The following is a 55,403-nucleotide window of genomic DNA, read 5'->3' as shown; positions in this document are numbered from 1 at the left end:
TAATGCGCGATCAGCGCCCGGCCTGAAGCAGGGACAGCGCGACCGATGCGCCCGATTGCGCGCGAAAGGTGGCGACCTGTTCGCGCACCAGGAAGAGGCGGATGGCCTTGTCCTGCAGCTCTGCATCGCCCGCGATCTCGGCCAGGTCCGACGTGCCGAAGACAGTCCGCGCCCGATCCCGAAAGGCCTCGACCTGCTGGTCGAGGTCGAGGCTGCCGATGCTGCCCGGAAGGCCGAGCGCCGTTTCCATCAGGGCCCGTGCCGGCCTGTTGCCCATGAGAGAGAACCATTGCCCCCGGTCGGTCGAACTGCGCCGGACGATGTCGCCCAGCGTATCGCCGAGGGCGAGAGCCTGCCGCATCGACGGATCGACGTCCCCTACCGCCCGCTCGAACTGCCGGTCCTCGTACCGCGACAGGATCTGGTCGGCAAAGGTGGACAGGTTCGTCCGGGATCCGAGATCCCCGTAGCCGAAGGCGATCGCGAGTTCGGAATACCGCTTGTCGGCCAGCCGATTGGCGAAGGCGCCTTCCTTGATGGTGCCCTCCTCCAGCACCTTGCGGATGAAGGCCCGGGCATTGATGTCGTCGTCCAGCCCGAAGGCGCCCAGCGCGACCGACAGCAGCCGGCGGTCGGCGACGAGCTTCTCCGCCGTGTCGGCCATCGCGATCTTCTCGCGGAAATAGGACATCTCCCGCCGGACCTGCGCGGAGTCGACGAAGGCTTCCTTCTGCACCTCCATCGTCCGCTGCAGGAAGACCCAGCCGGTATAGCCCGAAGCGGGGAGGATCGGCTGGTAGGTCACCGCGCGGACGAGAGGGCGAGCAGCCTCTCCTCCATCGGAAGCAGCCCCCTCAGCCGCTTCAGGGCCCGGTAGATATCGGCGCTCCGCACCGCCTCGGCCGCGTCGGAGAGCTGCGCGTGGCTGTCGGGGTCGGTCATCGCCTGGGCGAGCTGGTCGATCCCTCGCAGCAGCTGATGCTCCGCCTCGGCGCGGTCCACATCCCCCGACAGGACGAGCTGGGCGATGTAGCACACGCGCCGGACGGGGGTGGTCACCTCGTCGGGGGCGATGGCGTCGCGCAGGCGCAGGATGTTCGCCCGGGGCGTCAGGATCGAGATGCGGGAGCGCCTCTCCCCGTTCTCGATCACGGCGCCGTTGACCAGCACCCGCTCGTGCGGGCCGAGCTTGAGGACGAGACCCGACATCAGACCGGCTCGCCCTGCCGGGCCGGCATCGTGCCGGCGAGACCGCGGATCACGGCGGTATTGATCTCGACCAGCGGCTCGAGGTCGGCCTGGTTCGACAGGATACGGCGGCTGTGATGCTCGGTGAATTCGGCGAGGTAGAAGAGCCGGGCGCGCAATGGCTGTGGCAGGCCGTTGGCCGCGCCGGCGACGTCCGCCGCAAGCCGGGTCCAGAGCATCCGGTTGTCGTGGACGGCGCGGACGATGGTGGGAAAATCGGCACCGCTGGCGGCGCGCAGCGCGGCGGTCACCCGGATCAGCACCTGGCGCTCCGCATCGCGGGCGGTGCGGGTCGGGGCCGAGATTGCCCCGTAGAGCGACTGGGCGAGGCCGGAATTGGCATAGGTCATGGCAGGAATCCTCTTCGGGCCCCGGTGACGACGACCGGCTTTGCCGGGTCAGGTCCATCTGGTGGAAGGGGCGGCCCCGACGGGGGCCGCCCCGGATCGTCATCCGATCAACGGAAGAGCGACAGGATCGACTGCGGCGCCTGGTTGGCGATCGACAGGGACTGCACGCCGAGCTGCTGCTGCACCTGCAGCGCCTGCAGACGGGCCGACGCCTCTTCCATGTTGGCGTCCACGAGGGTGCCGATGCCGGATTTCAGCGAATCCATGAGGCCGCCGATGAATTTCGACTGCGTCTCGATCCGGCCTTCGACCGAACCGAAGGCGGCGGCGGAGTCGACCGAGGTCTGGATCAGGCTCTCGATCTCGGCGAGTGCCGTATCCGCGGCCGTGTCGGTCGTGACGTCGAGCTGCGACAGGCGGGACAGCCCGCCGCCGACCGTCGCCCCGGCCGAGGTGAAGGCCGCGATGGCGAAGGTGACGCCGTCGGTCGTCGCGTCGAAGTTGAGCGTGAGCCCGGTATCGCCGTTCGCGTCGGTGGCCCCCACCGAGGAGGAGACGGCATTGGCGTCGCCGCCGTTGATCAGGGTCGAGAGCGCCCGGGCGACGTCGGCCGAGGTATCCCCGTCACGCGCGACGTATTCGTAGACGCCGGCCGTCGGGGTGAAGTCGCCGCCGCCGGTGCCCAGGGTGGCCGTGCCCACCGCTGTCGACAGGGTCACGCGGTAGCCCGTGCCGGCCGTCACGCCGGTCTCGAAGGTGATGGTGCGGGCCGCGGCGGTCGAGGCGCCGGTCACCGCGCCGGGCGTGCCGGTGATGAAGTTCGCCAGCGTGCCGACGGCCGTGGTCCCGATCACCTGCTCCTGCTGGCCGAGATCCTGCTTGTTGACCGTGATGTTCGACACGGCCACGCCGCTGCCGGACCGATCGAGCGAGGAGAGGATCTCGACATTGCCGCTGCCCGCGGTGGTCGAGGTGTTCGAGAGCAGGTTCAGTCCGTTGAACTGCGCGGCGCCCACGACGGCGCTGATCTGGTCGCGCAGGGCGGTGACGTCGGTCTGGATCTTGGCGCGGTCGACGTTCTCTTCCTGCGCGGCGACGATCTTGCCCTTGATCTGGGTCAGCAGGTCGGTGACCGTCTCGGAGGCCTGGCGGGCGACCGCGACGGTCGACTCGCCGAGCGCGAGGCTGTCTGCGATGCCCTTGAAGCCCTTCACGTCGGCTTCCATCACCTTGGAGATGGCCCAGACGGCCGCGTTGTCCTTGGCCGAGGAGACCGACTTGCCGGTGGAGATGAGGTTCTGGGTGTCGGCCAGGTTCTTGTTGATCGACTGAAGGGATTGCAGCGCGACCATCGCGCCGTTGTTGGTCAGAATGCTGGACATTCCAAACTCCTGGATCGGGGCACCTTTGGTGCCGGGTTCAAAGTCCGCCCTTGGCGGTCCGTCAGTCGTTCTGACCCATGCGGAGCGTGCCGGTCCGCGCCATCCCGGGGGATGCCTTGCGACTTATCGGGCCGAGTCCTTACCGGAACCTTGAGCCTTCTGTCCGTCGCCCGGCTTTTCCCCTCGGAAGGTTAACGTCACTCAGGCGCGGCGTTCCAAACGGTTCACCCCGAGCGAGACGCTGCGTCCCGATCCATCGGCGCCGTAGGTGTCGAGGCGGGCGCCCGCGCGGTGCCGCGCATCGTTGCGCGCCGCCCCGTCGCGCAACCCGTCCATAGCGGCGCGAAGCAGCGCGCGCGTGCGGTCGAGGTCGTCGCGCAGCTCGTCCAGCATGGCGGGCGACATCCCGGTTCCGGACCGCAGCAGCGCCGCGCGGGCCGCTGCGATGCGGGACAGGCCCGCATACTCGCCGTCGCGGAGCAGCGCCCGCTCCTCCTCCGCGAGGCGGCGCAGGATCCCGGGATCGGGGGGACGGACGCTCATCGCCGATCGCCGCCGGACCCGGCGCGCGCCAGCAGGGCCGCGTGGATCGATTCGGCCAGTCCCAGGCCGCCGGCCCGAACGATGGCGCGCGACTGTTCCATCCGCAGGAGGGAGGAGACCTGGTCCTCGGCCGGGCCGCCCCCGAAGGCCCCCCCGCGCGGGCCGAGGCCGGCCGCACCCAGCATCTCGGCGAGGAAGGTGGCTTCCAGCTCCTCCGCCGCCGCGCGGAGCGGGTCCGGCGGGGGGGCGGGACGGACCGCGGAGCCTTGGGCGGATCGGGCCGTGTCGATCGGTTCTGTCATCCTGTCCTCCGGGCTCATCGTGGACGCATCATTGCCCGGATCGGTTAAAGTATCGGTAATCCGGAAGGGCTAGACGGACGGGACCGACATCGGCGGAGGTTCCATGCTCCAGCTCTTTCCGGATGGCGCGCAGGACGGATCGCTCCGCCCCTCGCCACCCCGTGCGACCGGCCCCGCGCCGGTCCGCGTCGCGCCCGGCGCCTTTGCCCGCCTGCTGTCCAGCGGATCCGCGGCGGGGGAATCCGGATCCCGCCCGGCCGGGGGCGGGGGCCGGTCGGGGGGCGGCGATGCCGACGCGTTCGGCGAGTCCACGGCGGACGAATCGGGCGCCGCCCAGGATCCGTCTCCCGCTTCTGCGCCGCTCGTCGGCGACCTGTTCGCGGAGGGGGCGGGGGCCCTGCCGGCACCCCCCGTGTCGGCCGATGTCCCTGTTGAATCGCAGTCGGGTAAAGCGGAGTCTTTTACGGTCATCGCTTCCGCGGGCGAGGGCCTGCCGCGGGGGGCCGGCGGCTTCGCCCCGATGACCGACCCCGGCAACGGCGCTCGGTTCGGCGGCACGACCGCCGCCGATCCCGGCCGGGGCCTCCGCGGCGAACCGGGGCCGACGCGGCTCTCGCCGGTCACGACCCCGAATCATGGCCATCTCTCGGCCAGCCCCCCTGGCGACATGGCGCATTACCGGACCGCCCCGGTCGGGGGCCCGGCCCGGAACTCGAACGACCCGACCGGCCCGTCGCCTTTTCCCGACGGACGGATCGGCAGGGATGGAGCGTCAATCGGACGACCGGGCGGCGCCGATCTGCCCGCAGGCTCGCCCTCACGCGTCGAGGAACCGCCGGCCCGATCCGTCGGGCCGGGCATGCAGAGCCGGCCGGATCACGGGGTCCCTGATGCGGGGACCGCGACACCCGGGCCCGATCCCCGGACAGCGGGCGGCGGCAGTGTCGGTCCGGCCAGTTCCCCGCTCCCGGGGGGAGGGCCGCCCCCATTCGGCGAATCCGGCCGCACGCCGGCCGGAAACGTGCCTGTCTCGGGGGGCGTTGCGCGGCCGACGGAGCATCTGCGGTGCGACACGGTCCCGGCAGGCGCGGGGGGGCAGGCAGCGACCACCGGCCGCACGCCATCCGCTGGTGGTTCGTCCATCGGGCCTTCACTGCGAGGATACCGCGACGCTTCGCCCCTCGCCGGGCCCCCGCGAATGGCGGACGGGACCGCATTTCCGGGCGAATCAGCCGACACCGTCGACCCTGCGAGCCGGGCGGCCGGATCCGGCACCCCCGGACCTGCCGCGCCCACGGCTTCGACGAGGCGGGCGAGTGCGGGCCCGATCGCGCCCCGGGCCGATGGCGCAATGGGCTTCCCCACGGCCAGGACGGCACCCCCGCACACTGGAGCGAGGGGGGCGTCCGCATCTTCCACGGGCGATACCCCGGCTGCCTCGGCCGGGCCTGAGGGGGGCGTGCGTCCTCTTCCCCATTCCGCCCCGGATCCGGGATGCGTGCCGTCGGCGGACGGCCGGATAAGGGCGGCGATTGCCGGACCGGTCCCCCCCCTGCAGTTCGACCGGGCGAGCGCGCCGCTGCCCCGGACCGACTTCCCCGCCTGTCCGGCGGCCGGGGGGAAAGGGACAGCCGGCGAAGCGCTCGCGACGGGTCATCCGGCAGGCAACCTGACCGATCCTGCGGCGACGGGCATGTCGGACGGATCGCCATCGATCAGGCGGGCCACGCGGCAAGACAATGCGGCCTTTGCGATCCCCACATTCGATCCCGTGGCGGCAGAGGCCGCCACCGAGGCCCGCGGCTTCAGGGCGGCCCTCGAGGCCGGTGCAGCCCGCGGCGCCGGCGATCCCCCGCCGGTCACCCGGCCGATCCTGCCGCACGCCGCGGCCGCGCAGGTGGCGCTGGCGATCCGCGACATCGCGCCGGGCCGGACCGAACTCCAGCTCCGCCCGGAGGAGCTGGGCCGGATCGGCCTTCACGTGATCACGGAGGAGGGCAGGCTCACCGTCCACGTCACCGCGGAGCGCCCCGAGACGCTCGACATGATCCGTCGCTCCATCGATCGGCTCGACCAGGATCTGCGGCAGAGCGGCTTCGGCCCCGTCTCCTACCGGTTCGGCGAGGGCGGCGGGCAGGACCGCCCGGACCATCCGGCGCGCGCCGCCCCGCCCCCCCCTCCCGCGACGGGCGAGTCGCCTGCCCCAGTGCCGGTCCCGGCCCGCCCGCAGGCGCCGGGCCTGTCCCATCTTGATCTCAGAATGTGAAAGGGCCCGCAGATGCAGACCTCTCCCATCGGCACGGCCGTCGCCTCCTCCGCCATGGCTTCCCCCGGCGCGGGGCGGGCCCCGACGAGCTCGGACTTCGAGATGTTCCTGAAGATGCTGACGGCGCAGATGACGAACCAGGACCCGCTCGAACCGATCGATTCGGCCGATTACGCCGTGCAGCTGGCGACCTTCTCCTCGGTCGAGCAGCAGGTGCTGACGAACGATCTTCTCCGCATGCTGTCCTCGCAGATGTCGACCGGCGGGATGGCGCAATATGCCGGCTGGGTCGGACAGGAGGTGCGGGCCGCGATGCCGGGCATCTTCGACGGCACGCCGATCACGATCTCCCCCAACCCCGCCGCCCTGGCAGACCGGGTCGACCTCGTGGTGCGCGACGCGGCGGGCGAGGTGGTGCAGACGGTCCCGCTCCCCGTCTCGGCCGACCCCTTCGACTGGACCGGCGACCTGCCGGACGGGACAGTTCTGCCCCCGGGCACCTACGATTTCACCGTGGAGAGCCGCGCGCAGGGGGAGCTGGTCCTGTCCGAACCGGCCGAGATCTACCAGGAGGTGCGCGAGGTGCAGTTCCTCGACGGCGACATCGCCCTGATCTTCGGCGAGGGGGTGGCCGCCCTCGCCTCGACCATCAGCGCGATCCGCCAGCCGCGGGGCGGCTAGAGCAGCCCACCCAGCAGGACGCCGCCCAGCGCGCAGCCCGCCCCGACCAGCATCCACAGGATGGGGCGCGGCCGGGGGGCCGCCCGGACGCGCAGTGGCTCGGCCGCCTGGCGGGCGAGGCTGTGCTGCACGAGCTCGGGCAGGCGCGGCCCGAACCGGGCCAGCACGCCGGCGGTGCGCGACAGGTCGCGCAGAACCGCCTTCGGTCCGAAATAGTCGCGGATGTAATCCTCGACGACGGGCCGCGAGGCGCGCCAGATGTTGATATGCGGATCGAAGGTGCGGGCCACGCCCTCGACCACGACCATCGTGCGCTGCAACAGGATCAGTTCGGTCCGGGTCTCCATCCCGAAGCGCTCGGTCACCTCGAAGAGGTAGTTGAGCAGCCGCCCCATCGAGATGCGCGAGGCATCCATCCCGAAGATCGGCTCGCCCACCGCGCGCAGGGCGCGGGCGAATTCCTCGACATCGCGATCGGCAGGGACGTAGCCCGCCTCGAAATGGACCTGCGCGACCCGCCGGTAGTCGCGGCGGATGAACCCGATCAGGATCTCGGCATAGACCCGGCGGGTATATTCGTCGATCCGCCCCATGATCCCGAAATCGTAGGCGATGAGGTTGCCGTCGGCGTCGATCTTGAGATTGCCGTGATGCATGTCGCCGTGGAACACGCCGTCGCGCAGGGCGTGCCGCAGGAAGAGCTGGAGCACCCGCTCGCCCAGCGCCACGCGGTCGTGGCCCGCGGCGTCGAGGGCGGCGATGTCGGCCGCGCCGATCCCCTGCACCCAGTCCATCGTCATGACCCGGCGCCCGGAATAGTCCCACTGGATGCGCGGCACGCGAAAGCCCTCGTCCCCGGCGGTGTTCATGCCGAACTCCGCCGCGCTCGCCGCCTCCAGCCGCAGGTCGAGCTCGCCCATGACCACGCCCTCGAAATGGGCGACGACCTCGCGGGGGCGCAACCGCCGCGTCGTGCGCGAGAGCCGGTCGATCAGCGCGGCGGCGAAGTGGAAGGCGTCGATGTCGCGGCGGAACGCCCGCTCGATGTCGGGACGCAGCACCTTGACCGCGACTTCCTGCCCCGTCTCGCGCAGCCGGGCCCGGTGGACCTGCGCGATCGAGGCCGCGGCCACGGGGGCGGAGAATTCCGAGAAGGCCTCGTCCACCGGGATGCCGGTCTCGGCCTCGAACTGGGCGCGCGCGGCCTCCATCGGGAAGGGGGGCAGCTTGTCCTGGAGGACCATGAGCTGCAGGGCCAGATCCTCGCCCACCACGTCGGGGCGGGTGGAGAGGATCTGCCCGAACTTGATGTAGGCCGGGCCGAGCGCGGTGATCGCCCGCGTGACGGGCGGCATCGAGGGATCGCCCGGATAGCCCAGCCAGCGGAACGGCCAGGCGACGGCGCGCAGCGCGCCCCGCAGCAGGGGCGAGGCGTCGAGCGCGTCGAGCGCGACGCCCATCGCGCCCGTCCGCTCGAAGGTCGCGCCGGTGCGGATCAGCCGCAGCAGGTTGTGCGGGCCGCGCATGGATTCAGAGCTTCCAGCCGGAATGGAGGGCGGCGACACCCATCGTCAGGTTGCGGTACTTCGCCTGTTCGAACCCTGCCGCGCGGATCATGCCGAGGAAGGTCTCCTGGTCGGGGAAGCGGCGGATCGATTCCACGAGGTACTGGTAGGACGCCCGGTCCCCCGCGATGACCTGCCCCATCGCCGGGATCGCGTTGAAGGAATAGAGGTCGTAGGCCCGGGCAAGGGCCGGGTTCGGCACCTGGCTGAATTCCAGGACCATGAGCCGGCCGCCCGGCTTCAGGACGCGGAACGCCTCGGCCAGCGCGTCCTGCGGGCGGGTCACGTTCCGGATCCCGAACGAGATCGTGTAAACGTCGAAGCTGGCATCCTCGAAGGGCAGCGCCATCGCGTCGCCCACCAGCCAGTCGAGACTGGCCGACAGCTTCTCGGCCTCGGCGCGCTTGCGGCCGGCGACCAGCATGTCCTCCGTCAGGTCGAGCACGGTGGCGTGCCCCGCGCCCGCGCGGCGCAGAAACCGGAAGGCGATGTCCCCGGTGCCGCCCGCCACGTCGAGCAGGCGCTGGCCGGCCCGCGGGGCGAGCCAGTCCATCATCGCGTCCTTCCACAGGCGGTGGACGCCGCCCGACATCACGTCGTTCATCAGGTCGTAGCGCGAGGCGACCGAGGTGAAGACGCCGCGCACGCGGCCGGCCTTCTCGCCCTCGGCGATGTCCTCGTAGCCGAAATGGGTGCGCCGGTCGGCGCCGGTCCCGTTTCTGTCGTCCATCACGCGCCCCTTGGTCTTGCGGCGAAGACACACCATCTTCGGCCCGCGTGGCCCTTGCCCGGGCCGGCTACCACATCGCTCCCCGCACAAGAAAGCGCCCGATGCCCGAATTGCCAGAGGTCGAGACGGTTCGCCGCGGTCTCGCGCCGGTGATGGAAGGGGCGGTGATCGAGACCGCCCATGTCCGCCGCCCCGATCTGCGCTGGCCCCTGCCCGAGGCGATGGCCGAGCGGCTGACCGGCCGCCGGATCGCAAGGCTCGGGCGGCGGTCGAAATACCTGCTCGTCCATCTCGACGGGGACGAGACGCTGATCGTGCATCTGGGCATGTCGGGGCGGATGCTCGTCTCGGGCGCGCAGGTCGGCACCTTCCACCACGCCCATCCCGCGCCGGAGAAGCACGACCACGTGGTGCTGGATCTGGCGGGCGGGGCGCGGGTGACCTTCAACGATCCCCGCCGGTTCGGGGCGATGGACCTGAGCCCGACCGACGCATTGGAGGATCACTGGCTGCTCCGCGGCATCGGCCCCGAGCCGCTGGGAAACGCCTTCGACGAAAGCTACCTTTACGAGAGGCTTCGCGCCCGCCGCACGCCGATCAAGTCTGCCCTGCTCGACCAGAAGCTGATCGCCGGCCTCGGCAACATCTATGTCTGCGAGGTCCTGCACCGGACGGGCCTGCGCCCGACGCGCCGCGCCGACCGGATCGCGGGGCGACGGATCGCCGCACTCGTCCCCGCGATCCGGCAGGTGCTGGAGGAGGCGATCGCCGCCGGCGGATCCTCGCTGCGGGACTACCGGCAGGCGGATGGGGATCTCGGCTATTTCCAGCATGCCTTCCGCGTCTACGACCGCGAGGGGGCGCCCTGCCCGACCGAGGGCTGCATCGGCACGATCGCCCGGATCGCCCAGTCCGGACGGTCGACGTTCTTCTGTCCCACCTGCCAGCGGTGACGCGGCGAGGGGCTTGATCCCCGGCATCGCTTGCGGAAGGGTCGCCGGAACCCGCGGCCGCACCACCCCGATCGGGGCCGGCCGATGCCAAGAGGAGACCGGATGGCGTACGAGACGATCAACGTCGAGGTGTCGGATTACATCGCGACGATCACGCTCAACCGTCCCGACGCGCTCAACGCGCTGAACCGGCAGCTCCTGTCGGAGGTCGGACAGGCGCTGGAAGAGGCCGATGCGAGCGACAAGGTCCGCTGCATCATCCTCACCGGGTCGGAGAAGGCCTTCGCCGCCGGGGCCGACATCACCGAGATGGCCGATCTGACCTATGTCGAGGTCGCCTCGAAGGACCTGTTCGGCGGGATCGCCCGCCGCTTCGCCGCCACCCGCAAGCCGATCATCGCCGCCGTCTCGGGCTACGCGCTGGGCGGCGGGTGCGAGCTGGCGATGATGTGCGATTTCGTCATCGCCTCCGAGACCGCCAAGTTCGGCCAGCCAGAGATCAATCTCGGCGTGATCGCGGGGATGGGCGGCAGCCAGCGCCTCACCCATGCCGTGGGCAAGGCGAAGGCGATGGACATGAACCTCACCGGCCGCTTCATGGACGCGGCCGAGGCCGAGCGGTCGGGGCTGGTCAGCCGCGTCGTGCCCGCCAAGAAGCTGATGGAGGAGGCGCGCGGCGCCGCCGACAAGATCGCGGCGAAATCCGCGCTCGCCACCGCCGCCGCCAAGGAGGCGGTGAACCGCAGCTTCGAGGTGCCGCTGGCCGAGGGCCTGCTCTTCGAGCGGCGCCTGTTCCACGCGCTCTTCGCGACCGAGGACCAGTCCGAGGGGATGGCCGCCTTCCGCGAGAAGCGCGAGGCCCAGTTCCGCGACCGGTAGGTCGACGCCGCCGCATCGACGTCCGGGCGGGCGGTCCGCGCCCTTCGGCCCCGTGGCGGGTCGCGGTCGAGGAATCGCTTCCCTTCCCGGCCCGGACGCGCTATTGGCGCCCCCGACATGCGCGCGATGCCCGCTTTGGCAGATCGTCCGGTAGCGAACCCGGACCCCGGGGCTTCCTCGTGCCGCATGAACCGCATCTGGACGAGACCCGAGGAAACGCAAGCCATGGCCAACACCACCCAATCCGCGAAACGCGCCCGTCAGAACGAGCGCCGCTTCGCCGTGAACAAGGCGCGCCGCAGCCGCATCCGCACCTACCTGCGCAAGGTCGAGGAGGCGATCGCCTCCGGCGACCAGAACGCCGCCCAGGAGGCGCTGAAGGCCGCCCAGCCCGAACTGATGCGCGGCGTCAGCAAGGGCGTCTTCCACAAGAACACCGCCTCGCGGAAGATGTCGCGCCTCGCCCACCGGGTGAAGACGCTGGGCTGACCGGCCCATACCGATTCGCTGATGAAAGGGGCGCGCCGCGGAACCGGCGCGCCCTTTCTTCTTTGGCGCGGGGCGGCCCGCCGACGCCGGTCAGCGGGGGCGCGAGGACTCGACGCCGGCGACGAGTCAAGCTGTCACGCGGTCGTTACAAACGTGCCGCCCCACCCAGCGCAGGATTGCCACAGCCGCTCGGTTAACATGGCGGGATTCCGGGGCCGCGCGGATTCGATTTCGCAAAAGCCCGAGTCAAGCGGAAGGTCGCGTTGAAGCCCCTCCACCCGGCTGGGTAGTTTGCTCCTGCGACTCAGGTCGCTCCTGGGGGACAGGGACAGACGCGGCATGGCCGCGACGGCGCCGGTGGGACGGCGCGGTCGCATCGCCGACAAGATGCCGACCACGGGACGCGCACGCTGCCATGCGATCGCGCCCGACGGGATACCACCCGGCTCGCTGCCGTGCCGGGGTCTGTCTTTCGTTGCCCCGGGGGCGGGTCCGGTCGGTAACCGAGGCGCCAAGATAAGCGCCCGGGGACCGGACAGATTGCCCGATCGCGGATCTGCCGCCGCCGGCGAAGGCGATGACAGGCAGAGCCGCGATCCGGCCCTCATCTGAAGAAAAGGTCGCACGGGCGGGGGGCCGTCACCGCGGCGAGGCGGGTCGTCCCTGATTGGTGTGCAACGGATGGGACAGATGATCGAAACGCAATGGTCCGACGCGAGGCAGGGCCTGAAGAAGGCGGTCGGTGCAGGCAACTACCGCTCCTGGATCGAGCCGCTGGAACTCGAGAACGTCGAGGACGGGGTCGCGACCTTCGCCGTGTCCACGGCCTTCGTCGCGAACTACGTGGCGCAGAACTTCACCGACCAGATCAAGCATGCGTGCCGTCGCAACGGCCTCGCCGTGGACCGGCTGCGCTTCGACGCGCGCCCCGACCGGGTTCCCGCGCGGCCGCAACCCGACGCGGCCCCGGCCGAGCCGGCCAAGCCCCGCGATGCGGCGGGCGAGGACGGGTTCAAGCCCGATTCCCGCTTCACCTTCGACCGTTTCGTCGTCGGCAAGTCGAACGAGATCGCCTTCGCCGCCGCGCGCCGCGTGGCCGAGGGCGGGCAGGTCATCTTCAACCCGCTCTTCCTCCATGGCGGCGTCGGCCTCGGCAAGACGCACCTGATGCACGCGATCGCGCACGAATACCGCCAGCGGCACCCGGACAAGACGGTTCTCTACATCTCGGCCGAGCAGTTCATGTGGCGGTTCATCACCGCGCTGCGCGAGAAGAAGATGATCGAGCTGAAACAGCTCTTCCGCTCGGTCGACGTGCTGATGGTCGACGACGTGCAGTTCCTTGCCGGCAAGGACAGCACGCAGGAGGAGTTCTTCCACACGTTCAACTTCCTGGTGGAGAACGGGAAGCAGATCATCATCTCGGCCGACCGCAATCCGGTCGAGATCGCCGATCTCGAGGACCGGATCCGCTCGCGCCTGCAATGCGGGCTGGTCGTGGACCTGCACCCGACGGATTACGAGCTGCGGGTCGGGATCCTGCAGTCGAAGATCGAGTACTTCCACGGCATCTATCCGGGCGTGAGCATCGTTCCGGGCGTGGTCGAGTTCCTCGCCCACCGGATCGTGTCGAACGTGCGCGTGCTGGAAGGGGCGCTGACCCGGCTCTTCGCGATGGGCGGGCTCGTGGGCCGGCAGATCACCATCGAGATGGCGAAGGACTGCCTCGCCGACATCTTCCGCGCCAGCGACCGCAAGGTCTCGATCGACGAGATCCAGCGCAAGGTCTGCGAGCACTACAACATCCGCCTCAGCGACATGACGGGGACGAAGCGGCTGCGCATCTATGCCCGGCCGCGCCAGGTGGCGATGTATCTGTGCAAGGATCTCACGAACCGGTCCTATCCCGAGATCGGCCGCCGCTTCGGCGGGCGCGATCACACCACGGTCATGTATGCCGTGACCAAGGTGAAGGAGCTGATGACGACCGACAGCGCCATCGCCGAGGACGTGGAGCTGCTGCGCCGCGCGCTCGAGGCCTGAGACGGCGACAAACCGCTTGAGGCGCGGCCGGGATCGGGTAGGTTTCGGCCTCCGGCAGCTGCCTGCCGGGTGACGGGAGGGCCGGAACCACCGGCCGCCATCGCGGGACGGGTCGCGGGACGGGGAGAGACGACATGAAATTCAGCATCGAACGCGCGGTGCTCCTCAAGGCCGTGGCGCAGGCGCAATCGGTCGTGGAGCGGCGCAACACGATCCCGATCCTCGCCAACGTCCTGATCGAGGCCGAGGGCGACAACGTCCTGTTCCGCGCCACCGATCTCGACATCGAGGTGGTGGACCGCGCCCCGGCCAAGGTCGAGCGGGCGGGATCGACCACCGTGCCCGCCGTGCTGCTGAACGAGATCGTCCGCAAGCTGCCGGACGGCGCGCTGGTCGGCGTGACCGAGAACGCGCAGACGGGACGGCTGACGATCGAGGCGGGGCGGTCCAACTTCCAGCTCTCGACCCTGCCGCGCGAGGATTTCCCCGTGATGGCCTCGTCCGATTACTCGGCCAATTTCTCGGCCCCCGCGCCGGTGCTGCGCCGGCTCTTCGACAAGTCTAAATTCGCGATCTCGACCGAGGAGACGCGCTATTACCTCAACGGCGTCTACCTGCATGTCGCCGATGGCGAGGACGGGCGCGTCCTGCGCGCGGTCGCGACCGACGGCCACCGGCTGGCGCGGATCGACGCGGACCTGCCGAACGAGGCGGCGACGATGCCGGGCGTGATCGTGCCCCGCAAGACGGTGAACGAGCTGCGCAAGCTGCTGGACGACGACGAGGCGCAGATCGCCGTGTCGGTCAGCGAAACCAAGATCCGCTTCGCCACGCCCGCGATCACGCTCACCTCCAAGGTGATCGACGGCACCTTCCCCGATTATTCACGCGTCATCCCGCAATCGAATCCCAAGCGGATGGAGGTCGACGCGACCGAGTTCGCCCGCGCGGTGGACCGCGTGGCGACGGTATCCTCCGAACGGTCCCGCGCGGTGAAGCTGAGCCTCGACGAGGACCGCCTGGTCCTGTCCGTCAACGCCCCCGACAGCGGCGCGGCGGAAGAGGAACTGGCCGTCGCCTATGCCGACGAAAAGCTCGAGATCGGGTTCAACGCGAAATACCTGCAGGAGATCGCGAGCCAGGTGGACCGCGAGAACGCAGTCTTCCTGTTCAATTCCTCGGGCGACCCGACCCTGATGCGCGAAGGCAACGACACCACGGCCGTCTATGTCGTGATGCCGATGCGGGTCTGACGGCGCCCCTGTCCGACACGGCGCGCCCGGTCCGGGCCGGGCGCCGAGGTATTTGCGATGCCCGAGAAGGGGGGAGCGGCGCGCTTTTCCCCCGGGCCCGGGCGCGGTAGTCCGGCGGCATGATCTCCACCCTCGCCCTGTCGCATTTCCGCTCGCACCGGCGGACGCAGCTGACCTTCGACGGGCGGCCGGTGGCGATCTGGGGGCCGAACGGGGCGGGCAAGACGAACCTGATCGAAGCCGTGTCGCTGCTTTCTCCCGGGCGGGGCCTGCGCCGCGCGGGGGCCGAGGATTTCGTCCGCCGCCCCGAGCGGCTGGGCTGGAAGGTCGCGGCCGAGCTGAACGGACACGAGGCGGAGACCTGGGCCGAGGCGGGCCAGCCGCGGCAGGTCCGGCTCGACGGCAAGGCGGCGAGCCAGGTCGCGCTGGCGCGGATCGCCCGGATCCTGTGGCTGGTGCCCAGCATGGACAGGCTCTGGATCGAGGGGGCCGAGGGGCGGCGGCGCTTTCTCGACCGGCTGACGCTGAGCTTCGAGCCGGAGCACGGCGAGGCGGCGCTCGACTACGAGCGGGCGATGCGCGAGCGCAACCGGCTGCTCAAGGACATGGTCCGCGACGCGCATTGGTACCGCGCGCTCGAGGCGCGGATGGCCGGGGCGGGCGCACGGATGAACGCGCACCGCGCCGCCGCGCTGGAGCGGCTGGGCGCGGCGGTCGCGGCGGCGGAAAGCGCCTTTCCCGCGCCGGACCTCGCCATCTCGCATCCCGAGGGCGACCTGCCGGAAACCGAGGAGGCGCTGCTCGCGGCGTTCGAGACCGGGCGGGCCCGCGACCTTGCCGCGGGGCGCACGCTGGTCGGGCCGCACCGGGTCGATCTCGAGGCGGTCTGGGCGGCGAAGGGGATCGCGGCGCGGGATTGCTCCACCGGCGAGCAGAAGGCGCTGCTGATCTCGCTGATCCTCGCAAATGCGCGCGCCCTGTCGGATGAACGGCCGGTCCTGCTGCTCGACGAGCTGGCGGCGCATCTCGACGCCACGCGGCGGGCGCGGCTCTACGACGAGATCTGCGCGCTGGGCGGGCAGGCCTTCCTCACCGGGACGGGGCCGGAGCTTTTCGTGGAACTCGGGGGCCGCGCGCAGTATCTGGAGGTGACCGAGGCGGAGGGCGTCTCGGTCGTGGCCGGAAGGGATCCCCCCATGAGCCAGAACCCGTGAGCCAGAGCCCATGACACAGAGACTGACGCTCGTCACGCTCGGCGTGGCCGACCTGCAGGCCGCACGCGCCTTCTACGGCCGGCTCGGCTGGTCCCCGGCCGAGGAGCAGGAGGGCGTGAGCTTCTACCAGCTGCCGGGCTTCGTCCTGGGCCTGTTCGGGCGGGACGCCCTCGCCGCCGACCAGGGCCGGCCGGACGCCGCGCTCGGCACCGGGGCGATGACCCTGGCCCAGAACTTCGCGACCGAGGCGGAGGTCGACGCGGCCTACCATGCCGCGCTGAAGGCCGGGGCGACCGCCCTGAAGGCGCCCGAGAAGGTCTTCTGGGGCGGCTATTCCGGTTACTGGGCCGATCCGGACGGGCATGTCTGGGAAGTCGCGATGAACCCGTTCTGGCCGCTGGCCGAGGACGGCTCCCTCACCCTTCCGGAGGCCTGACATGCAGTTCGAGCGCATCCCCGAATGGGCGCTGACCCGCCCCGACGAGGCGGCCATCGCGGCCCTGCTGGCCGCCAGCTTCGACAGCGATTTCGGGGGGCGCAGCTTCTTCAAGACGCGGCATCACCTGCGCGTCGTCGCCCGGGACGCGGACGGCCGGGTGGCGGGGCATGTCGGCCTGACCTACCGGGCGATCCGCCTCGGCGCGCCGCTGGTCGACATCCTCGGCCTCGCCGACGTGGCGGTGGATCCGGCGCATCGCGGACAGGGCATCGCCTCGCGCCTGATGGAGGAGGTCGTCGCGATCGGGCGGGACAGCCCGGCGGAGTTCCTCGTCCTGTTCGGGGACCGGCCGCTTTATGCCGGGTCCGGTTTCGTCCCGAAGACGAACGCGCTGCGCTTTCCCTCGCATGACGACGCCCGGTCGGGCGATCTCGTCGAGCGGCGGGTCGGGGAGCTGATGGTGCTGCCGCTGGGCGGGACGGCCTGGGACGAGGACGCGACCGTCGACCTCGCCGGCTCCCTGTTCTGAGATGAGCGCCACGGCCGGCGATCTCGGGCTCTACGCCCTCGCGATCCTCGCGCTGTTCCTGACGCCGGGGCCGGTCTGGGTCGCGCTGACCGCGCGGGCGCTGACGGGGGGCTTCCGCTCTGCCTGGCCGCTGGCGGTGGGGGTGGCGATGGGCGACGTGCTCTGGCCGCTGCTGGCGATCCTCGGCGTGGGCTGGGTCGTGTCGGTCTGGGCCGGGTTCCTCGCCGCGATGAACTGGGTGGCGGCCGCCGTCTTCGTCGGGATGGGCGCGCTGATCCTGCGCCATGCGGGGGCGCCGCTGACCACCGACGGGCGGCTGACCCGCCCGGGGCGGATGGCGGGCTTCGCCGCCGGGGTGACGGTGATCCTCGCCAACCCCAAGGCGATCCTGTTCTACATGGGGATCCTGCCCGGCTTCTTCGAGCTGGGATCGCTCACCTGGGCGGACGTGGCGGCGATCTGCGCGATATCGGTCGCGGTGCCGATGGCCGGGAACCTGATCCTCGCCGGCTTCATCGACCGGGCGCGGCGGATCCTGAAATCGCCGGCGGCGCTGAAACGCACCAACGCGATCGCCGGCCTGCTGCTGATCGGGGTCGGTCTCGTCATCCCCCTGACCTGACGCACAAGATTTGGGGGTTTCGGGATGACACTGCCCGCCAAAATGCCTATATTTGCGGAACCACGAACGAGGTTTCCCCACATGGCCGAGCCCGCCGCCCAGATGCCGGAATACGGCGCCGATTCCATCAAGGTTCTCAAGGGCCTGGATGCCGTCCGCAAACGGCCGGGCATGTATATCGGCGACACCGACGACGGGTCGGGCCTGCACCACATGGTCTACGAGGTGGTCGACAACGGCATCGACGAGGCGCTGGCCGGCCATGCCGACTTCGTCGCGGTGAAGATCCACGCCGACAACAGCGTCTCGGTCCGCGACAACGGGCGCGGCATCCCGACGGACCTGCATAAAGAAGAGGGCGTCTCGGCGGCCGAGGTCATCATGACCCAGCTGCATGCGGGCGGGAAGTTCGACCAGAACTCCTACAAGGTGTCGGGCGGTCTGCACGGCGTGGGCGTCTCGGTCGTGAACGCGCTGTCCGACTGGCTGGAGCTGCGGATCTGGCGGGCCGGCAAGGAGCATGTCGCGCGGTTCGAGCGCGGCGAGACGGTGAAGCATCTCGAGGTCGTGGGCGACACGGACGAGACCGGGACCGAGGTCCGCTTCCTCGCCTCGACCACGACGTTCAGCAATCTCGACTACGATTTCGCCACGCTGGAGAAGCGGCTGCGCGAGCTGGCCTTCCTCAACAGCGGCGTGCGCATCATCCTCGAGGACGAGCGCCCGGCCGAGGCGCTGCGGACCGAGCTGTTCTACGAGGGCGGCGTCGCCGCCTTCGTCAAGTATCTCGACCGCTCGAAGCACCCGGTCATGGCCGAGCCGATCCATGTCGAGGCCGAGCGCGACGGCATCACCGTCGAAGCGGCGATGTGGTGGAACGACAGCTACAACGAGATGGTGCTGCCCTTCACCAACAACATCCCCCAGCGCGACGGCGGCACCCACATGGCCGGCTTCCGCGGGGCGCTGACCCGCGCGATCACCAAGTTCGCGACCGACAGCGGCATCGCCCGCAAGGAGAAGGTGTCGATCACCGGCGACGACGCGCGCGAGGGGCTGACCTGCGTGCTGTCCGTGAAGGTGCCGGATCCCAAGTTCTCGTCACAGACCAAGGACAAGCTCGTCTCCTCCGAGGTGCGCCCCGTGGTCGAGAGCCTGATGAGCGAGAAGCTCAACGAGTGGTTCGAGGAGAACCCGGCCGAGGCGAAGACCGTCATCACCAAGATCGTCGAGGCCGCCGCCGCCCGAGAGGCGGCGCGCAAGGCGCGCGAGATCCGGCGCAAGTCGGCGATGGACGTGAACCACAACGCGGCCAAGCTGAAGGACTGCTCCGAGAAGGACCCGACCAAGACCGAGGTCTTCCTCGTCGAGGGCGACAGCGCCGGCGGATCGGCGCAGACGGGGCGCGACCGGCGCACCCAGGCCGTCCTGCCGCTCAAGGGCAAGATCCTGAACGTCGAGCGGGCCCGCTTCGACCGGATGCTTGGCAGCCAGGAGATCGGCAACCTCGTCATGGCGCTCGGCACCGGGATCGGGCGCGACGAGTTCAACATCGACAAGCTGCGCTACCACAAGATCATCATCATGACCGATGCCGACGTGGACGGCGCGCATATCCGCACCCTGCTTCTGACCTTCTTCTTCCGGCAGATGCCGGAGCTGATCGAGGGCGGGTATCTCTACATCGCGCAGCCGCCGCTCTACAAAGTGTCGCGCGGGCGGTCCGAGGTCTATCTCAAAGATCAGGCCGCGATGGACGACTATCTCATCGACCAGGGGGTCGACGGGGCCATCCTGCGCCTCGGCGGGGGCGAGGAGCTGACCGGCGCCGACCTTGCCCGCGTCGTCGGCGAGGCGCGCCAGCTCAAGCGCGTGCTCGACGCCTTTCCAACCCATTACCCGCGCCACATCCTAGAACAGGCGGCGATTGCCGGGGCCTTCACCCCCGGCGCGGTGGATGCCGACCTGCAGGGCGTGGCCGACAAGGTCGCGGCCCGGCTGGACCTGATCGCGCTGGAATACGAGCGCGGCTGGACCGGCCGGATCACCCAGGACAAGGGGATCCGCCTCAGCCGCATCCTGCGCGGGGTGGAAGAGCTGCGCACGCTCGACGGCGGCATGCTCCGCTCGGGCGAAGCGCGGCGCACGGGATCCTTCACGCAGAGCCTGCAGGAGATCTACGAGAGGCCCGCGACGCTGGTGCGCAAGGATCGGTCCTACCTGATCCACGGCCCGCTCGACCTGCTGCGCGAGATCCTCGAGGAGGGCGAGCGCGGCCTGACGCTCCAGCGGTACAAGGGTCTTGGCGAGATGAACCCCGACCAGCTGTGGGAAACCACGCTCGATCCCGACGCGCGCACGCTGCTGCAGGTCCGCGTCGACGACCTGACCGAGGCCGACGATCTCTTCACCAAGCTCATGGGCGACGAGGTCGAGCCCCGCCGCGACTTCATCCAGAGCAATGCCCTGAACGTGGAGCATCTGGACTTCTGATCGCCAGGGTCGGCGCCCGGGACCTTATCGCGGGCGCTGACGGGCGCCCCCCACCCCCCGGATCAGTCCCGGCCCCGTCCCGCGATCCAGATCGTGTGGCGGGCGCCGCGCTTCGTGCGTCCGGCCCGGACCTCGTGCGCCTCTGCGTCGAAGCCGGCCTTCCTCAGGCGCCGGGTGAATCCGGCATCGGGCGCGGCCGACCAGATGGCGAGGATTCCGCCGGCCGAGAGAGTGCGGCGCATCCGCGCGAGGCCCGCCTCGCCGTAGAGCGCGTCGTTGCCGGGCCGGGTCAGGCCGTCCGGGCCGTTGTCGGTGTCCAGCAGGATGGCGTCGAACCCGGCCTCCGCGCCCCGGATCTCGGCCGCGACGTCGCCGATCCGGATCTCGACCCGCGGGTCGGTCAGACTGCCGCCGAACACTTCCGCCATCGGGCCGCTTGCCCAGCCCACCAGCTCGGGCACGATCTCGGCCACGACGAGGCGGGCCTCCGGCGGCGCGGCCGCCTGCGCCGCGCGAAGGGTGAAGCCCATCCCCAGCCCGCCGATCAGGACGCGCGGCGCCGCACGCGGCCCCAGCCGGTCGAGGGCAAGGCGCGCCAACGCCTCTTCCGAGCCGCCGAGACGGCTGTTCATCAGCTCGTTCCCGTCGCTCAGCCGGATCGAGAACTCCTCGCCCCGGCGCATCAGCCGGATCGTGTCGCCGTCCGGCGCGGTGGCGGTTGCGAGCTGCGTCCAGGGAAGCACGGGGGGCGGGTCCTCTCGTCGATGGGCGGCGGCGCTTATCGGCGCCGCCGTCCCCGATGTCCATCGGCCCCGCGAGGGACTAGCCCTCGACGGCCCGCGCGATCTTCGACAGCGCGACCTCGGTCTCCTCGCCGTAGGAGATCGGCTCGACGAAGCGGCCGTCCTCGTCGAAGAGCAGCACCATCGCCGAATGGTCGACGGTGTAATCCCCGTCCTCCAGCGGCACCTTGGCCACGTAGACGCGGAAGGCACGGACGGCCTTGGCCATCTCTTCCGGGGTGCCCGTCACGCCGGTCACGTCGTCGACCCAGCCGACGTAATCGGCCAGCAGCTCGGGCGTGTCGCGCTCGGGATCGGCGGTGATGAAGAAGGTGCGGATCGGTGCCTGCCCCTCGTCCTCGCGGATGCCGTTCCAGGTCGCGATGTCCCCCAGCGTGGTCGGGCAGACCTCGGGGCAATGGGTGAAGCCGAAGAAGACGGCCGTCGGCGCGCCGTCCAGCGACTCCGCGGTGAAGGGCGTGCCGTCGGTCGTGGCCAGCACGTACTCGCCCTGCCCCAGCTGGCCGAGCACGTCGGTATCGTAGCGCGGCCGGACCACGCCGAACCAGAAGGCGGCGAAGATCGCCGCGATCAGGACCGCGCTGGAGGCGAGGACGATGCGCTTGCGCGAAGCGTCGGTCATTGCGCATCCTCCCCGGCATCCCCGGCCGAGGCCCCGTGATCCATAGAGCCGTGATCCATCCCCCCGTGGTCCATGGTGCCGTGATCCATGCCCTCCTGCGCCGCCGGCGGGACGGCATCGGGCGCGAGGACGGGAAGCATGATGGTCTGCGCGTCGCCCCCGGCGAAGGTCAGCTCGACCTCGACCTCCGCGCCCGCGACGAAGGGCGCGGCGAGCTCGAAGAACATCAGGTGATAGCCGCCCGGCTCCAGCACGACGCTCTTGCCGGCCGGGATCCGCAGACCGTCCGGAAGTTCGCGCATCCGCATCACGTCGCCCTCCATCGCCATCTCGTGGATCTCGACCCGTCCGGCGGCGGGAGAGGTGGCGGCGATCAGCGTATCGGCGGCGTCGCCGTGGTTCTGCAGGGTCAGGAACCCGCCGGCGACCGGCTGGTTCGGCAGCGTCGCGCGGGCGAAGGGGGCGGTCACCGCGATCTCCTGCGCGGAGAGGAGGGCGGGCGACAGGGCGAGAAGGGCCGCAAGCGCGGCAGGAATGCGTTTCATGGGTGCATTGTCCGTGATCGGGGTCTGGGCCGGCCCTGAGGCCGGAAAATCGGGTCGGAGGAACTCAGCCCGCCCCGGGGGGACCCCGCGCCTCCGCCCAGCCGCGCGTCGTCCCGGGGGTGGCGGCCGGCGCGATCCCCGGCACGAATACCATGACCACGTCGCGCGGAGCGGGGTCGATGACCGGCGCCCCGGCCGCCATAAAGGGATGCGCATGGGCAAGCCACGGGCAGGCCGCGTCCTCGACCGGGACGGCGGTGCCATCCGGGGCGAGGCGCATCTCGACGACCTGCGTGCCGGTGCAGAGGGTGAAGACCGGGCCCTGCCCCCCGGCGGAGACCATGGTCCCGGACGCCACCAGAGAGGCCAGCACGAAGGGCAGCGCCGCCAGCAGGTGCAGGAGGCGTGCGGCCTTCGGGACGGATCGGGCGCGGCGCATGACGCCCTTCTGCCATGTCGGCGCCGCCCGGGGAAGCGGTGCTGCCTGCGCGATGATGTCGCCCCGCCCGGGCAAGCTGGACCGCGCGCGCCCGGCCGGATAGCACGAGCGGGAAGAGGAGCGCGGCATGCGGCAACCGATCGTGGTCATGGGAGTCTCGGGCTCGGGCAAGAGCCTGATCGGCCGGCAATTGGCGGACCGGCTGGGGGCGCCCTTCGTCGACGGGGATGACCTGCATCCCCGCAGCAATGTCGAGAAGATGGCCGCCGGGCATCCCCTCACCGACGAGGATCGCTGGCCCTGGCTGGCACATGTGGGCGCGCGCCTCGCCGCCCCGCAGCCGCCCGCCGTGATCGCCTGCTCGGCCCTCAAGCGGATCTACCGCGACCACATCGCCCGGCACGCCGGCCGCGAGGTCGCCTTCGTGCTGCTGGACGGGCCGCGCGACGTGCTGCGCAAGCGGGTCGGCCTGCGCGAGGGGCATTTCATGCCGCCCGAACTTCTCGACAGCCAGCTCGCCACGCTCGAGCGCCCGGCATCGGACGAGCGTGCCGTCACCGTCGACGTCACGCCGCCCCCGGCCGAGATCGTCGAGCGGATCATCGGCGCCCTGCCGGACGGCGTGGTCTAGGCGCGCATCCACCCCCGCCCTTGTGGACTTTCCCCGTGAAGACTAGGCCGGCGGCGATGGACCGTCCCGCACCTCCGCGCCCCGACCTGTCCCGCGCGCTTCCGCAGGGCACCGCGCTGGCGGTGGGGATCGTGGGCGGGGTGATCGGCTGGCAGGCGGGGCTGCCCCTTCCCTGGATGCTCGGGCCCATGCTGCTGGTGACCCTCGCCGTGCTGGTGGGCCTGCCGCTGCGCGGACCCGACACGCTGCGCCCCGTCTTCATCCCGGTGATCGGCGTGATGCTCGGCTCGTCCATCACGCCCGACGTGATCGCCGCCGCCCCCCGCTACGTCGCGACGATCCTGCTGCTCCCGCCCTTCCTCGCGGCGGCGGCGACGCTCTCCTACGTCTTCTACCGGCGGGTCGGACGCTACGATCCCGTCACCGCTTGGTTCAGCGCGATGCCCGGCGGGCTGAACGACATGCTCATCATGGGCGGCGCGATGGGCGGCGACGACAAGCGCATCGCCCTGGCCCATGCCTCGCGCGTGCTGGTCGTGGTGACGGTCGTGGTCCTCTTCTTCGGCGCCTGGTTCGGGGTGCAGAGCCAGGGGGGCGGCGCGGGCTGGACCGGGCTCGGCGATCCGTCGCTGCTCGATTACGGGATCTTCGCGATCTGCGCCTTCGGGGGCGTCTGGCTCGGCCGGGTGATGCGGCTGTCGGCAGGACAGATCGTCGGGCCGATGATCCTGTCCTCGCTCGCGCACCTGACCGGCCTCGTCGAGGTGGCACCGCCGAACCTGTCGGTGATCGCGGCCCAGGTGGTGATCGGCACCGTGATCGGCTGCCGGTTCCTCGGCACCCCGATCCGGGTGATCGCGCGCGACCTCGCCCTCGCGGCGGGATCCTCGGCGATGATGATCGCGGTGGCGGCCGGCTTCGCCGTCGCGGCGGCGCGCCTGTCGGGCGTGCCGGTCAGCCAGTCCTTCCTCGCCTACTCGCCGGGCGGGCTGGCCGAGATGGGCCTGCTCGCCTTCGCGATGGGGCAGGACGTGGCCTATGTCACCGTGATGCACATCGTCCGGCTGATCCTGGTGATCTTCGCCGCGACGCCGCTCTTCTCGCGGCTGGTGAGACCCAGGGCGGGGTAGCGGGGGAACGCGGGCCGCGCCGGGGCGGACGGCATGACGGAGACATCACGATGCATGGCACCGGCGGGCCACGCACCCCGGGAGATGCGAGCGCCGACGGGTGGCGCTCCTGACGGGAATGGTGCCGCTGGAGGGACTCGAACCCCCGACCCCATCATTACGAATGACGTGCTCTACCAGCTGAGCTACAGCGGCTCCGGGCGGCGTCCTAGCACCGGACCCGGCGGGGGGAAAGGGGCTATTTGCGCCCCTCTCCGCTCTCTGCCGGGGGCACCTCCGCCCCCTCCGGACCGACGGTCGAGGCCGCGCGCGGATCCGCCTCGCCCGAGAGGGAATCGAGGGTGTCGGGGCTGTCCGCCGTGACCGGGCCGGCTCCCGTGGGGGCCGCCGTGGCCCCGGTCCCGGCCGGGACGAGGGCCCCGCCCTCCGGTTTCGGGCCGACGACGAGCGGCAGCATCTCGGTCGAGGCGGGCATCGCCACCTCTTCCTGCGCGTGGGGGCGGCGCCAGGACAGCGTGTCGAAGCCGTGGCAATTGGTGCAGACCGGCTTCCAGTTCGCATGGACGGTCTGGCAATTGTCGCAGACCCATTGCGGGCCGCGCGGGGCTGTCAGCGCCCGGGTGAGCCAGCCCCGCACGACTGCCTCGTCCGCGCCCATGCCGCGCTCGATCGCGGCCATGAGCGTCAGCGAGCGCGCCGTGGGATCGGTCGTCGTCAGATCGCCCAGCGCGCGGCGCGCGGCGGGGAAATCCTCGTCCGCGATCTCCAGCTCGGTCCGCAGCATCCGGGTTTCTGGATTGTCCGGGTGCAGGCGCGTCAGCGCGCCGAACCGCTCCTTCCGGGCCTTGGGGCTCTCGTCCGGCTCGATCTCGGCGAAGGCCTGCGCGATGTCGGGATGCGGCTGCACGTCCCACGCCTTCTTCAGGATGCGGGTCGCGTAGCGCTTGTTGCCCTTCTCGATGTAGCCGCGTGCGGCCATGACGGCGGCGGGGATCAGGTCGGGCGACATCCGGTTCGCCTCGATCGCCTCTTCCCGCGCCTCGATCGTCGCGCCGTCCTCGAACACCTTCTTCGCTTCGGACAGGGCGAGGATCGCGTCCCGCCGCTTGTAGACGTCCTTCGGCAGCGTGCCCGATTTCAGCTTGGCGCCCAGCGTATTGCGCGCGCCGGCCCAGTCGCTGCTCTCGGCCTGCAGGCGCAGCAGGACGTCCTGCGTCTCGGCATGCTTCGGCTTCAGCTCGAACGCCTTCTCGGCCAGCTTCAGCGCCGTGACCTGGTCGTTGTCGGCCAGCTTGTGCGCGAGGATGCCCCGGATCCCGACGAAGCGGCCGGTATCGCTGGCGATCAGCCGCTTGTAGGCCTCTTCCGCCGTCCTGCGGTCGCCCGCCTGGTCCGCGGCCTGCGCGGTCAGAAGGGCGGTCACGTCCGGCCGGTTCAGGTAGCGCTCGGCCTTCTGCGCCTTCGCCATGGCGACGGACCCCTCGCCGGCGGCGAGGGCCATCATTCCCTCGGAGAGGGCGTCGAAACCCTTGCGCTCGCGGTTGCGGGTGAAGTGCCGGGACAGCGCCGTCTCGTCGCCGTTGATGAAGCGCAGCAGCGCTATGAGGAAGCGCAGCACCTGCAGCGCCACCCAGACGAGCACGACGAGCACGATGAACGCGATCACCATCTCGAGCGGGCCGAGCGTCGCCTCGTAACCGGCGACCCGGATCTCCATCCCCCCGTCGAGGCCCATCACCCAGACCGCCCCCCAGGTGGCGGCGATGACGATGGCGACGAAGAGGAGGAGCTTGAGCAGGGACCAGATCATTGCGGGGCGCTTTCTTCTTCGGTCGTCGTGGCGTCGGTCGCGTCGGTGTCTGCGGGGGCCTGCTCTTCGGAAGCCTCTTGCGCCGCGGGGGCGGGATCCGCCCCGTCCGGGACCGACGCGGCCGCGCCCTCCTCGGCCATGGCCTCGGGCGTCGCCTCGACCAGCGGGGCGACCTCTTCCGAAGCGGCCTCGTCGGGATCGGCCTCTGCGGCGGCGGTCTCGTCCGTTCCGCCCGCCGGGGCCGCGTCCTCCGCAGCGGGAGCGGCCTCGTCGCCGGTGGCGGGGTCAGCTGCCGTATCCTCGGCCGGATCCGCTGCGGCCGGAGTGGCGGCCCTATCCGGTGCGGCGTCGCCCTCCGGCCCGGCCCCGCCAGTTTCGGCGGTCGTGCCCTCGCCGGTCAGGCCGTCCAGCGCCGCGACGGCCTCCGCCCGGGCCCGCGCGCGGTCCAGCCAGCCGGCCATCGCCTGCTGCGCGACATCGGGCAGGGCCGACAGCTCGTCCAGCGCGGCGGGCAGGTCGGCCTCATCCAGCGCGGCCCCGGCGCGCGAGAGGATCGCGTCGACGGACCCGCCCTCCTGCGCGTCGGTCGAGCGGACTTGGAAGGTCGAGCGGAGGAACGCGGCGAACCGGTTGCCCTCCTGCCCGTCCACACCGGCGGACCGCGCGGCGGCGAGCGCCCCGCGCGCCGCGTCGGGATAGCTCTCGCGCAGGGATTCGAGCGTCGCGATCCCGCTCTCCGACGGTCCGGCCAGCGCCTCCGGCGGCTCGGTGCCGGAGAGGTCCGCATATTCGGCGAGGGGTTCGTCGTAGGGCGCGCCGGTCTCCAGCGCGGCGCCCAACCGGGCAAGCGCGGCAGTGGCGGCGGCGGCGCGGGCCTCCGCCTCGGCGCGGCGGGCTGCCTCGGCCTGCGCCTCGCGCTCGTCGATCATGTCCTGCGCCTGCGCGGTCAGTTCCTCGACCGTCGCGGCCTGGCCCTCCACCTCGCTGCGCAGCGCCTCGAGCTCGTCCCGCCAGGCAGCGATCGCGCTCTCGGCCAGCGTGCCGTCGGCATTGGGCGCGCGCTCCAGCGTGCCGGTGCGCTCGTCGAGACCGGCCAGGGCCGACTCGAGCGACGACAGCCGGTCGTCGAGGGAGGCGACCTGGTCGACGAGGCCGGCGATCCCGCCGCCCATCTCGTCGAGCTGGGCCTGCATCGTCTCGCCCGGCGCACCATCGTCCGGCGCCTCGGGGAAGGCGGCGACCTGCGATTCGAGGCTGGCGATCCGCTCGTCCAGCGCGCTGGAATCGAAGGGCTGCGCGGTGGGCAGCAACAGCCAGACGAGGATCCCCCCGATCAGCGCGGCGAGGACGCCGCCCGCGATCAGTCCGCCCGCCCCCCCGCCGGGGGTCGCGGCCGGCGGCCGCCCGCCCGAGGGCGGGACCGAGGAGCCGTTGCCGGAGGAGGGCGTCGAGGAGCCGCCGGCAGAGGTCGGGGCGGACGTGGCGCCGTCCCGCGGACCTGAATCCGCCCCGGCCCCGGAAGTGCCGGTCGCGGCGGAAGAATGTGTCGGGGCCGCCGAGCGCGCGGCATAGCCGGTGGCGGCGGAGGCGCCGGGACGCAGACCGGGCGACGCTGTCGTACCGCTTTCCGGCATGGCCTCCGGCGTTGCGGCGGTCTCGCTCGCCCCGTCGGCGCCGGGATGGGCGACCATCTCCTTCGACGGGTCCGCAGCACCCTCGGCATCGTCGGCCGGGGCCGGGGTGTCGACCTCGCTCGCGCCGGGCCGTCGATCCGAGGGCGCGGACCTGTCGGACGGTCCGGAACCGTCCGCATCCGCTTGCCGCCCGCCTGCTTCGGCCGGGCTCTCGTCTACTCCGGAAAGCGACGTGCGGGCGGGCGTCGCCGCACCCGGCGGTCCCGCCGCATCGTCGCTCGCGGGACTCGAGGCTTCGGTCCCGGACGGCCCGGCCTCCGGGGCGCCGGACGCGGCGGCGGTGCCGGACTCGCCGTCCGACCCGGCGGCGGACGGCGTGTCCATCGCAGCGCCCTCGTCCGTTCCGGCCCCGGTCTCGCCCGCGCTGCGGCGGGTCCGGGGCGGTTTCGGTCCGGGGCTCTTGCTGCTCGTCCGTCGCGCCAAAGCTCGTTCCTTTCCCTGCCGACCTACGCGGGGTCCGTTCTCGAACCTAGAGCGGCCGTCCCCCGCCCTCAAGGCAGGACGAGCGCACGCAGTTCCCGCAGGATGAAGGCCCCCGCCGGTTCGGAGGCCACGACCAGCCGCTCGGGGGCCATCGCGGCCGCCACTGAGGCGACCGCCGGGCTGAGCGCGGCGACGAGCAACGGCGCGCGGATCGGCAGCGCGGCGAGCCGGCGCGCCGAGGCGGGGGAATAGAGCGGGACCGCGACCGGCGCCCCGCCCGCAAGCAGCGACAGCGCGGCATCGGTCGGGACGGCGTCCTCCTGCCGGTAGGCGATGACCTCCTCGCAGGGCAGGCCGGCGGCGCGCAGCGTCCCGGCGATGTCGCCCGCGCCTTCGGCGCCGCGCAGGTGCAGGACCGGGCCCGGCGGCGGATCCGCGATCAGCGCCCGCGCCAGCCCGGCCGCGTCGGGGCCGCGCATCCGCGCCGCGAAGCCGGCCTGCCGGGCAGCCTCTGCGGTCCTCTCGCCGACCGCCACGACCGGGATCCGGGGGTCGAGGCCGAGCCGCCCCAGCGCCGCCGCCCCGTTGGCGGAGGTGACGACGATCGTCCCCCAGCCCCCGCCGACCCGGGGCGAAAGCGGCACGATCCGCGTCAGCGGCGAGACGTGGACGGGCCAGTCCGACCCGAGCATCGCCCGCAGCTCCGCCTCCGTGCGGCGGCTTGCCGGGGCGGGACGCGTGAGAAGGACGGGGATCATCGAGGCGGGCGGGGCCATTGTTCGGGTGCGGCGGCGATGTTACCTGCCCCACCGACCCGAGCAACCGTTACCGGTGCCATGACCCTCACCCTTCTCGGCCTCGAATCGAGCTGCGACGACACCGCCGCCGCCCTCGTCCGCCGCGACGCCGCGGGCGCCGGGACGGTGCTGTCGAGCGTGGTGCAGGGTCAGGCGAGCCTGCACGCGGCCTTCGGCGGCGTGGTCCCCGAGATTGCCGCCCGAGCCCATGCCGAGCGGCTGGATCATTGCGTCGAGCAGGCGCTGGACGAGGCCGGGTTGCGGCTGGCCGGGGTGGACGGGATCGCCGTGACCTCCGGCCCCGGGCTGATCGGCGGCGTCCTCTCCGGCGTGATGTGTGCGCGGGGCCTCGCCGCCGCGACGGGTCTGCCGCTGATCGGGGTGAACCACCTCGCCGGACACGCGCTGACGCCCCGTCTGACCGACGCGCTCGCCTTTCCCTACATGATGCTGCTGGTCTCGGGCGGGCATTGCCAGATCCTGATCGTCCACGGGCCCGAGAGGTTCGAGCGGCTGGGCGGGACGATCGACGACGCCCCGGGCGAGGCCTTCGACAAGGCGGCGCGGCTGCTCGGTCTCGGCCAGCCGGGCGGCCCCGCGATCGAGGCGGCGGCGCGGTCGGGCGATCCGGGCCGGTATCCGCTGCCGCGCCCCCTGCTAGACCGGCCGGGCTGCGACATGAGCTTCTCGGGGCTGAAGACCGCCATCCTGCGCGCCCGCGACCGCATCGTGGCGGCGGAGGGCGGCCTGCCCCGGCAGGCGCAGGCGGACCTCGCCGCCTCGTTCCAGGCGGCTGTGCGCGACGTGCTCGTCGAGAAGACGCGCCGCGCGATGGACGTCTATCTCGACCTGCGGCCCGCCGCGCCCGCCCTCGCCGTGGCGGGCGGGGTCGCCGCGAACGGGGCGATCCGGGAGGGTCTGCGCGCGCTCTGCGACGAGACGGTCCGCTTCGCCGCGCCGCCGCTCGCGCTGTGCACCGACAACGCGGCGATGATCGCCTTTGCCGGCGCCGAGCGGATGGCGGCCGGCGCGCCGGCCGGCACCGACCTGACCGCGCGGCCGCGCTGGCCGCTGGATGCGGGGGCCGCGCGGATGCTCGGCTCGGGCAAGCGGGGGGCGAAGGCATGAGGATCTGCGTGGCGGGCGGCGGCGCCTTCGGCACCGCGCTGGCAGTGGCCCTGTCGGGCGAGGGGCCGGTCGACCTCTATGTGCGGGATCCGGACGCGGTGCGCCGGATGCGCGAGGGGCGGGACAGCCCCCGCCTGCCTGGGGTGAGCCTGCCCGCGACGGTCGTCCCGGACTCCGACCCCGACTGCCTGCGCCGGGCCGGGATCGTGCTGCTGGCCATCCCCGCGCAGAAACTGCGCGGCTTTCTCGCCGAGCACCGGGACCGCCTCGCCGGCAAGCCGCTCGTCGCCTGCGCCAAGGGCATCGACCTCGCGACCCTCAGGGGTCCGACCGCGACCATCGCCGAGGGCGTGCCGGACGCGGTGCCCGCCATCCTGTCGGGGCCCAGCTTCGCCGCCGACATCGCGCGCGGCCTGCCCACGGCGCTGGTCCTGGCCTGCGCGGACGAGCGGGCGGGCGCCGCCCTGCAGGCGGCGCTGTCGCGCGGGGCGCTGCGGCTCTACCGCTCCACCGACGTGGCGGGGGTGGAGCTGGGCGGCGCGCTCAAGAACGTCATCGCCATCGCCTGCGGGGCGGCCATCGGCGGCGGCCTCGGCGAGAGCGCGCGCGCCGCGCTGATGACGCGCGGCTTCGCCGAGATGTCGCGCCTCGCCCGCGCGCTCGGCGCCCGGACAGAGACGCTGTCGGGCCTGTCCGGCCTCGGCGACCTTGCCCTGACCTGCGGATCCGACCTGTCGCGGAACTTCCGCCACGGGCAGGCGATCGGCCGGGGCGACGACGCCGGAACCGCCGAGACGGTCGAGGGCGCGTCCACGGCCCGCCCCGCGCTGGAGCTCGCCGTCGCGCATGGCATCGACATGCCGGTCACGCAGGTCGTCGCGGACCTCGTCGCCGGGGAGATCGACCTCACCGGCGCGCTGCACCGTCTGCTCGACCGGCCGCTGAAGGAGGAATGAGAATGCGATACTGGCTCTTCAAGTCCGAGCCCGAAGTCTGGTCCTGGGACGACCAGGTCGCCCGGGGCGAGGCCGGGCAGGAATGGGACGGGGTGCGCAACTACCAGGCGCGCAACTTCATGCGCGAGATGGCGGTAGGCGACCGGGGCTTCTTCTACCACAGCCAGAAGACGCGCGAGATCGTCGGCCTCGTCGAGGTGATCGCGCCGGCGCATCCCGACAGCACGACCGATGACGACAGGTGGGAGTGCGTGGATCTGCGCGCGCTCCGCCCGATGGGCCGCCCGGTGACGCTGGACGAGATCAAGACCGTGCCCGACCTGTCGGAGATGGTCCTCGTCAACAATTCGCGGCTCTCCGTCCAGCCCGTCACCGAGGCGGAATGGACGACGATCCTGCGAATGGGCGGGACAGGGGAGTGACGCCGCGCTAGGCTGCCGATGTAGCAGGGCGGAGGCGAAGATGGTCGCGATCCTGGTGGCGGCGCTGGCCGCCTGGCTGTTCGGCGCGGCGTGGTACATGGCCTTGTCCGGGCCGTGGAAGCGCGTGTCCGGCGTCCCCTGCGACGAGAACGGCAATCGGCGATCCGGGATGGGCGCGCTGCCCTTCGTCCTGTCGGGGGTGGCGATGGTCGTCGTCGCGGCGATGATGCGGCACACCTTCGCCGCCAGCGGCCTCGACACGCTGGGCGCCGGGATCGTCGGCGGCGGGGGAATCGGGCTGTTCTTCGTCTGCCCGTGGATCCTGATCAACAACGCCTATCCGGGCCGGCCCGTCCTGCTGACCCTCATCGACGGGGGCTACGCCCTGTTCGGCTGCGCGATCATCGGCGCGGTGCTGGTGCTGCTGCCGTGACCCCGGCGGCCTGAGGGCGGCGCGATCCGTTTTCTGCGGCAGAACCGGGGGCCGTTCGGCGCCGGTCCATCGTCCGGTCGGCCGATGATCGACCAACGGGGAGGGATCGGCGCGGCATGGCGGCGACCCCTCCCCACTCTCACCCGCGCACTCCCGCGCTGGGATAGGTTGACTGAAGGTCGGGGCCATCCTGGCCGCCCGTACGAGGGTCGATAGCACGGCCCGGACGCGACGCCGACGGAATTGTCACAAGGATTCGAGACGAACTCGCCGGAATCGCCCTCAATAGGCCGATTCCTTCCCGAAATGCTTCACGAGCAGGTAGTAGACGACGGCCCGATACTTGTTGCGGTTGTCCCGGCCATAGGTGGTGATCGCCTTCTGGATCCCGCCCATCAGTTCGGGCCCTTCGGGCAGGCCGAGCTTGTTCTTGAGGAAGCCGTCCTCGATGCGCTTCAGTTCCTCGGTATCGCTGCCCGCAACGGTGCTGGCATCGTCGTTGTAGATCGACGGGCCGCAGCCGATGGTCACCTTCCGCAGCAAATCCATGTCCGGCTCCATCCCGCATTTGTCGCGGATGTCGGCCGCGTATCTCTCGATCAGGTCGTCGCGCTTGCCCATCTGCCTGTCCCCCGGTCTGGCTGGTCCGATGACGCAAGGGTAATGGCCTCGGGCCGGTCGATTCAACCCGCCGGGCGCAGATCCCGCACGGGGAGAGGGCCCGGCCCCCGTCGGGGGGCCGGGCCGCTCTCCCGGTATGCGGGCCGGGATCAGTTGCTCTCGGTCTCTTCCACCTCGGCGGGTGCCTCGTCCATCGCGGCATCGTCCGGGGCAGCCTCGCCGGTGGCCGCATCGTCGGCCGCGGGCTCCATCGGCTCGGCCTCGACCTCGGCGGCCCCGTCATCGGCCGCCGCGCCGTCCATCGCGCCGTCCCCGGTCGCCATGTCGCCGGCCTCGTCGCTGGCCGTCCCTTCCGTCGCGGTGTCCTCCGTCATCGCGCCGGATCCGTCGCCCGACTGCGCCATCAGGTCGCCGACCACGAGCTCGTCCTCGAGGCTCTCGATCCCGCTCTCGTCGAATTCCGGCTGCGCCTCCAGAGCCTCGCGGGTGGTCCCGAGCGTGAAGGCGGTGAAGTCCTCGTTCAGCTGGAACTCGTCCAGCGGCAGGGCGACGGTGTATTCCCCGAGGCCGAGGAAGCCGCCGATCCCGATCACCGCGGCAAGGCCGTCGGCCGTCTGGATGACGTAGTCGACATCGCCGATGTTCTCGCCATCGGGGCTTTCGACCGACATTCCGAGCACGTCGCCGACAGTCATCTCGTCGAGACTCGTGAAGGCCGGGGCCGTCGGCTCGGCTGCGGTGCCGTCGATCGGATCGGTCGCGGGATCCATGGCCGGCGCGGTCTGGTCCATCGTCGGATCGGCGACCGGGGCGGTGGCATCCTGGGCGAGGACAGGCGCGCTGGTCAGGGCGACGATCGCGGCGCTGGCGAACAGGGAGGTGATACGCATGGGTCTTCTCCTTCCGTTTGCGCCGCGTCGGCGGCGCGATGGAAGGGAAAGCCGGACCCCCGGCCCCCGGTTGCAGGCCCCCCGCGCAGCGGCGGGGACCGGCCCAAACGGGCCGATCCCCCTGTGCCGGTTCCCGCCGGGCCGCTGCGTCAGTAGCGGTAATGCTCGGGCTTGAACGGTCCCTCGGGCGTCACACCGATATAGGCCGCCTGCTCGGGCTTCAGCTCGGTCAGCTTGACCCCGATCCGGGCGAGATGCAGCCGCGCGACCTTCTCGTCGAGATGCTTGGGCAGGATGTAGACCCGGTTCTCGTACTGCCCGCCATTCTTCCACAGCTCGATCTGCGCGAGCACCTGGTTGGTGAAGGACGCGCTCATCACGAAGGACGGGTGGCCCGTGGCGTTGCCGAGGTTCAAGAGGCGCCCCTCGGACAGCAGGATGATCCGATGCCCGGACGGCATCTCGATCATGTCAACCTGTTCCTTGATGTTCGTCCACTTGTGGTTGCGCAGGGAGGCGACCTGGATCTCGTTGTCGAAGTGGCCGATATTGCCGACGATCGCCATGTCCTTCATCTCGCGCATGTGCTCGATGCGGATGACGTCCCTGTTGCCGGTCGTCGTGACGAAGATGTCCGCCGAGGACACCACGTCCTCCAGCACGACCACCTCGAACCCGTCCATCGCCGCCTGCAGCGCACAGATCGGGTCGACTTCGGTGACCTTGACCCGCGCGCCCGCGCCACGCAGCGATGCGGCCGAGCCCTTGCCGACATCGCCGTAGCCGCAGACCACGGCGACCTTGCCGGCCATCATCGTGTCGGTGGCGCGGCGGATGCCGTCGACGAGGCTTTCCTTGCAGCCGTACTTGTTGTCGAACTTCGACTTGGTGACGCTGTCGTTGACGTTGATCGCGGGGAAGGGCAGCCGCCCCTCCTTCTGCAGCTGGTAGAGACGGTGGACGCCGGTCGTCGTCTCCTCGCTGACGCCCCTGATCGCGTCGCGGGTCCTGGCGAACCAGCCGGGGCTTTCCTTCATCCGCTTCTGGATCTGCGCCTTGATGACTTCCTCTTCCTCGGATTCCGGCACCGACAGGACGTCCTCGCCCGCCTCCATCCGCGCGCCGAGCAGCACGTAGAGCGTGGCGTCCCCGCCATCGTCGAGGATCATGTTCGCGCCGTCTGCGAACTGGAACGAGCGGTCGAGATAGTCCCAGTGCTCGGTCAGGGTCTGGCCCTTCACTGCGAAGACCGGCACGCCGGCCTCGGCGATGGCGGCGGCGGCGTGATCCTGGGTCGAGAAGATGTTGCACGAGGCCCAGCGCACGTCGGCGCCGAGGGCGACCAGCGTCTCGATCAGCACGGCGGTCTGGATCGTCATGTGCAGCGAGCCGACGATGCGCGCGCCGGAAAGCGGCTTCTCGGTGCCGTATTCCTCGCGCAGGGCCATCAGGCCCGGCATCTCGGTCTCGGCGATGTCGAGCTCCTTGCGGCCATAGGCGGCGAGGGCGATGTCCTTCACGATGTAGTCCTGGGCCACGGGCCGGTCCCCTTCTCTGTGTCTCTGTCTCGACTGGTCGGTCCCGCCTTTACCCGCGGAACCCGCGCCGGGCAATTGCCCCCGGGGTTTCCCCCCGGCGGCCCGCCGTTTACCACCGGGCCCACCGATGCGAGAGGACAGGCGCGAGATGAGCGGCACGACCTGGCAGAGCGGCCCGGCCCGGCAGCCGGATTGCGCGATCCTCACCTGCGATTCCGGGCACCTGCCACAGGCGGTCGTGGTGGCGCGGCGGATCGCGGCGGTCGAGCCGGAGGGCCGTTTCGACATCGTCATCGCCACGCCCGACACCGACTCGATCCCGCGGGCGGCGCTGGACGGACGGATCCGGTTCACCGGGCTCGACGTCTCGGCCATCCCGCAGATCCGGCACCCGATCTCCCGGATCGGGCTCGGCACGTTCTACCGGCACCTGCTGCCCCGGGCTTTCGTCGGCGAGTACCGGGCGATGTTCTACCTCGACACCGACACCTGGTTGCGCCGGCCCGGCCTCCAGGGGCTGTTCGACCGGATGCCGGACGACCTCGCCATCGCGGCGGCGCCGGATTTCGAGTACCAGCCCACCCTCGAGGAGGCCGCTCAGGTCGTCGATCCGTCGTCGCGGGCCCGGCAGGCCGCCTTGTCCGGCCCGAACGGAGAGGTCTGGCAGAGCGGCGCCCTGCTGATCGGCGTGCAGCCCTATCTCGACAGCGAGGCCGACCGCCGCGTCCTGTCCTGGGCTGGGGCCAACGAGGCTGTCCTGCACGCGCACCGGATCGGCGAGCAGGGCGTCCTCAACAAGGTCTGCGGCGGCGAGATCCGGATGCTCGACCCCCGCTGGAACTGGCAGAAACGCCGCTTCCTGCGCGAGGAGATGGTCGCGCGGTTCGACCCCTGGCTGCTGCATTTCTGCGGCCGCGACAAACCCTGGCTGATCGGCGACGATCCCTATGTCGCGACGTTCAACGCCGCGTGGTGGGAGGGGCTGCGGGCCCTCGATCCCGGTTTCGCGCCGCACGCGCGGCCCGGATCGCTGGCGGCGCTGACCCGCACGCCGCGCTTCGGCCTGCCGCCGCTCGACGCACTGCATCGCTGGCGCAAGTCCCGCCGCGAGGCCCGGCGCGAGGAAGCGGCCCGCCCCGGCCCCGCCGCGGCCGTGGCGATGCAGGCGCTGATCGACCGGGCGGAGGTCGCGTGAAGCAGCCCCGTGCCTGGCAGAGGATGCTCTCGGGGCGCCGGCTCGACCTGCTCGATCCCACGCCCGTCGACATAGAGATCGAGGACATCGCCCACGGCCTGGCGTTCGTCGCGCGATGGAACGGGCAGACGGCGGGCGACTGGCCCTATTCGGTGGCCGAGCACTCGCTGCTGGTGGAACGCATCTTCGGCCTGACGGACCCGGCCGCGCCGCCGAGATGGCGGCTCGCCGCGCTGCTGCATGACGGGCCGGAATACGTGATCGGCGACATGATCTCGCCGGTGAAGTCGGCGGTCGGTCCCGGCTACAAGGCGATGGACGAACGGCTCTCCGCCGCGATCCACATCCGCTTCGGCCTGCCCGCCGCCCTGCCGCCGAAGGTCAAGCGCGCGATCAAGCGGGCGGACACCGTCTCGGCCTGGCTGGAGGCGACCCGCCTCGCCGGGTTCGCAGTGGCCGAGGCGGACCGGCTCTTCGGTCGCCAGAACCCGGACGTGATCGCGGCTTGCGACCTGGCCCTGCGCCCCCCGCGCGAGGTGCGCGAGGCCTTCGTCGCCCGCCATGCCGAGCTTCTCGCCGCCCTCTGACCGGAGGGCGGGCGCCGGACCCGCAAAAAAAAATCTGCAACTCTTCCGCGCCGCACTTCGTAGCTCTCGTCAGACCGGCCGGAGACACCGCCGGCCGCCAACAAGGGAGAGACCCATGCTCAAGACGCTGACCCTCACCGCCGCCGTCGCCCTCGGCACCGGCACCGCTGCCTTCGCGCAGAACGATTCCATGATGATGGAGAACCCGACCGTGGGCGGGGCCGAGATGATGGCCGACCAGCCGATCGCGGTGAACGCGGGCAACGCCCCGAACCTCACGACGCTCGTCGCCGCCGTCGGCGCCGCCGGCCTGGGCGAGACGCTGATGGGCGAAGGCCCGTTCACCGTCTTCGCGCCCACGAACGACGCCTTCGCCGCGATCAGCGAGGACTCCCTCAACACCCTGCTGATGCCCGAGAACCAGGCCCAGCTCGAGCAGATCCTCCTCTGCCACGTCGTCGGTGCGAGCGTCATGTCCGACGCGATCGCCGGCATGATCGCCGACGACAACGGCAACCATCCGGTCGAGACCGTCGGCGGCTGCACCCTGCAGGCGCAGATGAACGGCGACATGATCACCCTCACGGACGAGAACGGCCGCGTCGCGACCGTGACCACCGCCGACGTGCGCCAGTCCAACGGCGTGGTTCACGTGATCGACACGGTCCTGCTGCCCGCCGGCCAGGCCGGCTGAACCGGCCGCCCGACAGGAGACGAAGCGGGCCGCCCCCCGGGGCGGCCCGTCTGCGTTCCGGGCCGGGTCATCCGGACCTGCCCCGGCCGTCCTGCCCAAACCGAAGGTGGCGGGGCGCCTGGCGGGGGCCGGATCCGCCGGCCGCCGGTCCGTCCACGAACGTCGCCCGACACCCCTCCATCCTGCTGACGAGGCGGCGTCGCCCCGTAGGGTGGGTCGCACCCACCCACCGCCGCCCGCCCCGAAACATCCCGAATCACGCGACAGGCCCCGTAGGGTGGGTTGCACCCACCACCTCGCAGGGGTGGGTCGCACCACCCTGACCACCCTGGGCCCCCGTTCAGCGCGGCGAGCGCTTCGCCAGGATCCGCTGCAGGGTCCGTCTATGCATCCCGAGCCGGCGGGCCGTCTCGCTCACGTTGCGGTCGCACATCTCGTAGACCCGCTGGATATGCTCCCACCGGACGCGGTCGGCGCTCATCGGGTTCTCGGGCGGGGGGGGCAGCTCGCCCTCGCGGGCGAGGAGGGCGCGCATCACCTCCTCGGCGTCGGCCGGCTTGGCGAGGTAGTCGGTCGCGCCGATCTTGACCGCCGCGACGGCGGTCGCGATGGCGCCGTAGCCCGTCAGCACGACGACGCGGCCGTCCGGCCGCGACTGGCGCAGCGCCTCGACCACGTCGAGCCCGTTGCCGTCCTCGAGCCGCAGGTCCACGACCGCGTAGGCCGGCGGGCGCCGCATCGCCAGATCGCGCCCCTCGGCCACCGATCCCGCCAACGCCACGTCGAAGCCGCGCTTCTCCATCGCGCGGCCGAGCCGGCGCAGGAACGCCTCGTCGTCGTCGACGATCAGCAGGGTCGGATCGGGGCCCAGGTCGGGGCCGGGATCGGCAGAGGCGGATGCGGGGTCCGGGGCATCGGTCATGGCCCTTAGCTAGGCGGAGGGCGGCGGGCCGCAAGAGCGGCGAGAGGACGCGGGCGACCCCGCCGCCCTGCCGTGCTAGATCCGGGGGCAGACCGGCCGGCGCGCGGCCGGCCCGGGAACGGAGACGCGCATGGACCCCGATCCGCTCGACGCAGCGATGCCGGCGCGGCGCAGCAACTGGCTGCGGCTGCAGACGCAGGTCCAGATCCGCTGGATCGCCCTGGCGGGACAGGCCGCGGCGGTGCTGGTCGCGCAGCAGGCGCTGGGGATCGCGCTGCCCGTCGGACCGATCGTGATGACGATCGGCTCGCTGACGCTGGTGAACCTGCTGCTGTGGTTCCTCTGGCCGGCGACGCGCCGGCTCACGCCCCGCGAGGCGACGATCACCCTGCTCTTCGACGTGCTCCAGCTGGGCGCGCTGCTCTCGCTGACGGGCGGGCTGAACAATCCCTTCGCCCTGCTCCTGCTGGCCCCGGTCACGATCGCGGCCACCGCGCTGCCGGGCCGGCGGGCCGTCATCGTCGGCGCGCTGGGCATGGCGATCGTGCTGGCCCTCGCGCTCGTCCACCTGCCACTCACGACGCGCAGCGGCCGCGTCCTCGACCTGCCGCCGCTCTTCCGCTTCGGCTTCTGGGTCGCGCTGTCCTGCGGGCTGGTCTTCCTCTCGCTCTACGCGCGGCAGGTCACGACCGAGGCGAATGCCATGCGCGAGGCGCTGGCGGCGACGCAGCTGGCCCTCGCGCGCGAGCAGAAGCTGACCGATCTCGGCGGCGTCGTCGCGGCGACCGCGCACGAGCTCGGCACCCCCCTCGCCACGATCAAGCTCGTCTCGACCGAGCTGCAGCGCGAACTGGCGGGCAGGCCCGACCTGGCGGAGGACGCGGCGCTGATCGCCCAGCAATGCGACCGGTGCCGCGACATCCTCCGCTCGATGGGCCGCGCCGGAAAGGAGGACCGCCACACCCGGCGCGCGCCGCTCGAGACCGTCGTGCGCGACGCCGCGCAGCCGCATCTCGATCGCGGCCGGAACGTCGATTTCGGCCATGGCAGCACGACCGGCGACCAGCCCGAGATCTGGCGTCGTCCCGAGATCATCCACGGGCTGCGGAACCTGGTGCAGAACGCCGTCGATTTCGCCGCCGCCTCGGTCGATGTCGAGACCGGCTGGGACGAGCGCACGCTCTGGGTGCGGATCGAGGATGACGGTCCCGGCTTCCCGCCCTCGGTCCTGGCGCGGATCGGCGATCCCTTCGTCCGCAGCCGGCGCACCCCCGACCCGCGCGAGGGGCGCGACGGCTACGAGGGGATGGGCCTCGGTCTCTTCATCGCCAAGGCGCTGCTGGAGCGGACCGGGGCGGATCTCAGCTTCACCAATGCCTGTCCGGAGGGGGGCGCGATCGCCCGCGTGGCGTGGCGGCGCGCCGATATCGAGGCGGGGCCGGAGGCGCGCTCCGCCGCGCTGGGCGAGAATGCCCGCCTGCCGGGGTGATCCTGACCCCGGGCGCGGGACGGATCCCCGGGCCCGCGCCCCCGGCGCCATTCCCCGGCACCATCCCCCGGCGCCACGCCGACGTTAACACCTGATTAAGTATTCCGTGCCAGATCGGAAGGTCGGTGCAAGCGGGTAGGTGGGGTTGAAAGTCATGGCGGCGATCGAGGTCGATCAGGTCCTGCTGGGCCTGTTCTCCGGGCTGGCGGGAATGGTCCTCGTCCTCCTTCTGGCCCGGCGCCGGGCCCCCGCCGCCGCTTCCGTCCGAAGGACCGCATCGCAAGCGGTCGAGGGCACGGCCCTTCTCTTCGAGCGGGGGGATCTCATCGACGCGACGGAGGAGGCGCGGCACTTCCTGCGCGGCTCGGGTCCGCCAGCCCCCGGCGGCTACACGCTGGCCGATGCCGTCGCCCGGTTGCGCCGGTCCTATCCCGGCCTGCCCGCCCAGCTGCCCGAGCCGGGCGCGCCGCCCGGCCGGGCGCATGTGGCGGGCCGGTTCGGCACCGGGCCGCTGCTGGTCGAATGGTGGGACGACAAGCTGCGGCTCGACCTTTCGCCCGACCTCGCCGAGGCGACCTCGATCCATCCCGCCACGCTCGAGGCGATGTCCGACGACGTCGACCTTCTCCGCCTGATCTCGGAGGAGACGCCGGAGCTGATCTGGCGGCTCGACGCCGAGGGACAGGTGACCTGGGCCAATCGCAGCTACCTCGCCCGCGCCGACGGCCTTGCCGAACCCGGCGCCTGGCCGCCCGCCGCACTGTTCAGGCAGCTGCCCGATCCGGGCGGCCCGGCGCGGCGGCTGCGCCTGGTCGAGGGGGCGGAGGAACACTGGTACGACGTCCATGTCCGCAGCGTGCCGCCCGACCGGCTCTGCGTCGCGACGCCGGCCGACCAGGTGATCGCCGCCCAGCGCCAGGCCGAGGAATTCCTCACCACGATGTCGCGCATCTTCGCCGAGCTGTCGGTCGGGCTGCTGATCTTCGACACCGACCGGCGGCTGACGATGTTCAACCCCGCCGCCTACGACATGCTGGGCCTCGGCAGCGCCTTCCTGACCGGCCGGCCGCCGCTGCGGGACGTGCTCGACCGGCTCCGCGACCGCGGCCTCGTGCCCGAGCCGCGCGACTGGCGAAGCTGGCGCGAGCGGTTCGACGCGCTGGAAGAGGCGGGCGAGCGGGGGCAGCTGTCGGAAAGCTGGTCGCTGCCCGGCAACCGGACCTGGCGCGTCACCGGCCGGCCCCATCCCGGCGGCGCACTGGCGCTATTGTTCGAGGACATCTCGGACGAGATCGGGCAGACCCGGCGATTCCGCGCCGAGCTCGAGACCGGGCGCGGCGTGCTCGACGCCCTGCCCGACGGGATCGCCGTGTTCTCTCCCGCCGGGACGCTACGGATGACCAACACGGCCTACGACACGCTCTGGGGCCGGTCCTCGGACACGCTCGACGACGTGCGCCTCGCCGACGAGATCGGGGGCTGGGAGGCGCGGTGCACCGGCGTCTCGGCCCTGCGCCGCATGGGCGGCACCGATCCGGTGGCGGCGGCGGGCGGCGCGCCCATCGCGCTGCGCCGCAAGGACGGCCGCGCGGCGGAGCTGCACCTGTCGCGGATCCCGCGGGGCGACATCCTCGCCCGGTTCCACCTCTCCGAGGGCGGCATCGCCCGCCCGGCCCCGGGGGCCCGGACGGAGGCGGAGCCGGACCCGGGCAAGGCGGCGGGGCCCGACGGTCCGGCCACCTTCGTCCGGCGGAACGGCTAGCCGGGCCCGTCGCGCGATCGCCCGCCGCCCACCGACGCCACGCCCCGCGCGCGCCTGGCCGGGCAGAAGCCCCTGTCACCGGGTCCCCGCCTGGCTTCTCTGCCGCACTCCTCCGCCGGGCTTTCCCCCCGACCGCGACGAACGCCGGACGGGCCGGTCTCCAGCAGGGAAGCACCGGACGTGCCGATGTCCGGTACGGACGGCGAGCCCTCGCCGGGTTCGGGAGCGGCCCCCCGCCGGGCTTCTTCCCCGGACCGCGACAAGCACCGGACGAGTCGATGTCCGGTACGGACAGCCCCCTTGGGCCCCCACCGGGTTCGGGACCGGCCCCCGCCGGGCCGCGGGGCAGCGCGGGACGGACGCCCGGAGGGATCCCGGATCAGGCCGGGCGGCCCCCCGGCCGAGCCAGTTCGGGACGCCCCGGTCCCGGCGACGATCGGCGGACCCGTCGTCACGGGAGCCGACCCCTCCGACCCGTCCCCCCGACGCCCGCGGCCCGTTCCGCCCACGGAAAGCGCCGCGCGATCCCGTCCCGCGGAGGGAGGCCGCCGCGCCCCCTTCCCCCCCGCGCCCGGGGCGGGATAGGGTCGGCCCGATGCGTCCCGGCCCCCTCCCCCTCCCCGACGAAACCGACACCCGGGCCCTCGCCCGGCGGATCGCCCCGGCGCTGCGGGCGGGCGACGTTCTGCTGCTGGAGGGGCCGGTCGGCGCCGGCAAGACATCCTTCGCGCGCGCCCTGATCCGCGCGCGTCTGGGGGACGAGACGGCCGAGGTGCCCTCGCCGACCTTCACCCTCGTGCAGACCTACGACGACGGGGAGTGCGAGATCTGGCACGCCGATCTCTACCGGCTCGGCCATCCCGACGAGGTGCTGGAACTCGGTCTCGGCGAGGCCTTCGGGACGGCGATCGTCCTCGTCGAATGGCCCGAGCGGCTGGGTACGGCGCTGCCCGCCGGGGCGCTGCGCCTCGGTTTCGCCGCCGAGGCGGACGGGCACTCGGTACGCATCGACGCCCCCGGTGCCTGGTCCGACCGGCTGGCGGCGCTGGCATGACCGGCCCCTTCGCCCCCGGGGAGCCGCGGCTCTTCACCCTGCCGGCGGGAATCGACGGACCGGCCGAGATCCGGCGCGGGCTCGAGGCGCGCCTGCCCTCCGGCGACCCCGCCGCCCTGTCGCGTGTCACCATCCTCGCCAATTCGCGCCGCATGGCCCGCGCGGTCGCGGCCGCCTGGGCCGACGGCCCCGCCCGGCTGCTGCCGCGCATCCGCACCATCGCCGACCTCGCCACCGCGCCGCTCACCGGCGATCCGCGCCCGCCCGTCTCGCCGGTGCGCCGGCGGCTGGAACTGTCGCAGCTGGTCGGCCGCCTGCTCGCCGCGGACGGACGGATCGCGCCGCGCACCGCGCTCTACGATCTGGCCGACAGCCTCGCCCGGCTGGCCGACGAGATGCATGACGAGGGCGTGCCCGCCGCCGCGCTCTCCGCGCTCGAGACCGGGGACCTGTCGGGCCACTGGGACCGCACGCTCCGCTTCCTCGACATCGCCGCGCACTGGATGGACGGCGAGAGCGCCGCCCCGACCGAGGCGCTGCGCCTGCGCCGCCAGGTCGAGACGCTGGCCGCGCGCTGGGCCGCCGAATCGCCCGAGGGGCCGATGCTGGTCGTCGGCTCCACCGGCTCGCGCGGGACAACGGCGGCGCTGATCGAGGCGGTCTGCCGCCTGCCGCAGGGCGCGGCGATCCTGCCGGGGCACGATCCCGACCTGCCGGGCGACGTGTGGGACCGGCTGTCCGATCCGGGCGATTCCGAGAGCGGCGAGGATCATCCCCAGTACCGCACCGCCGCGCTCGCCGCGCGGCTGGACCTCGCCCCCGTCGCCCTGCCCGCCTGGACCGAGGCCGCGCCGCCCGACCCGGCCCGCAACCGCCTGATCTCGCTGGCGCTGCGGCCCGCGCCCGTGACCGATCAGTGGCTGGCCGAGGCGCCGGGGCTGGGGGATCTCGCCGCCGCCACGGCGCGGATCACCCTGCTCGAGGCGCCCTCGCCCCGGGCGGAGTCCGAGACGATCGCCCTGCGGATCCGCGCGGCGGTGGAGGCGGGGACGAAGACGATCCTTGTCACCCCCGACCGGGTGCTGACCCGGCAGGTCGCGGCGGCGCTGGACCGCTGGGACATCGCGGTGGACGACAGCGCGGGCACGCCGTTGCCGCTGACCGCGCCGGGGCGGCTGCTGCGGCAGGTGGCCGGGCTGATGGGGCGGCGCCTCGCCGCCGCCGACCTGCTGGCCCTGCTGAAGCATCCGCTGGTCGTGCGCGGCGGGGCGCGGGGGGATCACGTCCTTGCCACCCAGCGACTCGAGGTGCGGATCCGCAAGGACGGCCCCCCATTCCCCGATCGCGCCGCGCTGACGGCCCATTCGGCCGAGGCGCCCGGCTGGGCCGACTGGATCGCGGACGTGACCGGGCCGCTCGCGGCGGCCGATCCCGCGCCGGTCGAGGCGCACATCGCCCGCCACCTCGCCGCGGCCGAGGCGCTGGTCGCCGGGCCGGACGGCGCCGCGCCGGACGAGCTCTGGGCCGGTCCGGCGGGGCGCGAGGCGCGGGCGCGGATGGCCGAGTTCGCCCGCCATGCCGAGGCGGGCGGCACCGTGTCCCCCGCCGATTACCGCGCGCTCGCCGACGGGATCCTGTCGCGGGGCGAGGTGCGGGGCGGCGAGGACGGGCATCCGCTCGTCCTGATCCGCGGCACGCTCGAGGCGCGGGTCGAGACGGCGCCGCTGGTGATCCTCGGCGGGCTCGTCGACGGGGTCTGGCCGCCCGTCCCCGCCCCCGATCCCTGGCTGAACCGGCAGCTGCGCCGCGAGGCGGGCCTGCTCTCGCCCGAGCGGCAGGTCGGCCTCTCGGCCCACGACTTCACCCAGGCCGCCGCGGCGGAGGAGGTGTGGTTCACCCGCGCCCTGCGCACGGACGAGGCGCAGACGGTGCCCTCGCGCTGGCTGAACCGGATCGTCACGCTGATCGGCGGGCTGCCGGAACAGGACGGCCCGCGGGCGCTGGAGGCGATGCGGGACCGCGGGGCCGGGTGGCTGGCCCGCGCCGCCGCGCTGTCGGTGCCACCGGCCCGCGTCGATCCCGCGCCCCGTCCCTCGCCGGTCGTTCCGGTGGAGGCGCGGCCGGACCGGCTGTCGGTCTCGGACATCGCGGCGCTGATCCGCGATCCCTACGCGCTCTACGCGCGCAAGATCCTCGGCCTCTACCCGCTCGGCCCGCTGCGGCAATCGCCCGATGCCCGCGACCGGGGCACCGCACTGCACGCCGTCCTCGAACGGTTCGTCCGCGAGGGCACCGATCCCGCCGCGCCCGATGCGCGCGCGCGGTTGCTCGACACCGCCGCCCGCGTGCTGGACGAGGTCTGCCCCTGGCCGACCGTGCGGCAGGTCTGGCTCGCCCGGTTCCGGCGCATCGCCGCCGCCTGGCTCGCCGACGAAGTGGCCCGCCGCGTCCGCGGCGCGCCCGCGCATCTGGAGATCACGGGCCGCGCGCCGCTCGCCGGGCTGGGGGTCGAGATCGTGGCCAAGGCCGACCGGATCGACACCGACGGCGCGGGCGGGGCCTGGATCTACGATTACAAGACCGGCGCCCCCCCGACGAAGAACGCGCAGATCGCCTTCGAGAAGCAGCTGCTCATCGAGGCGGCGATGCTGGACCGCGGCGCGTTTCCGGGCCTCGACGGATACCGCACGGCGGGCGCGGCCTATATCGGCCTCGGCGCGAAGCCGGGCGAGGTCGAGGCCCCGCTCGAGGATCACGACACCTGGGACCGGCTGGTCGAGCTGGTGGGCGCCTGGCAAAGCCCGACCCGCGGCTACACCGCGCGGATCGCGCCGCAATGGGCGTGGGAGAGCGGCGATCACGACCATCTCGCCCGTCGCGGCGAGTGGGAGGATACGGACACGCCCCGCCCGGTGGACGTGGCGCGGGGGGAGGATCCGCCATGACGCGGAACGACGCCACCGAGCGGCAGGTCCGCGCCGCCGATCCCGCCGCCTCGACCTGGGTGGAGGCCAATGCCGGCTCGGGCAAGACCCGCGTCCTGACCGACCGCGTGGCCCGGCTGCTGCTGGCGGGGACGAACCCGCAGCACATCCTCTGCCTGACCTATACCAAGGCGGCGGCGAGTGAGATGCAGAACCGCCTCTTCGAGCGGCTGGGCCGCTGGGCGATGCTGCCGGGGGGCGAGCTGGCGCGCGCGCTGCAGGATCTGGGCGTCGAGGGCGGAATGGACGGCCAGCGCCTCGCCGCCGCCCGCCGGCTCTTCGCCCGCGCGATCGAGACGCCGGGCGGCCTGCGGATCCAGACGATCCACGCCTTCTGCGCCTCGATCCTGCGCCGCTTCCCGATGGAGGCGGGCCTGTCGCCGCAATTCGCCGAGATGGAGGAGCGCGAGGCCGACCTTCTCATGGCCGGGATCGCCGACGAGATGGCGGTGGAGGTGCCGGACCTGGTCGCGGGTGTCGCCGGCCTCGTCTCGGACGAGGATCTTTCGGCGATCCTCGGCACCGTGACCGGCATGCGCGAGGCGATCGCCGCCGCCCCGGACGAGGACGGCCTGCGCCGGGCGCTGGGCCTCGCCCCCGGCGAGAGCTTGGAGGCCCTGGTCGCCCGCACGCTCGCCCCCGGCGACGGCGATCTGCTGCGGCGGGTGGCGGCGGCCTGCGCGGCCGGCTCGAAGACCGACCTCGCGCTCGCCGCCACGCTGTCGCGGGTCGCGGCCGAGCCTGGGGCCGAGGATCTGCCGATCCTCGAGGGCTGCCTACTCACCGGAGCGAAGGCGGCGGTGCCTTTCGGCGCCAAGACGGGCAAGATCCCGACCAAGAAGATCCGCGAGGCCCATCCCGAGATGGCCGGGGATCTCGACGACCTGATGGAGCGTGTCGCCGCGGCGCGCGAGACGCGGCTGCGCCTTCTCGCCGCCGAGCGGACCGCGACCGTCCTGCGCTTCGGCACCGAGTTCCTGCGCCGCTACGAGGACGCCAAGCTGGCCGCCGGCCTGGTGGATTTCGACGACCTGATCGCGCGTACCCGCGCCCTGCTGACCGACCCCCGGGTCTGCGACTGGGTGCTCTACCGGCTCGACGGCGGGATCGACCACATCCTCGTCGACGAGAGCCAGGACACCTCGCCGGCGCAATGGGCCGTGGTCAAGGAGCTGGCGCGCGAGTTCACCGCCGGGGACGGCGCGCAGGGATCCGGGCGGACGATCTTCGTCGTCGGCGACCGCAAGCAGTCGATCTATTCCTTCCAGGGCGCCGACACGGCCGGCTTCGACGCGGCGCGCGCGCATTTCGAGGCGCGGCTGGCCGAGGCGGGGGCGCGGCTCGAGAGCGTCGGGCTGATCTGGTCCTTCCGCTCCGCGCAGGAGATCCTGCGCCTCGTCGACGACACGTTCCGCGAGGGGCGCTCGGACGGGATCGGCGATCCGCCCGAACACCTAGCCTTCAGGGACGCGATGCCCGGCCGGGTCGACCTCTGGCCCGCCGTGCCCAAGCCCGAGAAGGAGGAGGAGCCGCCCTGGTTCGCCCCGCTCGACCGGCTGGGCCGGAGCGATCCCAAGGTCGTGCTGGCCGAGGCGTTGGCCGCCGAGATCCTGCGGATGACGCGCGAGGAGACGCTGCCCGTCGAGACGAAGTCGGGCATGCGGCGGCGCCGGGTGACAGAGGGCGACATCCTGATCCTGGTCCGGGGGCGCCAATCCGGCCTCTTCGGGCACATCATCCGCGCCTGCAAGGCGGCGGGGCTGGACGTGGCCGGGGCCGACCGGCTGAAGCTGATGGCCGAGCTCGCCGTGCGCGACCTCGTCGCCGTGCTGCGGTTCCTCTCGCTCGCCGATGACAACCTCTCGCTTGCCGCGGCCCTGCGCTCGCCCCTCTTCGGCTGGGACGAGGGGCAGCTCTACCGTCTCGCCGCCGGGCGGCGGAGCACGCTCTGGCAGCGGCTGCGCGCGACCCCCTGCGAGGCGCTGCGCATCCTCGACGACCTGCGGGACCGGGCCGACTTCCTGCGGCCCTTCGACCTTCTGAACCGGCTGCTGCTGCGCCATGACGGACGCCGCCGCCTGCTCGCCCGGCTGGGGCCGGAGGCCGAGGACGGGATCGACCAGCTGCTGTCGCAGGCCCTCGCCTACGAGCGGCGGGGCGTGCCGTCGCTCACCGGATTCCTCGAATGGCTCGACGCCGAGGACGTGACGGTCAAGCGCCAGTCCGAGGGGGCGGGGCGGCAGCTGCGCGTGATGACCGTCCACGGGTCGAAGGGACTCGAGGCGCCGATCGTCGTCCTGCCGGACTGCGCCACGCCGCAGGCACCGAAGACGGGCCGCGCGCTGATGCTGGGAGAGGCCCCGGTCTGGGCCGGGACCGTCGACGAGATGCCGCCCGAGATCGCCGCCGCCCGGGCCGAACGCCAGGCCGCGCAGGAGGAGGAGCGGCGCCGCCTGCTATACGTCGCGATGACGCGGGCGGAGAGCTGGCTGATCGTCTGCGCCGCCGGGGACGCCAAGGAGGGCGAGGGATCCTGGCACGGCATGGTCTCGGACGGGATGCGGCATGGCGGGGCGGTGGATCACGCCACCCCGGTCGGGCCGGGCCTGCGGGCCCAGCGCGCCGACTGGGACGACCTGCCGATGGACGACGCGCCCGGCCCCGCCGCGCGCCCCCTGCCCCCGCCGCCAGCCTACGGCCCCGCGCCCGTGCCGCCGCGTCCGGCGCTGCTCTCGCCGTCCGATCTCGGCGGGGCGAAGGTGCTGCCGGGCGAGACGGACGGGGCCGAGGGCGAGACGGCGCTGGCGCTCGGGCGCCTCGTTCACATGCTGCTCGAAGTGCTGCCCGAAATCGCCGAGGCGGACCGGCCCGCCATGGGCCTGTCGCTGATCGAGGCGCATCCCGACGCCGCCGCTTCCGTCGATCCCGCCGCGCTGGTGGCCGAGGTGGCGGCCCTGACGGGTCGGCCGGACCTGGCCCCGCTCTTCGCCGCCGGCGCGCTGGTCGAGGCACCGCTCAGCGCCCCCGCCCCGGGCGGGCGGCGGATCGTCGGCACGGTGGACCGGCTGATCGTGTCGGAGGACCGCATCCTCGCCGTCGACTACAAGACCAACCGGCTCGTCCCCGGCGCCCCGGAGGACGTGCCGGAAGGCGTGCTGCGGCAGATGGGGGCCTACGACCACGCCCTGACCCAGGTCTTTCCCGGGCGCGCGGTCGAGACGGCGATCCTCTGGACCCGGACCGGCGCGCTGATGGTGCTGCCGCAACATCTGGTACGCGGCGCGTGGGCGCGCGCGATGGCTGCCTTGACGGGTCCGGAGGCGGTACATACGTTCCGCGCCTGACGTCATCAGGAGAAGAACAATGGCCACCCAAGCCGTCACGGACGCGACCTTCGACAGCGAAGTGCGCCAGTCCGACATTCCCGTCGTGGTGGATTTCTGGGCCGAATGGTGCGGCCCCTGCAAGATGATCGGCCCGGCGCTGGAAGAGATCTCGGAAGAGATGAACGGCCAGGTGAAGGTCGTGAAGGTCAACGTGGACGAGAACCCGATGTCCCCCGCCCAGATGGGCGTGCGCGGCATCCCGGCGCTCTTCGTCTTCAAGAACGGCGAGGTCGTCTCGAACCGCGCCGGCGCCGCGCCGAAGGCGGCGCTGGCCGACTGGATCAAGTCCTCGATCTGAGTTTCCGCCCGATCGGGCAGCGGAAAGGGGCGCCCCGCCGGGCGCCCTTTTTCGTGCGCGGGTCCGCCGACAGTGCCCGGTCCGGCACGTCCTGCCGGAACGCCTCGCCTCGTCCGGCGTTCGCCCCCTGACCCCGCTGACAGGAGGACCCCCCATGAGCTTCAAACGCATTCTCGGCGCCATGCTCGCCTCGCGCATGGCGGGCCGGGGCCGCGGCCATGGCGGGCTCGGCACCGCCGCCGCCCTCGCCCTCGGCTCGCGCCGCGGCGGACTGGGCCGCAAGCTCGGCGTTCTCGGCCTCGGCTACATGGCCTACCGCGCCTATCAGGACCACAGGGCCACGCAGCCCCGGACGGGGACCGGCCATGCCGCCGCCGGGACGGACCGCGCGGGCAGCGCCGGCGGGCTCGGCGCGATGATCCAGGGCCTCGTCGACAAGGTCGCGGGTCCCGACGCGGCCGAGCCGCCCGAGCAGGACCTGCGCGAGGGAGAGGCGGTCGCGGGCCGTCTGAGCGAGGACGACGCCCGCCTGCTGATCCGCGCGATGGTCACGGCCGCCTATGCCGACGGCGCCCTCTCGACCGAGGAGCGGGCCCGCATCATGCAGGCGGTCGAGGAAGCGGACGGCGACGCGCAGGACCGCGCCGAGATGGAGCGCGAGCTGGCGAATCCCCAGCCGGTCGAGGCGCTGCTCGCCAGGGTCCAGGGCGAGGAGATGGCCGAGGAGGTCTACCTTGCCTCCTGCGCCGCGATCGATCCGCGCACGCCCCGCAACCGCGCCTATCTCGACGACCTGCGCGAGCGGCTGGGCCTGTCGCGGATGGATGCCGAGGAGATCGAGTCGCTCGCCTGACGCCCCGCCCCCCGGCCGCGAGGTTGCGCACCCTGCCGGTGCGGCCCATATCGGCCGCGAACGGACAGGAGGCGCGACATGGCCGATAGCGATTTCCCCGGCTGGCACGGCACGACGATCATGGCGGTCCGCAAGGGCGGGCAGGTTGTCGTGGCGGGCGACGGGCAGGTGAGCCTCGGCAACACCGTCATCAAGGGCACGGCGCGCAAGGTGCGCCGCCTGTCGCCGGGCGGCTTCGACGTGGTCGCGGGGTTCGCCGGCTCCACCGCCGACGCCTTCGCCCTGCTCGAACGGCTGGAGAAGAAGCTCGAGGCGCAGCCCGGCCAGCTCCAGCGCGCGGCGGTCGAACTGGCGAAGGACTGGCGCACCGACAAGTACCTGCAGAAGCTCGAGGCGATGCTGATCGTCACCGACGGCGCCGAACTCTACGTCATCACCGGGGCCGGCGACGTGCTGGAGCCCGAGCACGACGTGACAGCGATCGGGTCGGGCGGGAACTACGCGCTGTCCGCCGGACGGGCGCTGATGGACACCGACCTCGATGCCGAGGCCATCGCGCGCAAGGCGATGGGGATCGCCGCGGATATCTGCGTCTTCACGAACGGGAACTTGACCGTCGAGACGATCTCGAAGTGAGCGGAATCGAAGTGAAGGCGCGCGAGATGGACGGGCCCGGACCCGCCGGGGTGACCCGGTGATCGAAGCCGACGATCTCAAGGCCGCGGTTGCCGCCGGCACCATCACCGAGCGGCAGGCGGCGCAGCTTTCCGCGCTGGCCCATGCGCGGAGCGGCGCGCGCACCGGTCTGCGGCCGGGGGACGAGCCGTTCGAGCTGTTCCGGGGCTTCAACGAGATCTTCATCGTCGTCGGCCTCGTCATCCTCGCCTTCGGCTGGTCCTCCGTCGCGGGGATCGCCGTGGCGGCGGGGGGCGGCGGCAACTTCTTCACCGGCGGGCTGATCGCCTCGGGGATCACCGCCGCGGTGATCTGGGCCCTGGCGGAATACTTCACCCGCCGCCGCCGGATGGTCGCCCCCTCGATCGCGCTGGCCCTGTTCTGGGCCGGGAACGCGGTCGCCTTCTTCTCGCTCGCCTTCAGCCAGCCCTTCATGGTGGCGCAGGCGGACTATTCCTCGCTGCCGATCCCCATGGCGCTCGCGACGCTGGCGCTGCTGGGCTACTGGGCACGGTTCCGCGTGCCCTTCGCAATGGCGCTGATCGCGGTCGGTGCCTTCGCCACGGCGATGGTCGCCGCCGCCGCCCGCGCCGGCACACCCGAGACGCTGGACGAGGTGTTCCTGCTGTCCTCCGGCGGGCCCTTCGCCTGGATCACGCTGCTGCTGGGGATCGTCGTCTTCGCCGTCGCGATGGTCTTCGACATGAGCGACCCGCACCGGGTCACCCGCCGCTCGGCCCAGGGCTTCTGGCTGCACGTTGTGGCGGCCCCCGCGCTGGTGAACACCGTCGCCCTGACCCTGCTCTCGCGCGAGACCCCGGCGGCGAACATGATGCTCTTCGCGGTGCTGGTCGTCTTCGCCCTCGTCGCGGTGGTGATCGACCGCCGCTCCTTCCTCATCGCCGCCGTGGGCTATTCGGTCACGCTGGGCTTCGCCGTCTTCGGGACGGACGGCGCGGCGTGGAGCGTGCTGGGCCTCGGCATCGTCCTCCTCCTCCTCGGCGCGTTCTGGGAACGGATCCGCGCGGGCCTGCTGCGCCTGCTGGGTCCGGTGCTTCCGCTGAACCGCCTTCCCCCGTCTTCCGGAGTCTCAGAATGACCGACCTGACCCCCCGCGAGATCGTCAGCGAGCTCGACCGTTTCATCATCGGCCAGAAGGACGCCAAGCGCGCCGTCGCCGTGGCCCTGCGCAACCGCTGGCGGCGCAAGCAGCTGGGCAGCGACCTGCGCGACGAGGTCTATCCCAAGAACATCCTGATGATCGGCCCGACCGGCGTCGGCAAGACCGAGATCTCGCGCCGGCTGGCCAAGCTCGCCCGCGCGCCCTTCCTCAAGGTCGAGGCGACCAAGTTCACCGAGGTCGGCTATGTCGGCCGCGACGTGGAACAGATCGTGCGGGATCTCGTCGATATCGCCATCGTCCAGACCCGCGAGCACATGCGCGAGGACGTGGCCGCCAAGGCCCGCGAGCGGGCCGAGGACCGCGTCGTCACCGCCATCGCCGGCAAGGACGCGCGCGAGGGCACGCGCGAGATGTTCCGCAAGAAGCTGCGGAGCGGAGAACTGGACGACACCGTGATCGAGGTGGAGGTGGCCGACACCTCCAACCCCTTCGGCGCGATGGAGATCCCCGGCCAGGGCGGGATGATGCCGGGCGGCATGTCCCTCGGAGACATCTTCGGCAAGGCGATGGGCGGGCGCACCACGAAGAAGCGGGTCAGCGTCGCCGACAGCTACGACCTGCTGCTCGCCGACGAGGCGGACAAGCTGCTCGACGACGAGAGCGTGACCAAGGCCGCGCTCGAGAACGTGGCGCAGAACGGGATCGTCTTCATCGACGAGATCGACAAGGTCTGCCGCAATTCCGAGGGATCCCGCGGGGGCGATGTCAGCCGCGAGGGCGTGCAGCGCGACCTGCTGCCGCTGATCGAGGGCACGACGGTCAGCACCAAGCACGGGCCGGTCAAGACCGACCACATCCTCTTCATCGCGAGCGGAGCCTTCCATGTGGCGAAACCGTCCGACCTGCTGCCCGAACTGCAGGGCCGCCTGCCGATCCGGGTCGAGCTGCGGGCCCTGACCGAGGGCGATTTCGTCCGCATCCTGACGGAAACGGACAACGCCCTCACGCGGCAGTACACCGCCCTCATGGGCACCGAGGAGGTGCATGTCGAGTTCACCGAGGACGGGATCGCCGAGCTGGCCCGCATCGCGGCCGAGGTGAATGCCGAGATCGAGAACATCGGCGCGCGGCGGCTCTACACCGTGATCGAGCGTGTCTTCGAGGATCTGTCGTTCGAGGCGCCCGACCGCGCTGGCTCAAGCGTCAAGGTCGACCGGGCCTTCGTCGACCAGCATCTCGGCGACCTGGCAAAATCGGCGGACCTGTCGCGATACGTGCTGTGACGCGCGGGACCGGGCGTCGGGACCTCGGGGATGCCGGCCCGGGTGGGTGCAACCCACCCTACAACCCGGCGTAGGGTGGGTTGCACCCACCCGCCCCACCCCGGCTCTGGCCAAGGAATGGATGCCGTCCTCGTGACACGCGGGATGGGTGCCGGCCCGGGTGGGTGCGACCCACCCTACATTCCGGCGTAGGGTGGGGCGCAGGAACCCCACCCCCGGATACCCACGGTCGCCCCCTACCCCACCGCCCTCCAATGCGTGCCGTCCCAGCGGAAGCGTTCGCCCCCCACGGCCGAGAAGCTGGGGTCGTCGAAGGCGGCCCAGCGCTCCACCGCGATCTCGTCGCCCGCGATGTCGAGGACGTTGAACGAGTTCGGCTCCGCACGCACGCGGGTCGACAGGCCGGTCCCCGCCTGAACGAAGAGGATCCCCGGCGCCGCCTCGAACGGCGCGGCGGAGGCGTTGTGCAGATGGCCCGACAGGACCACGTCGGCTCCCGCCTGCGAGAGCTGGCTGAGCGCCTTGGACGAGCCCTTCATCAGCTCCTTGTCCACCTCCGGCGCCTGCTCGAGCGGATGGTGCATCACCGCGACGCCGATATGGCTGTCCATGATCTCGCCCAGCCGGGCCGCGACGCGGCGGCGGGCATGGCCCCGGAACCGGCCGCGCTGCCAGTACCAGGGAGTGACCGTGTTGATCCCGACGACGCGGACCGTCCCGTCCTGCCATTCGGGCTCGAGCTCCTCGTCCACGTGGGTCCGGTAGCGCGAGAACGGCCGGGTGAAGCGGACCCAGAGATTGTCGAGCGGGGTGTCGTGATTGCCCGGCACAGACAGGGTCGGCGCCTCGATCCGGTCGAGAAACGCCCGGGCGGCGCGGAACTGGCTGTTGCGGGCGCGCTGCGTGAAGTCGCCCGACACGATCACCAGGTCCCCCGCGAGGCGGTTCACCACCTCGATCAGGGGCCGGGTCAGGTCGGCGCGAACGCGGCCGAAATGCAGGTCGGAGAGATGGATCAGCCGGGTCACGCGGCCTCCTCGTCCTTGGTCCGGGGGATGATGACGTTGAGGCAGCGGTCCCGCATGGCAAAGCGGATCGGGCTGTCCATCCGGAACTTCTCGCCGTCGCAGGCCACGAGGACCCGCTTGCGCCGGGTGCGGACGATCATCTCGCGCCCCGTCAGCACGTCGAAATCGCGCCCCTCGCGCATCGTGCCGCGCATCAGGTGCCAGGCCTGCAGGAAGAGGCCGCGTCGCCCGCCCCTCGTCCCGACGAAGGCGACGAGTTCGTCGCGCTCGACCGCCTCGCGGCCGGGCAGGCCGAACATCTCCATCTGGTAGACCGACCGCCCGACGAAGAGCAGCGGCGTCACCATCCGCCGCTCCACCCCGTCGACGGTCAGCGTCATGCGGATCGGCCGCTGGACCCTGAGGAAGGTCTTGATGACCGACCAGTAGGCCGCGAGCCGCGAGCGGCCCCAGGATCTGTAGACCTCCTCGCGGTTCTTGAGGATCGTGGGATAGACCCCGATCGAGGCGTTGTTGAGGAAGATCTGGTCCCCCACCGCGCCGAGCGACAGGCAGGCGACGGAACCGTTCAGGTTGGCATCCGCGGCCGCCTCGACATCCTCGGGAAAGCCGAGGCCGCGCGCGTAGAAGTTGAACGTTCCGGCGGGCAGGACGCCCATCGCCGCGTCCGTCCCGACGAGGCCGTTGGCCACGCCCATGATCGTGCCGTCGCCGCCCGCCGCGATCACGATGTCGGCGCCCTCCTCGGCCGCCTGCCGCGCCTTGCCGGCGGGATCGGTCCCCGGCTCGAAGGTCACGAGCCGCGCGGTCGGCCCCAGCCGGTCGAGCGCGGCCTGCACGAAGGCGTCCTGCGCCTCGGCGCGGCCGGACTTGCTGTTTCGGATCACCACGATGGACCGGGTCTCGCGACTGGCCGTCCGTGGCTGATGCGGCCCCTCCCCGGGGCCGGCCTTCGTCTCGGCGCTGCTCAATTGCGCTCTCGCTTTCCCATGCCGTCCGGGCCCCGCCGGGGCCCCGTCGCGACCGGAACGCGCGAGCCCCGCGCCGGGTCCATCGGGGGCCGGGTTTCCGTGCCCCCCTTTCCTTCCGGGCGGGAAAGGTATTGGTCGGGCCACGGGCGCAGACCGCGCCGACGGACCCAAGCCCCATGACCCCCGCCCCCCGCGTGAGCACCGGCCGCTTCCTGATCGACAACGCGCCCTGGCTG

General features: G+C 72.1%; 53 protein-coding genes and 1 tRNA gene (1 of these 54 running past the window's edge). 32 read left to right on the top strand and 22 right to left on the bottom strand.

Translation table 11 applies throughout. The annotated features are described in order from the left end of the window. Positions 1-10: 10 nt before the first annotated feature. The 6 genes from BUE30_RS13200 to BUE30_RS13175 form a co-directional block, all read right to left on the bottom strand. Complete coding sequence (locus BUE30_RS13200; RefSeq protein WP_073331539.1) at positions 11-805, bottom strand: DUF1217 domain-containing protein; 795 nt, start codon at positions 803-805, stop codon at positions 11-13. Further along, positions 802-1,209 (bottom strand): flagellar biosynthesis repressor FlbT, encoded by a 408-nt coding sequence (gene flbT / locus BUE30_RS13195; protein WP_073331536.1) that lies wholly within the window; start codon positions 1,207-1,209, stop codon positions 802-804. Before flbT ends, BUE30_RS13200 begins: the two co-directional genes overlap by 4 nt. Further along, on the bottom strand, positions 1,209-1,598 hold the full coding sequence (gene flaF, locus BUE30_RS13190) for a flagellar biosynthesis regulator FlaF (RefSeq protein WP_073331534.1): 390 nt from the start codon (positions 1,596-1,598) through the stop codon (positions 1,209-1,211). Before flaF ends, flbT begins: the two co-directional genes overlap by 1 nt. 107 nt (positions 1,599-1,705) lie before the next feature. Further along, a complete protein-coding gene (locus BUE30_RS13185) occupies positions 1,706-2,980 on the bottom strand; it encodes a flagellin (RefSeq protein ID WP_073331531.1) in 1,275 nt (424 codons plus the stop codon). A 201-nt stretch (positions 2,981-3,181) separates the two neighbouring features. Continuing rightward, a complete protein-coding gene (locus BUE30_RS13180) occupies positions 3,182-3,523 on the bottom strand; it encodes a hypothetical protein (protein WP_073331528.1) in 342 nt (113 codons plus the stop codon). Beyond that, complete coding sequence (locus BUE30_RS13175; RefSeq protein WP_073331525.1) at positions 3,520-3,825, bottom strand: rod-binding protein; 306 nt, start codon at positions 3,823-3,825, stop codon at positions 3,520-3,522. The genes BUE30_RS13180 and BUE30_RS13175 overlap by 4 nt, the downstream gene beginning before the upstream one ends. A gap of 1,771 nt (positions 3,826-5,596) precedes the next feature. Between BUE30_RS13175 and fliK the strand changes: the two genes are divergently transcribed. Continuing rightward, entirely contained in the window at positions 5,597-6,091 is a 495-nt protein-coding gene (fliK, locus tag BUE30_RS17565) for a flagellar hook-length control protein FliK (protein ID WP_170865647.1), read from the top strand. 12 nt (positions 6,092-6,103) lie between these two features. Beyond that, positions 6,104-6,772 carry a flagellar hook capping FlgD N-terminal domain-containing protein gene (locus BUE30_RS13160; protein WP_073331515.1) on the top strand — a complete coding sequence of 223 codons (669 nt, stop codon included), beginning with the start codon at positions 6,104-6,106 and terminating at the stop codon, positions 6,770-6,772. Here BUE30_RS13160 and ubiB read toward each other — a convergent pair. Then, the gene (ubiB, locus tag BUE30_RS13155) at positions 6,769-8,298 is read right to left on the bottom strand and encodes a 2-polyprenylphenol 6-hydroxylase (RefSeq protein WP_073331512.1); all 1,530 of its coding nucleotides are present in this window, start codon (positions 8,296-8,298) and stop codon (positions 6,769-6,771) included. The two genes, BUE30_RS13160 and ubiB, sit on opposite strands and share 4 nt — an antisense overlap. A gap of 4 nt (positions 8,299-8,302) precedes the next feature. Then, entirely contained in the window at positions 8,303-9,067 is a 765-nt protein-coding gene (gene ubiE / locus BUE30_RS13150; RefSeq protein WP_073331510.1) for a bifunctional demethylmenaquinone methyltransferase/2-methoxy-6-polyprenyl-1,4-benzoquinol methylase UbiE, read from the bottom strand. 101 nt (positions 9,068-9,168) lie between these two features. Between ubiE and mutM the strand changes: the two genes are divergently transcribed. The 10 genes from mutM (at position 9,169) to gyrB (ending at position 19,981) form a co-directional block, all read left to right on the top strand. After that, the gene (gene mutM, locus BUE30_RS13145) at positions 9,169-10,020 is read left to right on the top strand and encodes a bifunctional DNA-formamidopyrimidine glycosylase/DNA-(apurinic or apyrimidinic site) lyase (RefSeq protein WP_073331507.1); all 852 of its coding nucleotides are present in this window, start codon (positions 9,169-9,171) and stop codon (positions 10,018-10,020) included. Between the two features lie 102 nt (positions 10,021-10,122). Next, on the top strand, positions 10,123-10,899 hold the full coding sequence (locus BUE30_RS13140; RefSeq protein ID WP_073331504.1) for an enoyl-CoA hydratase: 777 nt from the start codon (positions 10,123-10,125) through the stop codon (positions 10,897-10,899). A 225-nt stretch (positions 10,900-11,124) separates the two neighbouring features. Further along, the gene (rpsT, locus tag BUE30_RS13135) at positions 11,125-11,388 is read left to right on the top strand and encodes a 30S ribosomal protein S20 (protein WP_073331501.1); all 264 of its coding nucleotides are present in this window, start codon (positions 11,125-11,127) and stop codon (positions 11,386-11,388) included. Between the two features lie 690 nt (positions 11,389-12,078). After that, positions 12,079-13,431, top strand: coding sequence for a chromosomal replication initiator protein DnaA (gene dnaA, locus BUE30_RS13130; RefSeq protein ID WP_073331499.1), 1,353 nt, complete (start codon positions 12,079-12,081; stop codon positions 13,429-13,431). A 134-nt stretch (positions 13,432-13,565) separates the two neighbouring features. Beyond that, positions 13,566-14,684, top strand: a complete 1,119-nt coding sequence (dnaN, locus tag BUE30_RS13125; RefSeq protein WP_073331496.1) for a DNA polymerase III subunit beta — start codon at positions 13,566-13,568, stop codon at positions 14,682-14,684. Between the two features lie 119 nt (positions 14,685-14,803). Beyond that, on the top strand, positions 14,804-15,898 hold the full coding sequence (gene recF / locus BUE30_RS13120; RefSeq protein ID WP_073331493.1) for a DNA replication/repair protein RecF: 1,095 nt from the start codon (positions 14,804-14,806) through the stop codon (positions 15,896-15,898). Positions 15,899-15,908: 10 nt separating this feature from the next. After that, the gene (locus tag BUE30_RS13115; protein WP_073331490.1) at positions 15,909-16,334 is read left to right on the top strand and encodes a VOC family protein; all 426 of its coding nucleotides are present in this window, start codon (positions 15,909-15,911) and stop codon (positions 16,332-16,334) included. A 1-nt stretch (position 16,335) separates the two neighbouring features. Next, a complete protein-coding gene (locus BUE30_RS13110) occupies positions 16,336-16,866 on the top strand; it encodes a GNAT family N-acetyltransferase (protein ID WP_073331487.1) in 531 nt (176 codons plus the stop codon). 1 nt (position 16,867) lies between these two features. After that, entirely contained in the window at positions 16,868-17,488 is a 621-nt protein-coding gene (locus tag BUE30_RS13105) for a LysE family translocator (RefSeq protein ID WP_073331484.1), read from the top strand. A gap of 81 nt (positions 17,489-17,569) precedes the next feature. Continuing rightward, on the top strand, positions 17,570-19,981 hold the full coding sequence (gyrB, locus tag BUE30_RS13100; protein ID WP_073331481.1) for a DNA topoisomerase (ATP-hydrolyzing) subunit B: 2,412 nt from the start codon (positions 17,570-17,572) through the stop codon (positions 19,979-19,981). A gap of 62 nt (positions 19,982-20,043) precedes the next feature. Here gyrB and BUE30_RS13095 read toward each other — a convergent pair whose 3' ends face one another. The 4 genes from BUE30_RS13095 to BUE30_RS18060 form a co-directional block, all read right to left on the bottom strand. Then, complete coding sequence (locus BUE30_RS13095) at positions 20,044-20,724, bottom strand: polyamine aminopropyltransferase (protein WP_073331478.1); 681 nt, start codon at positions 20,722-20,724, stop codon at positions 20,044-20,046. A gap of 79 nt (positions 20,725-20,803) precedes the next feature. Beyond that, positions 20,804-21,406: an SCO family protein gene (locus BUE30_RS13090; RefSeq protein WP_073331475.1), complete on the bottom strand. Its 603-nt coding sequence runs from the start codon at positions 21,404-21,406 to the stop codon at positions 20,804-20,806. Beyond that, on the bottom strand, positions 21,403-21,951 hold the full coding sequence (locus BUE30_RS13085; protein WP_073331472.1) for a copper chaperone PCu(A)C: 549 nt from the start codon (positions 21,949-21,951) through the stop codon (positions 21,403-21,405). Before BUE30_RS13085 ends, BUE30_RS13090 begins: the two co-directional genes overlap by 4 nt. Before the next feature lie 64 nt (positions 21,952-22,015). Next, positions 22,016-22,390, bottom strand: coding sequence for a hypothetical protein (locus BUE30_RS18060; protein WP_073331468.1), 375 nt, complete (start codon positions 22,388-22,390; stop codon positions 22,016-22,018). Positions 22,391-22,517: 127 nt separating this feature from the next. Between BUE30_RS18060 and BUE30_RS13075 the strand changes: the two genes are divergently transcribed. Continuing rightward, positions 22,518-23,021 carry a gluconokinase gene (locus BUE30_RS13075; protein WP_073331463.1) on the top strand — a complete coding sequence of 168 codons (504 nt, stop codon included), beginning with the start codon at positions 22,518-22,520 and terminating at the stop codon, positions 23,019-23,021. Positions 23,022-23,056: 35 nt separating this feature from the next. Then, on the top strand, positions 23,057-24,151 hold the full coding sequence (locus BUE30_RS13070; protein WP_244526361.1) for an AbrB family transcriptional regulator: 1,095 nt from the start codon (positions 23,057-23,059) through the stop codon (positions 24,149-24,151). Positions 24,152-24,270: 119 nt separating this feature from the next. Here BUE30_RS13070 and BUE30_RS13065 read toward each other — a convergent pair. From BUE30_RS13065 to BUE30_RS13050, 4 genes are all read right to left on the bottom strand, one after another. After that, positions 24,271-24,346, bottom strand: a tRNA-Thr gene (locus tag BUE30_RS13065). Positions 24,347-24,389: 43 nt separating this feature from the next. Beyond that, positions 24,390-25,961 carry a heme biosynthesis protein HemY gene (locus BUE30_RS13060; protein ID WP_073331457.1) on the bottom strand — a complete coding sequence of 524 codons (1,572 nt, stop codon included), beginning with the start codon at positions 25,959-25,961 and terminating at the stop codon, positions 24,390-24,392. After that, the gene (locus BUE30_RS13055; protein WP_073331455.1) at positions 25,958-27,652 is read right to left on the bottom strand and encodes a COG4223 family protein; all 1,695 of its coding nucleotides are present in this window, start codon (positions 27,650-27,652) and stop codon (positions 25,958-25,960) included. The genes BUE30_RS13060 and BUE30_RS13055 overlap by 4 nt, the downstream gene beginning before the upstream one ends. A 494-nt stretch (positions 27,653-28,146) precedes the next feature. Further along, a complete protein-coding gene (locus BUE30_RS13050; RefSeq protein WP_170865646.1) occupies positions 28,147-28,836 on the bottom strand; it encodes a uroporphyrinogen-III synthase in 690 nt (229 codons plus the stop codon). Between the two features lie 78 nt (positions 28,837-28,914). On the opposite strand from BUE30_RS13050, the gene tsaD reads away from it, so the two are divergent. The 4 genes from tsaD to BUE30_RS13030 are packed head-to-tail and all read left to right on the top strand — an operon-like array spanning position 28,915 to position 31,814. Further along, the gene (gene tsaD / locus BUE30_RS13045) at positions 28,915-30,003 is read left to right on the top strand and encodes a tRNA (adenosine(37)-N6)-threonylcarbamoyltransferase complex transferase subunit TsaD (RefSeq protein ID WP_073331443.1); all 1,089 of its coding nucleotides are present in this window, start codon (positions 28,915-28,917) and stop codon (positions 30,001-30,003) included. Next, on the top strand, positions 30,000-30,959 hold the full coding sequence (locus BUE30_RS13040; protein WP_073331422.1) for an NAD(P)H-dependent glycerol-3-phosphate dehydrogenase: 960 nt from the start codon (positions 30,000-30,002) through the stop codon (positions 30,957-30,959). Before tsaD ends, BUE30_RS13040 begins: the two co-directional genes overlap by 4 nt. Before the next feature lie 2 nt (positions 30,960-30,961). Next, the gene (locus BUE30_RS13035) at positions 30,962-31,381 is read left to right on the top strand and encodes an EVE domain-containing protein (protein ID WP_073331419.1); all 420 of its coding nucleotides are present in this window, start codon (positions 30,962-30,964) and stop codon (positions 31,379-31,381) included. Between the two features lie 40 nt (positions 31,382-31,421). Then, positions 31,422-31,814: a DUF1761 domain-containing protein gene (locus BUE30_RS13030; protein ID WP_073331416.1), complete on the top strand. Its 393-nt coding sequence runs from the start codon at positions 31,422-31,424 to the stop codon at positions 31,812-31,814. Between the two features lie 282 nt (positions 31,815-32,096). On the opposite strand, the gene BUE30_RS13025 is transcribed toward BUE30_RS13030, so the two are convergent. The 3 genes from BUE30_RS13025 to ahcY form a co-directional block, all read right to left on the bottom strand. After that, on the bottom strand, positions 32,097-32,435 hold the full coding sequence (locus tag BUE30_RS13025) for a DUF2853 family protein (protein WP_073331413.1): 339 nt from the start codon (positions 32,433-32,435) through the stop codon (positions 32,097-32,099). Between the two features lie 149 nt (positions 32,436-32,584). Continuing rightward, positions 32,585-33,325 carry a PRC-barrel domain-containing protein gene (locus BUE30_RS13020; RefSeq protein WP_073331410.1) on the bottom strand — a complete coding sequence of 247 codons (741 nt, stop codon included), beginning with the start codon at positions 33,323-33,325 and terminating at the stop codon, positions 32,585-32,587. A gap of 149 nt (positions 33,326-33,474) precedes the next feature. Continuing rightward, the gene (gene ahcY / locus BUE30_RS13015) at positions 33,475-34,863 is read right to left on the bottom strand and encodes an adenosylhomocysteinase (RefSeq protein ID WP_073331407.1); all 1,389 of its coding nucleotides are present in this window, start codon (positions 34,861-34,863) and stop codon (positions 33,475-33,477) included. 148 nt (positions 34,864-35,011) lie between these two features. Between ahcY and BUE30_RS13010 the strand changes: the two genes are divergently transcribed. From BUE30_RS13010 to BUE30_RS13000, 3 genes are all read left to right on the top strand, one after another. Next, positions 35,012-36,058, top strand: a complete 1,047-nt coding sequence (locus BUE30_RS13010) for a glycosyltransferase family 8 protein (protein ID WP_073331405.1) — start codon at positions 35,012-35,014, stop codon at positions 36,056-36,058. A gap of 23 nt (positions 36,059-36,081) precedes the next feature. Further along, positions 36,082-36,645 (top strand): HD domain-containing protein, encoded by a 564-nt coding sequence (locus BUE30_RS13005; protein ID WP_073331402.1) that lies wholly within the window; start codon positions 36,082-36,084, stop codon positions 36,643-36,645. 115 nt (positions 36,646-36,760) lie between these two features. Further along, positions 36,761-37,339 (top strand): fasciclin domain-containing protein, encoded by a 579-nt coding sequence (locus BUE30_RS13000; RefSeq protein WP_073331399.1) that lies wholly within the window; start codon positions 36,761-36,763, stop codon positions 37,337-37,339. 340 nt (positions 37,340-37,679) lie between these two features. Here BUE30_RS13000 and BUE30_RS12995 read toward each other — a convergent pair whose 3' ends face one another. Next, on the bottom strand, positions 37,680-38,261 hold the full coding sequence (locus BUE30_RS12995) for an ActR/PrrA/RegA family redox response regulator transcription factor (protein WP_073331396.1): 582 nt from the start codon (positions 38,259-38,261) through the stop codon (positions 37,680-37,682). A gap of 130 nt (positions 38,262-38,391) precedes the next feature. Here BUE30_RS12995 and regB point away from each other — a divergent pair, with 130 nt between their 5' ends. The 10 genes from regB to hslU all read left to right on the top strand — a co-directional run bounded on the left by regB (position 38,392) and on the right by hslU (position 53,168). Then, on the top strand, positions 38,392-39,750 hold the full coding sequence (regB, locus tag BUE30_RS12990; RefSeq protein WP_073331393.1) for a sensor histidine kinase RegB: 1,359 nt from the start codon (positions 38,392-38,394) through the stop codon (positions 39,748-39,750). 154 nt (positions 39,751-39,904) lie between these two features. Continuing rightward, positions 39,905-41,512: a PAS-domain containing protein gene (locus BUE30_RS12985; RefSeq protein ID WP_073331390.1), complete on the top strand. Its 1,608-nt coding sequence runs from the start codon at positions 39,905-39,907 to the stop codon at positions 41,510-41,512. Positions 41,513-42,107: 595 nt separating this feature from the next. Then, on the top strand, positions 42,108-42,566 hold the full coding sequence (gene tsaE, locus BUE30_RS12980) for a tRNA (adenosine(37)-N6)-threonylcarbamoyltransferase complex ATPase subunit type 1 TsaE (RefSeq protein ID WP_073331387.1): 459 nt from the start codon (positions 42,108-42,110) through the stop codon (positions 42,564-42,566). Next, entirely contained in the window at positions 42,563-45,511 is a 2,949-nt protein-coding gene (gene addB / locus BUE30_RS12975; protein WP_073331384.1) for a double-strand break repair protein AddB, read from the top strand. Before tsaE ends, addB begins: the two co-directional genes overlap by 4 nt. Beyond that, a complete protein-coding gene (addA, locus tag BUE30_RS12970) occupies positions 45,508-48,894 on the top strand; it encodes a double-strand break repair helicase AddA (RefSeq protein WP_073331381.1) in 3,387 nt (1,128 codons plus the stop codon). Before addB ends, addA begins: the two co-directional genes overlap by 4 nt. Before the next feature lie 19 nt (positions 48,895-48,913). Continuing rightward, a complete protein-coding gene (trxA, locus tag BUE30_RS12965; protein WP_073331378.1) occupies positions 48,914-49,234 on the top strand; it encodes a thioredoxin in 321 nt (106 codons plus the stop codon). Positions 49,235-49,388: 154 nt separating this feature from the next. Beyond that, the gene (locus BUE30_RS12960; RefSeq protein WP_073331375.1) at positions 49,389-50,087 is read left to right on the top strand and encodes a tellurite resistance TerB family protein; all 699 of its coding nucleotides are present in this window, start codon (positions 49,389-49,391) and stop codon (positions 50,085-50,087) included. Positions 50,088-50,165: 78 nt separating this feature from the next. Further along, positions 50,166-50,723: an ATP-dependent protease subunit HslV gene (gene hslV, locus BUE30_RS12955; RefSeq protein ID WP_073331372.1), complete on the top strand. Its 558-nt coding sequence runs from the start codon at positions 50,166-50,168 to the stop codon at positions 50,721-50,723. 58 nt (positions 50,724-50,781) lie between these two features. Next, on the top strand, positions 50,782-51,861 hold the full coding sequence (locus BUE30_RS12950; protein WP_073331369.1) for a hypothetical protein: 1,080 nt from the start codon (positions 50,782-50,784) through the stop codon (positions 51,859-51,861). Further along, positions 51,858-53,168, top strand: coding sequence for an ATP-dependent protease ATPase subunit HslU (gene hslU, locus BUE30_RS12945; RefSeq protein WP_073331366.1), 1,311 nt, complete (start codon positions 51,858-51,860; stop codon positions 53,166-53,168). Before BUE30_RS12950 ends, hslU begins: the two co-directional genes overlap by 4 nt. A 236-nt stretch (positions 53,169-53,404) precedes the next feature. On the opposite strand, the gene BUE30_RS12940 is transcribed toward hslU, so the two are convergent. Together BUE30_RS12940 and BUE30_RS12935 are read right to left on the bottom strand one after the other, a co-directional pair. After that, complete coding sequence (locus tag BUE30_RS12940; RefSeq protein ID WP_073331364.1) at positions 53,405-54,196, bottom strand: metallophosphoesterase family protein; 792 nt, start codon at positions 54,194-54,196, stop codon at positions 53,405-53,407. After that, positions 54,193-55,167, bottom strand: coding sequence for a diacylglycerol/lipid kinase family protein (locus tag BUE30_RS12935; protein ID WP_170865645.1), 975 nt, complete (start codon positions 55,165-55,167; stop codon positions 54,193-54,195). The genes BUE30_RS12940 and BUE30_RS12935 overlap by 4 nt, the downstream gene beginning before the upstream one ends. Positions 55,168-55,343: 176 nt before the next feature. On the opposite strand from BUE30_RS12935, the gene BUE30_RS12930 reads away from it, so the two are divergent. Continuing rightward, positions 55,344-55,403, top strand: partial view of an MFS transporter gene (locus BUE30_RS12930; protein WP_073331361.1) — the 5' end (the start) only. The gene runs 1,182 nt beyond the window's last position; the window shows 60 of its 1,242 coding nt (coding positions 1-60); the start codon lies at positions 55,344-55,346; its stop codon lies off the right edge, out of view.

This window comes from Wenxinia saemankumensis (genome assembly GCF_900141735.1).
GTDB classification, from domain to species: Bacteria; Pseudomonadota; Alphaproteobacteria; order Rhodobacterales; family Rhodobacteraceae; genus Wenxinia; species Wenxinia saemankumensis.
Note: the sequence above shows the minus strand (reverse complement) of the source record. Positions and strands in the feature narration are given on the sequence as shown.

What these genes read in the sequence shown, in the direction of transcription:
- ubiB (WP_073331512.1), bottom strand. Translation starts at nt 8,298, where the DNA reads ATGCGCGGCCCGCACAACCTGCTGCGGCTGATCCGCACCGGCGCGACC.
- BUE30_RS13075 (WP_073331463.1), top strand. Translation starts at nt 22,518, where the DNA reads ATGCGGCAACCGATCGTGGTCATGGGAGTCTCGGGCTCGGGCAAGAGC.
- BUE30_RS13025 (WP_073331413.1), bottom strand. Translation starts at nt 32,435, where the DNA reads ATGGGCAAGCGCGACGACCTGATCGAGAGATACGCGGCCGACATCCGC.
- addA (WP_073331381.1), top strand. Translation starts at nt 45,508, where the DNA reads ATGACGCGGAACGACGCCACCGAGCGGCAGGTCCGCGCCGCCGATCCC.
- BUE30_RS13000 (WP_073331399.1), top strand. Translation starts at nt 36,761, where the DNA reads ATGCTCAAGACGCTGACCCTCACCGCCGCCGTCGCCCTCGGCACCGGC.
- ubiE (WP_073331510.1), bottom strand. Translation starts at nt 9,067, where the DNA reads ATGGACGACAGAAACGGGACCGGCGCCGACCGGCGCACCCATTTCGGC.
- BUE30_RS13175 (WP_073331525.1), bottom strand. Translation starts at nt 3,825, where the DNA reads ATGACAGAACCGATCGACACGGCCCGATCCGCCCAAGGCTCCGCGGTC.
- dnaA (WP_073331499.1), top strand. Translation starts at nt 12,079, where the DNA reads ATGATCGAAACGCAATGGTCCGACGCGAGGCAGGGCCTGAAGAAGGCG.
- BUE30_RS13115 (WP_073331490.1), top strand. Translation starts at nt 15,909, where the DNA reads ATGACACAGAGACTGACGCTCGTCACGCTCGGCGTGGCCGACCTGCAG.
- tsaD (WP_073331443.1), top strand. Translation starts at nt 28,915, where the DNA reads ATGACCCTCACCCTTCTCGGCCTCGAATCGAGCTGCGACGACACCGCC.
- BUE30_RS12985 (WP_073331390.1), top strand. Translation starts at nt 39,905, where the DNA reads ATGGCGGCGATCGAGGTCGATCAGGTCCTGCTGGGCCTGTTCTCCGGG.
- flbT (WP_073331536.1), bottom strand. Translation starts at nt 1,209, where the DNA reads ATGTCGGGTCTCGTCCTCAAGCTCGGCCCGCACGAGCGGGTGCTGGTC.
- regB (WP_073331393.1), top strand. Translation starts at nt 38,392, where the DNA reads ATGGACCCCGATCCGCTCGACGCAGCGATGCCGGCGCGGCGCAGCAAC.
- dnaN (WP_073331496.1), top strand. Translation starts at nt 13,566, where the DNA reads ATGAAATTCAGCATCGAACGCGCGGTGCTCCTCAAGGCCGTGGCGCAG.
- BUE30_RS13140 (WP_073331504.1), top strand. Translation starts at nt 10,123, where the DNA reads ATGGCGTACGAGACGATCAACGTCGAGGTGTCGGATTACATCGCGACG.
- BUE30_RS13060 (WP_073331457.1), bottom strand. Translation starts at nt 25,961, where the DNA reads ATGATCTGGTCCCTGCTCAAGCTCCTCCTCTTCGTCGCCATCGTCATC.
- BUE30_RS13110 (WP_073331487.1), top strand. Translation starts at nt 16,336, where the DNA reads ATGCAGTTCGAGCGCATCCCCGAATGGGCGCTGACCCGCCCCGACGAG.
- BUE30_RS13005 (WP_073331402.1), top strand. Translation starts at nt 36,082, where the DNA reads ATGCTCTCGGGGCGCCGGCTCGACCTGCTCGATCCCACGCCCGTCGAC.
- BUE30_RS13090 (WP_073331475.1), bottom strand. Translation starts at nt 21,406, where the DNA reads ATGACCGACGCTTCGCGCAAGCGCATCGTCCTCGCCTCCAGCGCGGTC.
- BUE30_RS18060 (WP_073331468.1), bottom strand. Translation starts at nt 22,390, where the DNA reads ATGCGCCGCGCCCGATCCGTCCCGAAGGCCGCACGCCTCCTGCACCTG.
- BUE30_RS12960 (WP_073331375.1), top strand. Translation starts at nt 49,389, where the DNA reads ATGAGCTTCAAACGCATTCTCGGCGCCATGCTCGCCTCGCGCATGGCG.
- recF (WP_073331493.1), top strand. Translation starts at nt 14,804, where the DNA reads ATGATCTCCACCCTCGCCCTGTCGCATTTCCGCTCGCACCGGCGGACG.
- BUE30_RS12995 (WP_073331396.1), bottom strand. Translation starts at nt 38,261, where the DNA reads ATGACCGATGCCCCGGACCCCGCATCCGCCTCTGCCGATCCCGGCCCC.
- BUE30_RS13040 (WP_073331422.1), top strand. Translation starts at nt 30,000, where the DNA reads ATGAGGATCTGCGTGGCGGGCGGCGGCGCCTTCGGCACCGCGCTGGCA.
- BUE30_RS13020 (WP_073331410.1), bottom strand. Translation starts at nt 33,325, where the DNA reads ATGCGTATCACCTCCCTGTTCGCCAGCGCCGCGATCGTCGCCCTGACC.
- hslU (WP_073331366.1), top strand. Translation starts at nt 51,858, where the DNA reads ATGACCGACCTGACCCCCCGCGAGATCGTCAGCGAGCTCGACCGTTTC.
- BUE30_RS13180 (WP_073331528.1), bottom strand. Translation starts at nt 3,523, where the DNA reads ATGAGCGTCCGTCCCCCCGATCCCGGGATCCTGCGCCGCCTCGCGGAG.
- gyrB (WP_073331481.1), top strand. Translation starts at nt 17,570, where the DNA reads ATGGCCGAGCCCGCCGCCCAGATGCCGGAATACGGCGCCGATTCCATC.
- BUE30_RS13010 (WP_073331405.1), top strand. Translation starts at nt 35,012, where the DNA reads ATGAGCGGCACGACCTGGCAGAGCGGCCCGGCCCGGCAGCCGGATTGC.
- trxA (WP_073331378.1), top strand. Translation starts at nt 48,914, where the DNA reads ATGGCCACCCAAGCCGTCACGGACGCGACCTTCGACAGCGAAGTGCGC.
- BUE30_RS13035 (WP_073331419.1), top strand. Translation starts at nt 30,962, where the DNA reads ATGCGATACTGGCTCTTCAAGTCCGAGCCCGAAGTCTGGTCCTGGGAC.
- addB (WP_073331384.1), top strand. Translation starts at nt 42,563, where the DNA reads ATGACCGGCCCCTTCGCCCCCGGGGAGCCGCGGCTCTTCACCCTGCCG.
- BUE30_RS13185 (WP_073331531.1), bottom strand. Translation starts at nt 2,980, where the DNA reads ATGTCCAGCATTCTGACCAACAACGGCGCGATGGTCGCGCTGCAATCC.
- BUE30_RS13030 (WP_073331416.1), top strand. Translation starts at nt 31,422, where the DNA reads ATGGTCGCGATCCTGGTGGCGGCGCTGGCCGCCTGGCTGTTCGGCGCG.
- hslV (WP_073331372.1), top strand. Translation starts at nt 50,166, where the DNA reads ATGGCCGATAGCGATTTCCCCGGCTGGCACGGCACGACGATCATGGCG.
- BUE30_RS13160 (WP_073331515.1), top strand. Translation starts at nt 6,104, where the DNA reads ATGCAGACCTCTCCCATCGGCACGGCCGTCGCCTCCTCCGCCATGGCT.
- mutM (WP_073331507.1), top strand. Translation starts at nt 9,169, where the DNA reads ATGCCCGAATTGCCAGAGGTCGAGACGGTTCGCCGCGGTCTCGCGCCG.
- BUE30_RS13055 (WP_073331455.1), bottom strand. Translation starts at nt 27,652, where the DNA reads ATGGTCGCCCATCCCGGCGCCGACGGGGCGAGCGAGACCGCCGCAACG.
- BUE30_RS13050 (WP_170865646.1), bottom strand. Translation starts at nt 28,836, where the DNA reads ATGATCCCCGTCCTTCTCACGCGTCCCGCCCCGGCAAGCCGCCGCACG.
- rpsT (WP_073331501.1), top strand. Translation starts at nt 11,125, where the DNA reads ATGGCCAACACCACCCAATCCGCGAAACGCGCCCGTCAGAACGAGCGC.
- flaF (WP_073331534.1), bottom strand. Translation starts at nt 1,598, where the DNA reads ATGACCTATGCCAATTCCGGCCTCGCCCAGTCGCTCTACGGGGCAATC.
- tsaE (WP_073331387.1), top strand. Translation starts at nt 42,108, where the DNA reads ATGCGTCCCGGCCCCCTCCCCCTCCCCGACGAAACCGACACCCGGGCC.
- BUE30_RS13105 (WP_073331484.1), top strand. Translation starts at nt 16,868, where the DNA reads ATGAGCGCCACGGCCGGCGATCTCGGGCTCTACGCCCTCGCGATCCTC.
- BUE30_RS13085 (WP_073331472.1), bottom strand. Translation starts at nt 21,951, where the DNA reads ATGAAACGCATTCCTGCCGCGCTTGCGGCCCTTCTCGCCCTGTCGCCC.